This is a genomic window from Thiocystis violacea, from assembly GCF_016583575.1.
GTDB classification, from domain to species: Bacteria; Pseudomonadota; Gammaproteobacteria; order Chromatiales; family Chromatiaceae; genus Thiocystis; species Thiocystis violacea.
Genome location: NZ_NRRG01000026.1, coordinates 1 through 56,940 on the forward strand (window position 1 = coordinate 1; position 56,940 = coordinate 56,940).

A 56,940-nucleotide genomic window follows, 5' to 3' on the forward strand; every position below is an offset into this window, starting at 1 on the left:
GCATGAATGGCGCGCTGGCGCCGGGCGTCGGGGAGGGCGTCTGGCGCGCCGGTCCCGGATCGAGCGGAGCCGGTGGCGGATCCGGCGTCCCCGGACTGGCTGGCTCGGACTCGCCATCCGTCGTCTGGATCGGCGCCTCGGCGTCAGGGATGGGTTCCCCGTCCGGCGCGGCGACGGACGGGGTCTCGGTTGGTGGAGCCTGGATCTCGGGTGCCGGGGTGCCGGTCGGGGTGGATGCTCCGTCCGGGGGCGATCCCGCCGCCGAGGCCTCCGGCGCCGGTTGCGGCGTCTCCGGGCTATCCGGCTCCGCTTGTTCGATCCGCGCGGTCGCGACCCTCTCCCCGAGGTCATCCGCCGGCCCGGTCGAGGCGATCGTCAGCGGCTCGTCGGCCGGGGGCGGCTTGGCCGGGGCCTCTCTGTCGACGCGCTCGCCGCTGGTTAAGGTGGTGCCCAAGGGGTGATGAATGATCCTCGGCATCCGCTTTGGCGGTTCCTCGCCCTGGAGGAGTAGGGCGAGGATCAGGAGCAGCGTGACGGTGCCTCCGCCCAGAAGCCATCGCTGGCCTGGACCGAGCCTTGAGTACCGGTGTCGCGTCCAATCCCAGGCGGCGGCGAGTCGTCCAAGGATGGCCTCCGGGTGCCAGGCCGGTCGATCGGCGACGCGCGGGGAGGCTCGGGCTCGCTCCCTGGCTTCCGGTCGGGCTGGCGCCCGAGCGCCCTTGCGGAAGGCGTTGAAGGCTCGGTTGATCTGTTCCGTGCGACGGGTCGCCCAGGCGAGTCGGTCGGGATGATGGTCCGGGTGATAGACCCGCATCAGACGCCGGTAGCGCTGTTTGGCGATCGCGGGCTCACTGTCGCGGGTGAATCCGAGCCTGTCGGGGGACGGCGGATCCTCGCTCTCGAAGAACTGGCGGTCGAGCAATCGGTAGGCGCTCGCCATGGCCTGGGCGCGACTCGGTCGCTGACGGGCGATCGCCCGGTCCAACTCGGCCGCGCGCGGATGATCCGGATGGCTCAGCCAAACCAGCAGGAGATCCAGGTGGGTTTCGAGATCGGCTGTTGGTCGGCCCGTCGACAGGGACCTGGCGATCTGTTGCGTCCAATGCGGGCTCATGAGTCGGACGGCGGGATTCCCAAGGGGCGGATCATGTGGAACCGTCACTATAGCCCGGCGGCGCGGGGCGGTGAACGCCGATTCCGTCGCGAGCCACGCCTCGCGCCATCCGCATTTCAGGTGTCAAGGCCGCCCGACGCTGGACTATGCTTGCACCATCCCGGCCGGTATTTCGAGGTGGAATATGACCCAGACACAGACACAGAGGCCGCGTCGGTTCCTCCGTCATCCCTCCGACGTGCCCATCAGCTACAGCCTGCGCGAGGTTGTCGCCAACAAGAGCGATTATCTGCGCAACATCGGCGAGGGCGGACTCTGCTTCTCCTCGCGTCTCGCGATCCACCCAGGGACGCGCATCCATATCGAGATCCCGATCGCCGAGCCGGTGTTCAAGGCCGAGGGCATCGTGGCCTGGTGCCGACCGAGCGATTCGGTCTTCGAGGTCGGTGTCCGATTCGATGGCGTCGAGGCCCAGTACGGGATCCGCATGGTCGAACAGGTGTGCCACATCGAGCACTATCGCCAGGAAATCCTCAAGACGGAAGGGCGTTCCCTGAGCGCCGAGGAAGCCGCTCTGGAATGGATCCAGAAGTACGCGGCCCGCTTCCCGAGCTGAGACGCTCACTCGAGCGTCTAGGTGAACATATCCGCCGTGATGTTGCGGAACCAGTCGTGCGCGAATCTCGCCTCGACCGCCCGGGTGCGGGCATCGGCGTCGCTTGGCGACAGTCCGCCGGCCCCTTCGATATCGACGATCCGATCGCCTTCCAGCGCATAGACCCCGGCGACCGAGATCCCATGCTCCGGGGCGATGAGGCTGTAACAGGTGTTCACATAGGACGGCTCCGGCGCCGCCGCGCCATTGAGGGCGGCGACGATGGCCGCCGCGCACACCTTGCCCTGCGAGTTCGCTGCGTAGCCGGATTTGGGCATGGCGCCGGCGATGCAGGCGTCGCCGATCACATGGATGTCCGGGTGCCGGGCCGAGGCGAAGGTCCGCTGATCGACCGGACACCAGCCCGAGGCGTCGGTCAGACCGGCGGATTCGGCCAGCGTCCCGGCCTTCTGGGGCGGGATCGGATTGATGACCTGGCCCTGGAATTCCTCGACCTGTCCGATCAGGGTGCCGGTCTTTGGGTCGATGGCCTCGACGATCCCCCCGGCCGCCCCCGAGACCCATTCGATCATCTCACCGTAGTGCTCCTTCCAGCCCGCCTGGAACAGCCCTTGTTTCGAGAAGGCGTCCTTGGCGTCGAGGATGAGGATCTTGGACTTCGGCTTGTGGCGCTGAAAATAGTGCGCGACCTGAGCGGCGCGTTCATAGGGGCCGGGCGGACAGCGGAAAGGGTTTGGAGGGGCCACGATGATGAAGACGCCACCGTCCTCCATCGCCAGGAGTTGCTGGCGCAGCTTCGTGGTCTGCGGGCCGGCCTTCCAGGCATGCGGGAAACGCTCCGCCACCTCCTCGGACAGACCCTCGATCGCGTCCCAGCGGAAGCTCACGCCTGGCGACAGGACGAGCTTGTCGTAGTTGTAACGGCTACCGCTGGCGCCGCGAACGAAATGCCCAGCCGGATCGATCTCGCGGATCTCGTCCTGCACCACCGCGATGCCGCGCCGGGCCAGACCGCGATAGCCGAAGGTCAGATCCTTGAGATCACGCTCGCCACTCAGAACCTCGTTGCTCATGGCGCAGGAGAGAAACGCCGAGTCCTTTTCGATCAGGGTGACGCGGATGGCGGGGTCGGCCATCCTCAGATATTTTGCGGCGATGGTGCCGCCGAACCCACCGCCGACCACCAGCACCCTGGCCTTGGGCGCCGCCGCCGACGCGCGAAAGGAGACGCCGAGCATGGTCGCGCCGAGCGCGACCGCCGACGACTTGAGGAAGGTTCTGCGCTGAACATCGGTCATCTGGATCGCCTCCTCAGGTGATTTCCGGGAAATCTTGTACCCGCGATCCGTCTCGTCATGGACAGGATTAACAGGATTTCGCAGGATTGACAGGATTTATAAGGCTTTGTTTTTAATCATGTGAATCTTGAAGAACCCTGTAAATCCTGTCTTTTCCGGAGCTTTAGGTTGGGTATGGACTTTCCCGGAAATCGCCTTATTTCTCACTCTCGTAGAACCTGGCCAGTGCCTCGATCTCCTCGTCCGACAGATCCATGACGCGAAGACCCATTTTTCTCGGGCTGCAACGCCGGCCGATCGCGCGGCACTCCTCCAGCGCATAGCGCAGATAGCCGCTCCATTGGCCGGCCATGTGCGGCGAGTCGTCGTTCTGTTCCCGTCCGCCGTCCTCGTGGCAGCTCTCGCACTGGCGTTCGTGGATGTCCCGCCCGACGTGGATAGGCCCGGCGAGCGCCACGCGATCGGTGGAGACCCAGGGTTGTTCGGCGAAAAAGGCGGCGATGGCCCAGATTTCCTGGTCGCTGTAGCCCTTCATGATCCGGCCCATGATGGTGGACCGGCGGACCCCGGTCTTATAGTCACTGAGCACGGAGAAGAGATAGCCATTGTCCATGCCGCCGATGCTCGGCATTTGCTCACCGGCACTGGCCCCGTTGGTGCCGTGACAACCGGCACAGGTGTTGGCGAGCATGCTCGGCGAGCGGACACCGGCCGCCGAGGCGGCGAGGCTGGCCGTCAGCCCGAGCGCGAGCATGGACAATCGGGTTCGATGTCTCATGGAAGGGCTCCTCTGGTCTATCGGGCGTCGTGCCGGTGGTCGGCGAGATCCCGCCGCCCCCTTGGCGCCTGTTCTTATTCTGTGTTGACTCTGGCCGAGCCGCCCGGCCGCGACCTTGATTTCGATCAAGGGCGTCACGGCGGAGACCCTGATCATCGTTTCGGCCACCGGCGCGCTGACGACGCCTTCACAATCGCCATCCATAAAAAAAGCCCCGCTAGGCGGGGCTTTTTTCGGTCAGGCGAGAGACCAGGGCTTTACATCATGCCCATGCCGCCCATGTCGCCCATGCCACCCATTCCACCGCCGCCCGGCATTGGGGCGTCGTCCTTCGGCTCGTCGGCGATCATGGCCTCGGTGGTGATCATGAGACCAGCGACCGACGCGGCGTTCTGAAGCGCCGAGCGGGTGACCTTGGTCGGGTCCAGGATGCCCATCTCGACCATGTCGCCGTACTCGCCGTTGGCGGCGTTGTAACCGAAGTTACCCGTGCCCTCGACGACCTTGTGCAGGACGACGGACGGCTCTTCGCCAGCATTGGCGACGATCTGACGCAGCGGCTCTTCCATGGCGCGGCGCGCGATGGTGATGCCGACGTCCTGGTCGTGGTTGGAACCCTTGAGCCCCTTGACCGCAGTCTGGGCACGGACCAGGGCGACACCGCCGCCGGGCACGATGCCTTCCTCGACCGCCGCGCGGGTGGCGTGCAGGGCGTCTTCGACGCGCGCCTTCTTCTCCTTCATCTCCATCTCGGTGGCGGCGCCGACCTTGATGACGGCCACACCGCCGGCCAACTTGGCCAGACGCTCCTGGAGCTTCTCCTTGTCGTAGTCGGAGCTGGTCTCCTCGACCTGAGCGCGGATCTGCTCGCAACGGGCCTTGATGTCGATCTCGGAGCCGGCGCCGTCGATCAGGGTGGTCTCGTCCTTGCCAACCTGGACGCGCTTGGCGGTGCCCAGATCGTTCAGGGTGGCCTTCTCAAGCGAGAGACCGACTTCCTCGGAAATGACGGTCGCGCCGGTCAGGATGGCGATGTCCTGCAACATAGCCTTGCGACGGTCGCCGAAGCCAGGCGCCTTGACCGCGCAGACCTTGACGATGCCACGGATGGTGTTGACGACCAGGGTCGCCAGGGCCTCGCCCTCGACGTCCTCGGCGACGATCAGCAGCGGCTTACCGGCCTTAGCGACGCCTTCCAGCACCGGCAGCAGCTCGCGGATGTTGGAGATCTTCTTATCGTGCAGCAGGATGTAGGGCGCGTCGAGTTCGGCGCTCTGGCTCTGCTGGTTGTTGATGAAGTAGGGCGAGAGGTAGCCGCGATCGAACTGCATGCCTTCAACGACATCCAGCTCATTCTGCAGGGAGGTGCCGTCCTCGACGGTGATGACGCCTTCCTTGCCGACCTTCTCCATCGCCTCGGCGATGATGCGGCCGATCGACTCGTCGGAGTTGGCGGAGATGGTGCCAACCTGGGCGATCGCCTTGTTCTCGGTGCAGGGCTTGGAGAGCTTCTTCAGCTCCTCGGTCGCGGCCTCGACGGCCTTGTCCATGCCGCGCTTGAGATCCATGGGATTCATGCCGGCGGCGACCGCCTTCAGACCCTCGCGGACCATGGCCTGGGCCAGCACGGTGGCGGTGGTGGTGCCGTCACCGGCGATGTCGGAGGTGTGGGAAGCGACTTCCTTCACCATCTGCGCGCCCATGTTCTCGAACTTGTCCTTCAGCTCGATTTCCTTGGCGACGGAGACGCCGTCCTTGGTGACGGTCGGCGCGCCGAAGGACTTGTCCAGGACCACGTTGCGGCCCTTGGGACCCAGGGTGACCTTCACGGCGTTGGCGAGGATGTTGACACCTTCCATCATGCGGGCACGGGCGTCGCCGCCAAACTTCACGTCTTTTGCGCTCATTTCTCTAGATTCCTCGATTGAATGCTGTGTCTTAAGTGGTGGTGCGAGCTGGATTCACGGAGCGGAAGGCGCTCAGCCCTCGACGACACCCATGAGATCTTCCTCGCGCATCACCAGGAATTCCTTGCCGTCGAGCTTGACCTCGGTGCCGGAGTACTTGCCGAAGAGGACGCGGTCGCCGACCTTGACGTCGAGCGGACGGGTCTCGCCGTTGTCGAGGATCTTGCCCTTGCCGACGGCGATGATCTCGCCCTGGATCGGCTTTTCGGTGGCGGAATCCGGAATCACGATGCCGCCGGCGGTCGTGCGTTCCTCTTCCATGCGACGGACTACGACGCGGTCATGCAAAGGACGGATGTTCATGGAAATGCTCCTCGTGTGGTTGAGAAGTGGTTGTCGAGTGCCCGCGAAGCGGGAATGACGCCGGCTGTTAGCACTCGCCGGAAACGAGTGCTAATGGTAGAGCCTAATCCTCAAGTGTCAAGGGCTGACTCACGGGTATGGCCAGTGGCCGGCCGGGTCGATCGCCTCCATGAGTCCCGTGATCGCCGGCTCCAGTGGCTTCCTGGGGCCGATGACCAAGAGGCCGGGTCTCGCGGGATGGGGCGTGATAAGGCTTCCCGGCGTAAACTTCGCCTCTGACGAGAACAACTGAATGCATCATCATGTCGACGCCTGATCCCAACCCATGGAAAGACAAATATCTCGCCAGTCTCGATGACATCGAGGCCAAGGAACAGGCCTGGACCCAGATCGAAACCATCCTGCGTCAGTCGATCTCACGCCTTACCCTCGCCGTCGAGACCCACGACAAAGCGTTGACGGCCCAACTGGAGTCGCTGCGCCAGGCGATCCGCAAGAACGCGCCGGCGAGCCGGATCAGCGCGCTGATGGAGGAGATCTCCAATTCCATCCGGCGTCTGGACCAGCCGCCGGCGGACGGTGACGACGGCAACCGGACCCTCGCGCGCCTGGCGGACAACCTTGAAAAGCAGCCGGTCCCGGAGGGACTTAAGCAGGAAACCCGCGCGCTGAAACGACAGTTGCGAGACGCCCGTCAGGCCAACGATCTCAACCTGGCGCTGCAGGCTTATTCGGATTACCTGAACCAGGTCATCGCCTGTCGGCCGGGCGTGACGCCAGAGGGCGACCGGGAGGGGCTGCTCGGCCGGCTCTTCGGGCGCAAGCCGGCGGACGAACCTCAAGCGGCGGGCGAACCTCAAGAGAACCCAGGCGAGGCCGTCGCGGCGCCCCTGCCGGCATTGGAAGAGAAGGTCCAGGACGAGAACGGCGAGGCTCCGCCACCCTTCAACCAGGTGCTGTTCGATCTGCTCCATCGTCTGGACCTGCCCGAGGCATTGTCCGAACCATTTCAACGGATCAGCGCCTTGCTCCGTGAGCCCCCTTCAAACGAATCCGCCAGACAAGCCGTGGCCGATATCGCCGCGCTGATGGCCAGGACGCGACAGCATGTCGAGGAGGAGAATAAGGACATCGCCTCCTTCCTCTCTCAACTCACCGGACGTCTCCAGGAACTCGACCGCTACCTCGAAGAGACGATCGGATCCCGTGGGGACGCGGACCAGCAGGGCCTGGTGCTCGACGCGCGGCTGTCCGCCGAGGTGGCGGAGATCGGAAAATCCCTGAACGAACAGGAGAACCTCAATCAGCTCAAGCAGTCGATTCAGGCGCATCTAAGCAACATCCAGACCCACATGGACGCACGCAAGCGTCTGGAGCAGGATCGGCTGAAACAGGCGGATACCCAGATCACGCGCCTGAAGCAGGCGCTGAACAGGGTGCATCAAGAAAGTGTCGATCTGCGCGCACGCCTGAACGAGGCCCATCATTGCGCCCGACATGACGCCTTGACCGGACTCCATAACCGCCTCTCCTACGATGAACGCATCGCCGAGGAATGCGAGCGCTGGAAGCGTTACGGTCGGCCCACGGTGCTGAGCCTCTGGGATGTCGATCACTTCAAGCACATCAACGACCGCTATGGACATAGCGCCGGTGATAACGTCCTGCGGATCCTTGGCCAGTTGCTCGGCAAGCACACGCGCAAAAGTGACTTCATGGCCCGTTTCGGCGGCGAGGAGTTCATGCTGCTGTTGCCCGAGACCGATCTTCCGACCGCGTTCGAGGTTGCCGAGAAGCTACGGCAATTGATCGCGACATCGAAGTTTCGTTACTGCAGTCAACCGGTCCCGGTCACCATGTCCTGTGGGTTGGCCGAATTCGTCGCTGGAGAGACGCCGGAGAGCGTCTATCGTCGGGCGGACGCGGCCCTCTATGCCGCGAAACAGGCCGGGCGTAATTGCTGCAAGATGGACAGTTCGCCGTCGACGGAGGCGGGTTAGGTGATTTCCTGGAAGCCTTATACCCACTGAAAGGGGGCGACCATAGGCGACCATAAAGGATGCCTGGCCGGCCCAACCTTGTATCTGGAGCCTCGGAGCGTACAGGATGGGCACGCTTTGCTTTGCCCATCTTACGGGCGATTTCCGCTTCGAGGACGCGAGGGGTCCGAAGGTCAGCCCAGGGCGGCCGACTGGGCGGGTGTCCTGGCCTTGATGGAGAGGGCGTGCAGTTCGCCGCTGGCGACCCGGTCCTTGACCGTCTCCATCACCAGTCGCTCCCGTTTGATCGGCGAAAGTCCCTCGAAGGTCTCGCTGACGATGATGGCCTCGAAATGACTGCCGTCACCGCTGACCTGGACCTCGGCCCCTGGGATGCCCGATCGGATTAGCTGGGCAATGGTTTCTGTTTCCAAGATAGTCTCCTGATAAGCCGCCAAGGGAGGATGCCGGTACGCACCGATGCGGGCGCCTTCCCGAGCGGCCAAGGGTTGATTGTCGATTCGCGAGGATTGCGACGCGCGTCCCCTATCTCAAGGGCGCGCGTCCCTGGGGGCGGGAGCGGCCTGGCACACTCTCTGTCCCCATGGTGTATCAGGCGCCCTAGAGTTCGCGCGTCGCCAGGAAACGCACATCGGGCCAGCGCTCGATCGACAGACTCAGGTTGACCATCGTCGGGGCCAGATAAACGAGCTGATCGTCGCCGTCCAGCGCCAGGTTCTCGTAGCATTTCTCCTTGAAGCGCTCCAGCATCTTGGGATCGTCGCACTGGATCCAGCGGGCGGTCTTGACGCTGACCGCCTCGACCACGGCGTCGACGCCGTACTCGTCCTTCAGCCGATAGGAGGCGACATCGAACTGGAGCACACCGACCGCGCCCAGGATCAGATCGTTGTTCTTCAGCGGCCGGAAGGACTGGGTCGCGCCCTCCTCGGAAAGCTGCAACACACCCTTCTGCAACGCCTTCATGCGCAGCGGATCCCGGAGTACCACGCGGCGGAACATCTCGGGGGCGAAGTAGGGGATGCCCTCGTATTTGAGATCCTCGCCCTCGGTGAAGGTGTCGCCGATTTGAATGGTGCCGTGGTTGTGCAGACCGATGATGTCGCCCGGCCAGGCCTCCTCCACGCGACGACGCTCGTCGGCCTGGAAGGTGATGGCGTTGGCGACCTGAATCGTCTTGCCGATGCGCGCATGGCGCATCTTCATGCCCTGCTTGTAACTACCCGAGCAGACCCGCAGGAAGGCGACCCGATCGCGATGGGCCGGGTCCATGTTCGCCTGGATCTTGAAGACGAAGCCGGTGAAGACCTCCTCGGCCGGCTCGACCAGGCGCTGGCGGGTCTCGCGCGGGCGCGGCGGCGGGGCGTACTGAACGAAGGCGTCGAGCAGCTCGCGCACGCCGAAATTGTTGATCGCCGAACCGAAGAAGACCGGTGTCTGCTTGCCGGCCCGGTAGGCGTCCAGATCCAGCGGATGACTCGCGCCCTCGACCAGTTCCATCTCCTCGCGCAGTTCCTGGGCCTGATCGCCCAGGATCTCGTCCATGCGCGGGTTGTGGAGACCCTCGATGATCTCGCCCTGAGCGATCCGGCCGCCATGCTGGGCGCTGAACAGATGGGTCCGGCCGCTGCGCAGGTCATAGACCCCTTTGAAGCGCTTGCCCATGCCGATCGGCCAGGTCACCGGGGAGCAGCGGATCTTGAGCACGCTCTCGATCTCATCCAGTACCTCGACGGCGTCGCGCCCCTCGCGGTCGAGCTTGTTGACGAAGGTCAGAATCGGCGTGTCGCGCAGTCGGCAGACATCCATCAGCTTGATGGTGCGCTCCTCGACGCCCTTGGCGATGTCGATCACCATGAGCGCCGAGTCGACGGCGGTCAGGGTGCGGTAGGTGTCCTCGGAGAAGTCCTCGTGTCCGGGGGTGTCGAGCAGATTGATGATGGCCTCGCCATAGGGAAACTGCATGACCGAGGAGGTCACCGAGATCCCGCGCTCCTTCTCCAGCGCCATCCAGTCCGAGGTCGCATGACGCGCCGCCTTGCGCCCCTTGACCGTCCCGGCGAGCTGAATCGCACCGCCGAACAGCAGCAGTTTCTCGGTGAGCGTCGTCTTGCCGGCGTCCGGGTGGGAGATGATGGCGAAGGTGCGGCGTTTAGCCAGTTGTTCGTGCAGTTCGCTCATGGCGTGTGACCGGTAACCCTTGGCGCTGGTAAATCGCGGAATCATACCGGATCAGTTGGGTTCGGGCACGGGCGACGCAAGGTCGTGGTCGATCAACCAAGGGACGCCGCCGGTCGGTCTCGATCCGCTCCCTGGTTCGACGACTCGGACGCCTGGATCTCCAGGGCGAAGAGGGTCGCGTCCTCGCGCCCCTTGCGGGTGGGGTAGTAGTTGCGACGCACGCCAATCTCGCAGAACCCCTCCGAGACATAGAGCGCGCGCGCGCCCTGGTTGGACGCGCGGACCTCCAGGAACGCCGTCTCGGCCTTGCGCTTGAGCGCGAGCGCCAGGAGATGCCGCAGCATTTGGCGACCCAGGCCGCGTTGCTGCCAGTCCGGATGGACGCAGAGGTTGAAGATGTGGCACTCGCCGACCGCCACGGACATGATGCCGTGGGCCACGATCGCCGCGTCGATCTCCCCGACCCAGCAGCCGTAACCCACCCGCAGACAGTCCTGGAAGATCTCGTCGGTCCAGGGGAAGGGGTAGGCCGCGCGCTCGACCTCGATGACCGCCGCGAGATCCTCCTCGCGCATTGGCCTGAGCATCAGGCCCTGGCTCGCCGATGGCGCATTCATTCGAGTCCCGCCCTAAAGGTCTGAATCAAAGGGCCGAGAATCCGAACCCATTGGTGATGAAGCCCATCACTATAGGGAAATGACCCCGATCATGTCACGGTCGATTCCTCGCGAGCGTCCCTGAATGCCGTTCCCAACGGCGTCCGTTTTCGGTCTATAGTTCCGAGGTTCCTGGCCCGAGCCTGATCGAGGACCGCGCGGCGCCGTCGCTTCGGGCGACCTGGACGCGCCGGAATCCGCGAGAGCCGATTCCAACCTTCCATCGGCCTCGGGATCGGCGGACAATGCCGAGCCTTCCACCCCCGTACCGCCGGGCGGGCCGATCGAATCAGCCGCCATCGTTATCGCGCCGAAGGCCGGGCGCCGAGCCCTTAATTCGAATGCCGCGTCGCGGTCATCCCCTTTCCACCCACCAATCGGACAGTTCGATGTCGCACAAGAGCATGGTCACCCTCGACGGCAATGAAGCCGCCGCTTATGTCGCGCACATGACCAACGAGGTCATCGCCATCTACCCCATCACGCCGTCCTCGAACATGGGCGAGTGGGCGGACGAATGGTCCTCGCAAGGGGTCAAGAATCTATGGGGCACGGTCCCCGACGTGATCGAGATGCAGAGCGAGGCGGGAGCCGCGGGCGCCATCCATGGCGCGCTCCAGGGCGGATCCCTGGCGACCACCTTCACCTGCTCGCAGGGGCTGATGCTGATGATCCCGAACATGTACAAGATCGCGGGCGAACTTTCGCCGGCGGTCTTCCATGTCTCGGCGCGCGCGCTAGCGATGCAGGGCCTGTCGATCTTCGGCGATCACTCCGACATCATGGCCTGCCGCGCGACCGGTTACGCGATGCTCGGCGGGGCCTCGGTGCAAGAGGCGATGGACTTCGCGCTCATCGCCCAGGCCGCGACGCTGGAGAGCCGGGTGCCCTTCCTGCATTTCTTCGACGGCTTCCGCACCTCGCACGAGGTCGCCAAGATCGAGCGGCTGCCGGTCGAGACGATCCGCGCCATGATCGACGAGAAGCTGGTCGCGGCCTGCCGCGAGCGCGCCATCAATCCGGATCATCCGAAGCTGCGCGGCACCTCCCAGAACCCGGACGTCTATTTCCAGGGCCGCGAGACGGTCAACAGCTATTACGCGGCGACGCCGGGCATTGTGCAAGGGGTCATGGACCGCTTCGCCAAGCTGACGGGCCGCCAGTACCGGCTGTTCGAATATATCGGCGCACCGGACGCCGAGCGGGTGATCCTGCTCATGGGCTCCGGCATCGGCGCGGTCGAGGAAACCGTGGAGCATCTGACCGCGCGCGGCGAGAAGGTCGGTCTGCTCAAGGTGCGGCTGTTCCGTCCGTTCGACCCCAGCGCGCTCATCGCCGCCCTGCCGGCCAGCGTGAAGCGCATCGCCGTGCTGGATCGCACCAAGGAGCCCGGCGCCGACGGCGAGCCGCTCTACAAGGACATTGTCACCGCCCTGGCCCAGGCGGCCGGCGACGGCCGTCTGGCCAGTATGCCGCGCGTCATCGGAGGCCGTTATGGACTCGGCTCCAAGGAATTCACGCCAGCCATGGTCAAGGGCGTCTACGACGAATTGACCAGGGACGCGCCCAAGAACCAGTTCACCGTCGGCATCATCGACGATGTGACCAACAGCAGCCTGGTCTGGGATCCGGACTTCAAGGCGGACGCCATCCAGGGCGTGACCGCCTGCGTCTTCTATGGGCTCGGCTCCGACGGCACCGTGTCCGCGAACAAGAACTCGATCAAGATCATCGCGGAGGAGACGCCCAACTACGGCCAGGGCTATTTCGAGTACGACTCCAAGAAGGCCGGCGCCATGACCATCAGTCATCTGCGCTTTGGACCCCGACCGATCAGCAGCACCTATCTGATCGGCGATGACGAGGCGAGCTTCGTCGCCTGCCACCAGCCAACCTTCCTGACCCGCTACGACATGCTCGACAAGGCGCGCAAGGGCGGCGTCTTTCTCCTGAATTCGGCGACCCCGGCCGACCGGATCTGGGACGAGCTGCCGCGCAAGATGCAGCAGACCCTGATCGACAAGCAATTGTCCTTCTATGTCATCGACGCCTACGGCATCGCCGGCGAGACCGGCATGGGGCGACGCATCAACACCATCATGCAGACCTGTTTCTTCGCCATCTCCGGCATCCTGCCCAAGGACGAAGCCATCGCCTGCATCAAGACCGCCGTCAAGAAGACCTACGGCAAGAAGGGTCAGGCCCTGCTGGACCGCAACTACCAGGCCATCGACGCCACCCTGGCCGGGCTGCATCAGGTGACGATCCCGGCCCAGGCCAGCAGCGCCTTCGATCGCCCGCCCGTGGTGCCGGACGACGCGCCGGAGTTCGTGCGCAAGGTCACCGCCACCCTGCTCGCCGGTCGCGGCAACCAGCTTCCAGTCAGCCTCATGCCGGCGGACGGCACCTGGCCGACCGGAACCACCCGCTTCGAGAAGCGCAAGCTGGCGCTCCAGCTTCCCAAGTGGGACGAGAACCTCTGCACCCAGTGCGGCAAGTGTCCGCTGGTCTGCCCCCACGCGGCGATCCGCGCCAAGGTCTATCCGGCCGGACTGATGGACCAGGCCCCGGCGAGCTTCCAGCACGTCACCATCAAGGGCAAGGACTTCCCCGAGGGCTATCAGGTCACCTACCAGGTGGCCCCGGACGACTGCACCGGCTGCGGACTCTGCGTCGAGGTCTGCCCGATCCGCGACCGCCAGGATCCCAACCACAAGGCCCTGAACATGGTCGAGGCGGCCGAGACCCAGGCCGACGAGGAGGTCAACTGGGAGTTCTTCCTGACGCTGCCCGAGTACGATCGCACCAAGCTCGACGCGACCAAAATCAAGCACGCCATGATGATGCAGCCGCTGTTCGAGTTCTCGGGCTCCTGCGTTGGCTGCGGCGAGACGCCCTACATCAAGCTGGCGACCCAGTTGTTCGGCGACCGCATGCTGATCGCCAACGCGACCGGCTGCTCGTCCATCTACGGCGGTAACCTGCCGACCACGCCCTACACCACCAACCCGGAAGGACGCGGGCCGAGCTGGAACAATTCCTTGTTCGAGGACAACGCCGAGTTCGGACTGGGGCTGCGTCTGGCCGTCGATAAACAGACCGCCCAGGCCCGCGAGCTGGTCGCCCGGCTGGCGAGCCAGATCGGCGAGGATCTGGCGGACGGGCTGCTGACGGCGGATCAATCCGGGGAGACCGGCATCCACGAGCAACGCGAACGCGTCGCGGCGCTCAAGGTCAAGCTCGCGGGGATGGATTCGGCCGAGGCCCGCACCCTGGAGACGCTCTGCGAGCAACTGGTCAAGCGCAGTGTCTGGATCATCGGCGGCGACGGCTGGGCCTATGACATCGGCTATGGCGGCGTCGACCATGTGCTCTCCACCGGGCGTAACGTCAACCTGCTGATCCTCGACACCGAGGTCTATTCCAACACCGGCGGACAGAACTCCAAGGCCACGCCGATGGGCGCGGTCGCCAAGTTCGCGGCCGGCGGCAAGGCGACCTTCAAGAAGGACCTGGCGATGATGGCCATGGCCTACGAGAACGCCTACGTGGCCCAGGTCGCCTTCGGCGCCAAGGACATGCAGACGGTGCGCGCCTTCATCGAGGCCGAGTCCTATGACGGCCCCTCGGTGATCATCGCCTACTCGCCCTGTATCGCCCACGGCGTGGATCTGTCGAACAACCTGCGGCAGCAGGATCTGGCGGTGACCTCCGGCCACTGGCCGCTGTTCCGCTACGATCCGCGCCGCGTCGAGCGGGGTGAAAACCCGCTGACGATCGACTGCAAGCCACCGAGCATCCCCTATCGGGACTTCATCAACACGGAGACACGCTTCAGCCTGCTGGGCAAGACGCATCCCGATGACGCCGAGCGCTTCCTGGCGCTGGCTCAGAAGCATGTGCAGACGCGCTTCACGCTCTATGAGCAGCTCGCGCATCTCGCGGTCCAGAAGGCTCCGGCCTCCGAGTAGGAAGTCCCCGTCGGCGAGCGCCAGCCTGGGCGCTCGCCGACGATCACCCACGCATTCGCTTATTTTGAGGTACCGCCGGCCATGAATCTGACGACCAACTACCTCGGGCTGGAGATCAAGAACCCCCTGGTTCCATCCGCCTCGCCGCTCTCCAAGAGCCTTGCGTCCGCGCGCGAGCTGGAGGACAACGGCGCCGCCGCCATCATCATGTATTCGCTGTTCGAGGAGGCCATTACGGCGGAGTCGGAGTCGATGGTGCGTTTCCTGCATCATCAGGACATCGGCTTCGCCGAGACCACCGAGGGTTTCCTGCCCAGCTATCAGGATTTCGAGAATGGTCTGGATCGCTATCTGGAGCAGATCCGCAAGCTCAAGGAGTCGCTGGACATCCCAGTGATCGCCAGCCTCAATGGCGTCACGCCCAGCGGCTGGATCAGCCACGCGACCAAGCTGGCGCAGGCCGGAGCGGACGCCCTGGAGTTGAACGCCTATTACGTCGCGGGGGATATCGGCCAGAGCGGCGCTCAGGTCGAACAGCGGTATCTGGATCTGTTGACCGAGCTGCGGTCGACCGTCCAGATCCCCATCAACATGAAGCTGTCGTCGGCCTTCAGCTCGGTGGGCCACTTCGTCGCTCGTCTGGCTGGCGCCGGCGCCAATGGCGTCGCCCTCTTCAATCGCTTCTACCAGCCGGACATCAACATCGACAGTCTGCGTCTGCAAGCCAGGATCTACCCCTCGACCTCGGCCGAAGCCCTGCTGGCCATGCGTTGGATCGCCATCCTGCACGGACGCATCGAAGGGCTGTCGCTCGGCGCGACGGGCGGCGTCCATACCTCGGAGGACGCCATCAAGCTGCTGCTCGCCGGCGCCGATGTCGTGCATCTGTGCAACGTGCTGCTGCACAAGGGTCCGGCCTATATCAGCCTCATCCTCCGGGGCATCGAGGACTGGATGGAGGAGCAGGGCTTCGAGTCCGTCGCGGATTTCCGCGGCCGGGTCAGCGCCCTGAGCGTGCCCAATCCGGCCGAGCTGGAGCGGGCCAACTACATCAATGTCCTCGACAGTTACAGCGTTTCGTCCGGCGTCATGACCTGACCCGACGCGCGATACGCGCCCCGGCCCTCTCCCTCTAACGGGGGAGTGGGGCTCCAAGGCAATCACCGTCCGTCCTTCATGAACCATCCCAGGGCAGGCCAAACATCGGCTCGCTCCGAAGCCGGACGTCTTCCACCGGACCACCAAGCCTCGACGTTCATCGACGTGGGACCGCCGTCTCGAGTGTCGGTCGCCCCCGGAATCTCCGGCGGATCGGGCGATCGATTCTCAGCCTCTCGACCTGAATTGCGTATCTGGCGTCGAAATGCCTTGCCGAATGGTCCGGTTTTCGGCACCATACGCCTAGTGCAGTGTTTTCTTGTAGTGTTCCGGTAGTTCCTCTTCCCCGTCGTGTGCGGCAGATCCTTCCGTAATATCGAGACAGTCGTCTGCACATACATAAAGTTCAGTTAATACCTAGAGATTACCGTAATGGCTACAGGCACAGTTAAGTGGTTCAGTGACGAGAAGGGTTTCGGCTTCATCACTCCTTCCGACGGCTCCAAGGACGTCTTCGTCCATCATAGCGCCGTCCAGGGCGGTGGCTTCAAGTCGCTGGCCGAGGGACAAAGCGTTTCCTTCGACGTCGAGCAAGGCCAGAAAGGCCCGAGCGCGACCAACGTCGTTCCCAAGTAAGTTTCATGGTCGCCAGGTGCTCGTCACCTGGCTCCAAAAAGCCCCGCCCAAAAGCGGGGCTTTTGCGTTTCCGAGCCGTCGTGCCCTAGCGGTTCTCCCTTCCTCTCAAGCCTTTCACGGAATCCCGCTTTGATCTCCACGGCCAACATCACCATGCAGTTCGGCGGCAAGCCGTTGTTCGAGAACGTCTCCGTCAAGTTCGGCGGTGGCAATCGCTACGGCCTGATCGGCGCCAACGGCAGCGGGAAATCCACCCTGATGAAGATTCTGGGTGGCGATCTGGAGCCCAGCGCGGGCAACGTCTCGGTGGAGCCCGGCAAGCGGCTCGGCAAGCTGCGCCAGGACCAGTTCGCGTTCGAGAACCAGACGGTGCTCGATACCGTCATCATGGGTCACGACGAGCTGTGGAAGATCAAGCGGGAACGCGACCGCATCTACGCGCTGCCGGAGATGAGCGAAGAAGACGGCATGGAGGTCGCGCACCTGGAGGTGCATTTCGCCGAGCTCGACGGCTACACCGCCGAGTCCCGCGCCGGCGAGCTGCTGCTGGCGCTGGAGATTCCGCTCGAACAGCACGAAGGCCCCATGAGCGCGGTGGCGCCGGGCTGGAAGCTGCGCGTGCTGCTCGCCCAGGCGCTGTTCGCCGATCCGGACATCCTGCTGCTCGACGAGCCCACCAACAATCTGGACATCCACACCATCCAGTGGCTCGAAGAGGTGCTGAACGCGCGCAACAGCACCATGATCATCATCTCGCATGATCGCCATTTTCTGAACAGCGTCTGCACCCACATGGCCGACCTGGATTATGGCGAGCTGCGCGTCTATCCCGGCAACTACGACGAATACATGACCGCCGCCAGTCAGGCGCGCACGCGCCAGTTCGCCGACAACGCCAAGAAGAAGGCGCAGATCGCCGAGTTGCAGACCTTCGTCAGCCGCTTCTCCGCCAACGCCTCCAAGGCCAAGCAGGCGACCTCGCGCCAGCGTCAGATGGAGAAGATCAAGCTGGAGGACATCAAGCCCTCCAGTCGGGTCAACCCGTTCCTGCGCTTCGGCCAGGACAAGAAGCTCTATCGTCTGGCGCTGGAAGTGAAGACCCTGGCCAAGGGCTATGACGGCGCGCCACTGTTCAGCGGTCTCGACCTGACCGTCGAGGTGGGCGAGCGGGTCGCCATCATCGGCCCCAACGGCATCGGCAAGACCACCCTGCTGCGCTGCCTGGCCGGCGATCTGACGCCCGACAGCGGCACGGTCAAATGGTCGGAGAACAGCCAACTGGGTTATTTCGCCCAGGACCACGCCGCCGATTTCGCCGAGGACACCAGCCTCTATGACTGGATGGACCAGTGGAAACAGCCGGGCGACGACGAGCAGATCATCCGCGGCACCCTGGGACGGCTGCTGTTCTCCCAGGACGAGATCAAGAAACCCGTGAATGTCATCTCCGGTGGCGAGCAGGGCCGCATGCTGTTCGGTAAGCTGATGCTGCAAAAGCCCAATATCCTGCTGATGGACGAGCCGACCAACCACCTGGACATGGAATCCATCGAGTCGCTCAACACCGCGCTCGAAGACTATCCAGGCACCCTGATGTTCGTCAGTCACGACCGGGAGTTCGTCTCCTCCCTGGCCACCCGGATCATCGAGCTGACGCCCCGGGGCGTGGTCGATTTCCATGGCAACTACGAGGACTATCTGCGCACCGAGAGCGCGGCGGCTTAAAAACGCCGAGGGTGCTGGCCGATAAAAGAGCGCGATCTCGGCTCGGTCGAGCACCATTATCCCGATCAAGTCCGCTAGCCTGTAGGATGGGCAAAGCGAAGCGATGCCCATCTCGTACGCTCCGAGGCGGCAAGATACGGTGGCTCCCTAATCGACAGGATCCTCGCCTGGAGGATGGGCACGCCCGACCAACGTCGGTGCAAGACCAAACCTTGGAGTGCGGGTTTTGCCCATCCTTGTATCTTGGGCCTCGGAGCGTACAGGATGGGCATCGCTCTCGCTCTGCCCATCCTACGAATCGGGGTGAAGCCGTCGTTCGCCTCCAAACCCATGAGCCAGCCCAGGCTCCAGCCCGCCCCATCGTAAGCCGATCGCGCTGATCGCCGCCACCCAGGTTCCGCTCGCCAACAGCTATTCTCAGAATGGCTCGATGGAGCGAAAAACCCAGATGAACCCTACCCACGCCTTGGTCACGCTTTCCGGGCAGAGAAGGCGAAAGGGTCAGGTCCAAACCGAGAATTGCTGGCTCGCCAAGGTTCCGAGCAAAGCGAAGGCACCGCGGCTGCTATGATTGCCACACGGTGTCTCCGGCTGGAACGCTCGGTCGCGGTTGGCCTCCTGTCCCATCTCGCCGGGGCCATTCCGCAGCCCGCGCGCGGCGCTCATCGCGACCGTCCATAGTCCGACGGCGGCGCTGATCCCGCTCCCTGATCCGCACTGGCGCCGCGGCGCCCAATCGGCATCCTCACACTGAGTATCGAGGCTCGATCATGGATAAAATCCTCTCCGCGCTCTTGTTGGCCGTCGGTCTGTTCGTCGGCATTCTGATCCTGCTGGAAGTCGGCCGCCGGATCGGCGTTCGGAGACTGGCGGCCGACCCCGAGGGCGCGCGCACCGGAACCAGTGTCGTCGATGGGGCGGTCTTCGCGCTGGTGGGCCTGCTGATCGCCTTCACCTTCTCCGGGGCGGCCTCGCGCTTCGACCTGAGACGGGATCTGATCGTCCAGGAAACCAACGCGATCGGGACCGCCTATCTGCGGCTCGATCTGCTGCCCGCGAGCACGCAACCGGCGCTGCGTGACAGCTTTAGGCGCTATCTCGATTCACGGATCGAGACCTATCGCAAAATTCCGGATATGCCGGCCGTCATGGCGGAGCTGGCACGCTCGACGACCTTGCAGGGCGAAATCTGGACCCAGGCGATCGCGGCCGGCCATATGGCGGGCGGCTCGCCCGACGCCATCAAGCTGCTGCTGCCCGCGCTCAACGAGATGATCGACATCACCACGACCCGCACCATGGCCGCCAGTATGCATCCACCCTCGGTCATCTATCTCATGCTGGTCGTCATGACGCTGGCCAGCGCGCTTCTGGCCGGTCACGGCATGGCTGGCGGGAAGGGGCGTAATTGGCTGCACAGCCTCGGCTTCGCCGCAGTGATGGCGGTGGCGGTCTACATCATCATCGACATCGAGTTCCCCCGTCTGGGTCTGGTCCGGGTCGATTCATTCGATCAGGTCTTGGTGGATCTCAGGGCCAGCATGGATGATGCGGCGGGTTCGCTTCCGTCGCGCGTGGAATAGGTCGCGACCAGGAAGGATCGAACATTGGCCGGCGCGGCCAAGGCTAAAGAAGGGTTTAGGTTCAAACCACAGAGGATCAATCCAGCATGAAACAGCTTCCATTGCTATCCGCAATGATTGTCTCCGCTTTGGCGCTCAATGGCTGCGCCAATCTATCCGGCCTGGCCGCGGGCGGCACGAGCGAGTCGGTCCCGATCAGCGATCCCCCGGCGGTGGCGCCGCAACCCATTGATGTGCTGAAGCGGATGGCTACCTATCTGCGTTCACTCGATCGCTTCGAGGTACGGGTCGAGAAGCTCACGCAATTGATCCTGCCGACCGAGCAGCGCCTCCACGAGGATCAAACCATCGAGATCGCCGTCGACCGGCCGAACCAGCTTCGGGTCGAGTACAAGGGGCTCGGTGGCGGTCGGCAGATTTTCTATGACGGAAAGGAATTCACGCTCAATACGCCCGTGGCGGGCTTTTACGCCGTCGGCTCCGCCCCGGCGAGCATCGACCAGACCCTGGAAATCCTCTACAACGAGTACCAGATCGAACTGCCCGTGGCCGACCTGCTGGCCACCAATACCGAAAGCCGACTGGTCAAGAACCTCAGCTCCCGGACCTACGTCGGTCGCATCCTGGTACAAGGCGTGCCCTGCCATCATCTGGCCTTCCGCACCCCGGAGGTGGATTGGGAGATCTGGATCGAGGATGGCCCCAAGCCTCTGCCGCGCCGCTTGCTGTTGACCGACAAGAGCGTCCAGGGCTCGCCGACCATGATGGCCAATCTCACCGATTGGGACGTTGCGCCGAGGTTCGCGCGCGGCTTCTTCGAGTTCAAACCGCCGAAGGGCAGCGAGCGTGTTCCCTTCCTGACCGAGGCGTCCGCGGCCATGTCGGCCGCGACCATCCAATAAACATCCGAGGGTCTCAACGTGCGTGATTCACACTGGAGCTTCTGGAAACGGGCCTTCCTCATGGCCCTGATCGTCGGTCCGACCCTGGCGGTCATCACGGTCGACGCCGAGGCCCGCCGAGGCGGGGGCGGAGGCGGCGGACACATGAGTCGCGGTGGAGGTCATGGCGGCTCCGCCGTGCGGGCACCCCGCGGAAACGTGGGTGGTGGGCACCGTCCCGCGCGGCCCGCTGGTGGCGGTGGGCAGGCGCGTCCGGGCCGGCCACCGGCTGGCGGTGGCAGTGGTGCTCGTCCACCCAAACCGGGCGGCGGAGGTAACTACGCGGGTCGGCCACCGGCCGGTGGTGGTGGCGCTCGTCCGCCCAAACCGGGCGGTGGTGGTGCCTACGGTGGCCGCCCGCCGGCCGGTGGACCCGGCGGAGCCCCGCCGCGACCCATGAGGCCGCCACCGCCCCCCGTGCATGTGGACAACTACTGGGGCGCGCCATTCGGCGCCGCCGCCGCTGTGGGAACCGCGATCGCCATCGGGGCCATCGTCTCCTCGCTCCCGCCGGGGTGTCGCACGGTCGTCGTGCATGGCGCCAGCTACCGGCAGTGCGGAGGCAATTACTACGCCCCTCGCTACGAAGGATCGAGCGTCGTCTACGAAGTCGTGCCGCCCCCCTATTGAGCGCGACCGTCGAGCGCCGAGGCTTCATCGGTGCTCGACGTCATGATCATCGGCGAGACCACCCTGAGCGGCGCCGAAGTATTGCTAATGGAGGAGGGTGGATTAAGCGAATCATGCGGCGTCGCCGATGACCGAAACGATGATCAAGGCCCATCATGCGAACGACGTAGGATGGGCAAAGCCCGTGGCCATAGGCCGAGTCTGGCGGCGAGGCCGGTCGGGCGTGCCCATCCTGTACGCTCCGAGGCTCAAGACACAAGGGATGGAAACGCGCGCTCCGTCATTTCAGAAGAGACTCGAATCGCGGACGCGCCGCATCCACCCGCACTATTTCTAAGCGTCTTAGAGCGGCGGCGGAATCGCCAACGGCACATTCACGCAATACCAGCTCTGAAGCAGAGCTTGACGTCATGCGAGGCACCTTTGAGACTGAACGCCCCCAACTCAGCCGCCCCAGTGGAGCGAAGCAGAGCGCAATGTAACCCGGGTCGGCTGGGGCGCCGAGTTAGGCCATATCGTCGTCATTGGAGAAAGCCTGCCTCGTCCCTTATTTCTCATCCAAAAAAGCAACCCAATTTACGCCGCTGATCACTCATTGTTGAGCTAAATTCCTGACACGGCGAATTTGATACTTTCTGATGTCTGTCGCAAGGGGATGATTACGCACAGGCCGAAGATGAGTCAGTGAAACAACGTATTGCTCTTTGGTTGTAAAGGGAAGTTTCAAAGTACAGACAATCCCTCCTTCATCCCCGAAATAATCAGCATCGAAAATTTCCAGCAGGTGATCGGCTTTGAGTTTTACATTTCTCTTCTTCAATAATGAGACGAACTCTTTAGATGGATAGGCAAAAATGGGTAGGCAATCCTGCATCTGTTTTACCAGCCCCATCGTTTCTTGCTCATCATCAATCATGATAGAACACACTATATTTCAGTATTGATTGGGCTTTAAGTTTACGGCTTTCGAGCAAAATCAAATGCCCGGTTGCCCCGCCGGCATGGCCTTGCCGTATGAGCGACAGGGCGTCTGCGGGGTTCGCTCTTAAACCGCTTGTTGGCGATCCGTGCGGCCGTCGCACCGTAGCCGCTAGACGATTTCTTTCTTTATGAAATCAGGGAATCGTGGTCTGCCCCGGGTATTCTCGCTCCTCATCAAATCGCGCCGAGATAGTGATCGTGATGCGCGGCGAGATCAGCGATCCCGGTATCGACAGCAACCGACTCAATGTCCTCTAACAACCTCCACCACTGATCGGTGCTCAGTCCACCATCAAGGGATTGCGCCAATACATCGACCAGGAATTGTTGCGGGTCCGGCAATGCACGTAGCTTCTCGGCAAGCGTTTCCGGGATATCTAGCACGAATTGCATGTATTTGGCCCTCGTTGCTCTAGCCGTCTGTTGACGGTTTTCGCCAATAGAATACTCGATTCCTTGCCGCATGAGGAATTCGCCGCACCGCGACGTGAAAAGGGGGCGGATTTATTTTTCGGGTCCGGTTTCATAAATAAATCTGTCTCCTTTTTTCGTTTTGACGCTGTTCGAGAATAACGTGGTCTGTCCCGAATGGCACTAAGATAAGCAGGCTCTTATAAATATCAGCAACTTAGGTGACAACCCGGATTTCGGCTGCCGCAACATCAGCGAATGCCTGCCAGGATCCCCTGGATTCTGCTGGATTCCGTAGCGCTTCGGACTCTCGGGCTGGCCATGTAAGCATCTGTTTTGTATAGATTACGCGCTTATCTTAGCGCCATTCTGGTCTGTCCCGGGTATTCCGGAGATCAGGCAAGATCAGAAAGGGACCGGGGATCCCGGCCCGGGTGGGTCGAAAATGAATTCGAGCCTAATGGAATGGTCCGCCCCGCTCCTCACAATGAGCCCTGAGCGGGCACAATAGGCGATGGACACAACACCTATCGTCAACCGAGGAGCGGAGCAGACCATGAGCCAGTTTAGCAAAGAGGCCGTATGCACCATCGGCATTGATTTGGCCAAGAACAGTGTGCATGTCTTTGGGGTCGATGCCCAAGGCGAGACCGTCTTCAGCCGCAAGCTCGCGCGCGGGGCATTGACGGCCTTTATCGCCCAACAGCCGCCCTGTCGTATCGCCATGGAAGCTTGCGGCAGTGCTCATCACTGGGCGCGCACCTTCCAGAGCTTGGGTCATGATGTGGTACTGATCGCCCCGCAATTCGTCAAGCCTTTTGTGAAGAATAACAAAACCGACGCCGCCGATGCCGAGGCGATCTGCGAAGCGGCGCGACGCCCCCGTCAGCGTTTTGTACCGATCAAAAGCGTCGAGCAGCAAGACATTCAAGCTATCCATCGCATGCGCTCGCAGGTCATCGAACGACGCACCGCGCTGATCAATCAGGTGCGTGGATTGTTGGCCGAATACGGCCTCATCATTCCTCGGGGCCGCACGGTGGTGATGCGCCGTCTGCCCGAGATACTTGAAGACGCCGACAACGGGCTGAGCGAGCGGTTTCGCGCCGAATTGCACGGACTCCTTGAAGAACTGCGTCACCTCGATGAGAGGGCCGCACACTACGATACCCAGATCAAGACAGTGGCCGACACCAGCGCGTCGGCTCAGTTGTTGATGACGATCCCTGGCATCGGCCCGCTGGTGGCCACCGCCTTGATCGCCACGCTGGGCGATGGCTGGGGCTTGTTCGCCAATGGCCGGGCGCTGGCGGCCTGGCTCGGGCTGGTGCCGCGGCAGCATTCCACCGGCGGGAAACCGCGCTTGCTGGGGATCAGCAAACGCGGCGACGTTTATCTGCGCCAGCTGTTGATTCATGGCGCGCGAGCGATGATGCACTGGGTCGATAAAAAGGAGGATGCCGTCAGCCGCTGGGCACATGACATCAAACAGCGCCGTCATACGAACGTTGCCATTGTCGCCATGGCCAACAAACTCGCCCGCATCGCCTGGGCGGTGATGAACACCGGGAAGACCTTCGATCCGGCGCGCGGCGCGCTCACCAAGCCGGTCGCCGCTTGATGGCCGACCGAGCGTGATCGCGATCAAGATCAAAAACGATTAACCCGCCCTTCACAGGGCACCAAACCGAGTTGCTAAGAGTGAATGTCACTGTGATGGCATGAAAGGGACGACCGCCTCGCTGAAAACCTGGAAGGGGCCGAAGCCAGCTTAAGCTGAGACTGTGAGCCTGATTGAGGACAGCGGGGTACGCGAATTCCATCAGGGCACGTGGATCACTTCGATGATGATCCCGCTAACGATGCCGGATATATGGCCGCAACGTTTCCTTCTACCAAATCAGCGATTTTCCTCTTGCATCGCGGGGCGGACCATATAAGGCCCCTTTAATTGCATGGGGGTCGGCTTGATGTGCGTGTTAGCCAATTGATTTAGATTCGGTAGTCGCAATACGCACGTAAGACTGCAGCAATTCCCGGCGAACGCTAACCTCTTGAAAAGATAGGTTACTATTTTGCAAACCCTGTTGCTGTCAAGAGTTGGATTCTTTATAAATCAGTGGCTTACGATCAGTTCGCCGGGAATTGCTGGTAAGACTGCGAGCCTAAAGATCGAATCTGATTCCATAAACTCTGCATCTCTTCAATATAGAGAGGGAATCGGCGGAATCTGTGCCCATGCCTGATACCGAGAAGCCTTTCCGCGTATCATAATAGCCAACAAAAGGCTTCTTTCCGACGTAGCCACCGAACGCGTTCTTTGCGTTCACTAAGCCGCACACTATTGAGGTTTCATTGGCTCCTGTCTTCTTCAAAACTCCTTGTATAGAGTGGTATCTTGCGGAATATGGATCCTTTAGACGATTTCCGACCTTCTTCTTGACTTCTGCGACTTGATTCGCCGTAAGATTAATATTCTTGAATGTGGTTGTAGGCGCGTTTTTGGTAGAGAGCTTTCTCCTTTTTCGTTCCCATTCCAATGTATACTTCGAGCTGAGGAAAGGACAATTCGTGAAGTAAGTGTTACCTTCCTTGTCGCTGTATTTATACACGCCACGATGCTCATCTGAGCAACTTGATTCTACTGGTGGTTTTGGTTTCTCCACACTCAGCGAAGCGCTCGGATGGCGCGTCTCCACAGGGGAGCAACCGAGCGCCATGGTTAGTAACGCTAGATGTATGCCCGTCGCGAGAATCCCGAGATTGTTGCTTTGCATTGTTTGTCGCTAACGTGAAGCTTAAGCCGACCCATACTTCGCCGCGATGCGGCCGAATGAAGGACTGAGTTCCGCGCGCAGTATTGGGTCGGATTGAGGCGCGTGTTAGGCGATTATTGCGTTAAACATTCGAAAGCAGCAATCCAACCTGCCCGCTAGTTATTCATCACCCTCGCATATATGTAACTCAATTCGAAATCCCTCATGGGTAAGTAGTAATTCCTGAAACTCATCCCATGAAATAATCTGACCATCGACGACAATTCCTTGGGATGAAATCGTACCAGACAAATCATCATGAGACATGGAAATACGGTCATGATCTCGGATGAGGTATCTTCGGGAAAGACCGCGTCGTATCTTTGCTCTCAAACGTCCGAAACCGGCAAATGGGTCAACTTCGGCGAATACTCGAAATTTGTAACAACAATCACCCTCAGTGATTTCCCGTGCTGCCAGGAGGTAACCCGGAGTGATAATGCGATCAACGTAAAGCTCGAAAATTCTTATCTGACCGGCACAGTCAATATATCTCTCCTGTTTCGGAAAGGACTCTTCCAACATCGCATCAACGTCAGTTCTCATAGTGATTTGCTATTTTTCTGTTGAATGCAAAGATACGCTTCGCTTGAGGAAAAGGGGACGGATTTATTTTTTGGGTTCGATTGCATAAATAAATCTGTCCCGAATGGCACTAAGTTAAGCGCGTAACCTCTACAAAACAGCTACTTGCATAGCCATCTGCGAGCCAGAAGCCCTACGGAACCCAGCGGAATCTAGGGAATTCCAGAGGGCATCCGCTGATTTGGCGGTAGCCAAAATCCGGGCTTTCACGTAAGTGGCTGATATTTATAGGTGCTAGCTTATCTTAGTGCCATTCAAATCTGTCCCCTTTTTCCGCGCCGGGCGCAAACCCACCAGCTTTAGCTGGTGGTTGTTTAGTCGTCTACCATATCAATCACTATGGACTAAAAGTCCATAGTTTGAATTCGGACTGAAAGTCCTTCGTCCGCAGACTTTACTGCGGACTAAAGATGATAAGGAATCGCTACGCGATGCCAGGTTTTGATTGAGAGCTTTCTAACGAAAGATTTTACTAAAAGTCTTGCACTGAAAGTGCATAGTTTTGACTAACGATTGGAACAATAAATATGACCAGTCAATTGGTCGCTATCCGCTTTGTCTTGTCTGACGAGAACCGGCATGATCCATATCAGTCTTCTGCCGGAAAGCTGCGGTCCATAGGGCTGATTGCGCCAATGACCGCGTCGCCAATGTGCCCTTACTTGGCTGCCTAGACCTTGGTTTTCGGTATATTTTGGCTCAAATGATCTTCCACAAAAATGAATTTTTGTATAGCCCATTGATGTTAACTTAGATGTATTCCGCTGAATATCCTTGGGTTTTTGTGCTCTATTTATATTTTCCAGTAAAGGCTTGGGTGTATCGAATGGCCAGCGCAATTCAACATCATCTGGGTAAGCAGAGAGATAGCATAAGCCATTAATTATGAGCTTCAGCGCTTCGAGGAATGCGAGGTAGCCGGAATTAGTTTCAGCTAGTTCTGTCTTAAGGCTTTCCGCTCTTCTGTGTCTTGCCCCCATCTTTTCATATTCAAGGATCGCTCTTTCGCCAGACTGTCGTGTGTGAGCCAAATCGTCATCTAAAGCATGCTTCGCAACGAGGGATATGGGTTCCGAAGCGATTTCTAATGATAGCGGAAGATAATAATATTTGTCCTCATGGAGTATCCAATCAAATCTTCCTTGAGTGTTATGCGAGTCATCTGGGCAGGTAGATAATAGTATTTGTAAGATTTTTTCGTCAGGCGATGAAATAATGGAAATATATGCGCCATCAACGAAGCGACTATCGCCGTAAAGATCAAGGTCAAGTTGTTTCCCGAAGCTCATGTAAAACGAAGAATAGGGGAACAATAAAGCTCCTGCTTTTATCTCGTCCACGTCAGTTTGGCGAAATTGTTCCGTAATTTCATCATTAAAGTGAAAGACTTGTCTTCCATGGCAGACGTAAGCTGCGTAGTGAATAGCGAGAGAGCATTCATGCATTGCTAGCTGTAAATTCTCGGGGCGTTGCTCAAAGGGCAAGCCCATAATCTCATCATTATATGTTTCTTGTATGTGCTTCGTAATAGCAATGAACGTTTCTGAATTTGCTATAGTTTCTGTGCCGGTAAGGCTCTGATAAATTGTCGCAATTTTCTTGGCAAACGGGCGAGTTATACGATATCGCTCGGGATGGTATCTCTTGGATAATTGCATTTTTTGCTTCGACGTCTTGGCTTGGGAATACGTCAACACACGATGTTTCGGCGGATTTGTTTTAACGCTCAGTGGATTAGACAGAATCCGTAATTATGGTGCTAGACAGAATCGGTCTAACCTCCAAAATTGTCACGGTTGGCGCCGCTGGGCTTGGCCGCCCTTGTGTCTGCGTTCCACGTCGTGTTCCCGGAGACTAAGCCATGACGAGAAACCGGTCAAACAATGCGGGATACGTCTGCTCTTTCTGTGATAAGCATATGGAAAAGCTCTATGAATCAATCATCAAGACGCTCTGTGACCGTTTGATGGTGATCCGTGCCGAGCATGGGATCGCGGCCTATCCCGACCGGAGGTTGGTCGAGCCGTCACGCGATGACGTGGACGCCTACCTCGCCGAGTTGGGGCGCCGCCCCCGTTTGAAGGATTGGTAATTCCGTCAGGTAGTCGAGGCTATACGGATTTATCTTGACAGTTCCATATCGGATTTGCCGGCGATCCTGGATCAAGCGGGCGGGCGAGGGCTAGTGTGCCTCGCGCGCCGCTCAATCGCTGTTCGTCGTTTCGTCCGGCTCCACGGTCTTGGCCATGCGTTTGGCGAAGTAGTAGATCCGCTGGAGCTTTTCGATGATGTCGATTTCCAGGGTGTAGGCCGGGATCCGATTCGGTTCCTCGGCGACCAGACGGCGCGCCTCGTGCGCGGCGGCCGAGTCGGCGATCGCGGTGATTTCGCGCTTCATGGTGGTGACGCTGCGCGCGGCGATTTCGTTGTTCTGCGCGACCGCTTGCAGGGCGGCGGCGAGCGCGCGGGTGACGGCCTGGTGGAATCCGAGCAGGACCTCGCGGGTGGGCTGGCTGATGGACACGCCCTGGTCGATGCGTTCGCGCCCGAGTACGACCAGGTTGGTCTCGATCAGGTCGCCGATGTTCTCCAGGTCGTTCACCGCCTCCAGCAACCGCATCAGCTCGCGGGTCTGACGCTCGGTGAGCACCAGACGGCTGATCCTGCCGAGATAGGTGACGATCTCGGCGTGCAGGCTGTCGACGTCGTTGTCCATCAGCTCGATGTCGCGCAGGGTCTGGCGGTTGCCGGTCAGAATGGCCGGCATGATCCGCAGCATCATCCGCTGCACGCTGTCGCCCATGTGGAGGATCTCCAGCCGCACCCGGTCGAGCGCCAGCGAGGGGGTCGTCAGCAGTTCCTCGTCCAGATACTTTGGGCGCACGATGAAGGCGTCCTCGCCCAGTGGCTTGTCCGGCACCAGCCATTCCGCCAGGCGCGCGAACTGGCCGGTCAGGCCGATGAAGAGCAGGGTGTTGGCGACATTGAAGAGGGTATGGGCGTTGGCGATCTGGCGCGGCACCTCCGCCGCCAGGCGCGCGCCGCCGGAGAGCGCCGGGTAGGAGGGCGAGAGCCATTGCACCAGCGCGGCCAACTGATCGATGAAGCCGACCCAGATGAGCACCCCGGCGATATTGAAGAGGACATGCACCAGTCCCGCGCGCACGGCCTCCCTGGGCTTTCCGATCGCGGCCAGCATGGCGGTGACGCAGGTGCCGATGTTGGCGCCGAAGGCGAGCGCGATCCCGGTTTCCAGATTCACGAAGCCCTGGCTCGCCATGACGATGACGATGCCGGTGGTGGCGGCGGAGGATTGGATGAGGCCGGTGAAGAGCGTCGCGACCAGGATGCCGATGGCCGGGTTCTCCATCCGCGTCATCAGGTCCAGAAAGGGCTGATGGGCGCGCAAGGGCTCCATGGCGTGGCTCATCACGGTCATGCCGAAGAAGACAAGTCCCAGCCCCATGATCATGCCGCCATAGTGACGCGCGGACTCCTGCCTGGCGGCGAAGAGCAGGGTGAAGCCGACCCCGATCATCAGCAACGCCGTGTTGTCGATCCGGAAGGCGATGAGCTGCGCGGTGACGGTCGAGCCGATGTTGGCGCCCATGATGACGCCCACCGATTGGGACAGCGACATGAGCCCCGCGCTGATGAAGCCGACCAGCAGCACGGTGGTGACCGAAGAGGAGTTGATCACGGCGGTGACGAAGGCGCCGGTGAGGGCGCCCATGAAGCGGTTGGTCGTCAGGCGCGCCAGGATGTCCTTCATGCGATCGCCCGCGACCGCCTTGAGCGCGTTCGCCATCTGATCCATGCCGGACAGGAAGAGCGCCAGCCCGCCGAACAGCCCCACGCCCATGACCCACCAGTCGATGACCCCGGTGCCCGCGTCGGCCCAGACCGGCGAGACGAAGCCAAGGGTCAGCGGCATGAGCGCCGCGAACCGGCGGGGCCTGGAGGCCGGCTTCATGGTTCGATCGTGGGCGCGCGCGCGGACTTGACCACGGTTACCGGAATCCGCGCGCGGTGCACCACCCGCTCGGCCACCGAGCCGAGCATGAGCTGCTTGAGCCCGGTCAGCCCCCGGCTGCCCATCACGATCATGCTGGCTTTGCGTTGGCCGGCGACCTCCAGAATGCGCGTGCTCGGCAGGCCCTTGACCAGCAGCGACTCCATGAGCGGCGCGTTCCTCGACTCCGGGTGATTCTTGCCGAATCCGTGCAGGAACTCGGCGAGCATGTCCGCCGCGCCGTCCTCGATGCGATGGAGCTGCTTTTTCTTCAGGGCGCGGCTGTAGTAGCCGGGCATGGTGCCTGGGTCATGCACCACATGCAGGATCAGCAGCGGTCGCCCGAAGCACCTGGCCATCTCGAGCGCGCACAGCAGGGCGGCTTCCGAGTGGCTGGAGAAATCGACGGGGACCAGGATCGGGTGGACATCGGAGCTGTCTTTCATGGCGTGGGATCCATGGACGAGCGCCCGGTGCGGGCATACTGGTTATAGACCGCCAGCATCGGCTCGGTCGGATAGGCGAGGGGTATCAGATGTTTGTCGGCGCGCGCGATCACGCCGATCCAGTCCAGGCCGGCGCCATGCAGGACGTGATGATGAGGAATGCCGCCCGCGTTCATCCAGTAGGTGGCCTGATTGGGCGCGGGCGTGTGTCCGACGATGACGGGCGCGTCGTGCTTGACGCCGAGCCGCTTGCGCAGTCGCGCCAGGTCGCGCGGCCCGTAGCCGTTGGGCAGGTTGGAGCGGCGCAGTCGCACATGGGTCAACTGGTGGGCGAGCTTGGGATGGCGGTGGATGTCGACCAGTCCCTCCCAGGTCATCTTGCCGGTGGGCGGGCCGGCGTGGCAGGCCAGATAGCCGGCGGAGGCGGCCACGTAGGGGAGTTGATCGTAGAAGGTTTGCATGGCGTCGCGGTAGCCTGGTCCACGCCGATCCAGCAGCGCCTGCTCCCAGAGCAGACCCTGGGGGATGCCGGCCTTGCTGATCTCCTCGGAGAAGCTGTCGTGATTGCCGCGCAGATAGAAGACGCGCTCGGGAAATCGCAGCTTGAGGCGGAAGATGAGATCCATCATCAGCATCGAGCTGTCCATCTCCTCTTCCTGGCCGGGCACGTCCGGCTGCACCGCGTCGCCGAGCAGGATGAGCAGACCGGTTCCGTCGACCAGCGACTCCAGGAATCCGTTCTGGGTCAGGACCACCAGCAGGTTGTCGATGCGCGCGTGCAGATCTCCGACGAAGATGGGACGCGGGCGCTCGGGCAGGGCCAGCAGTCCGCTGGGTCGGCCATTGGGGTTGGGGACGCGATAGGGCTCGTCGCGCATCAGCGCGATGACCCGCTCGATCAGGTCCAGCGCCTCCGAGCGGGTCGGTGGCTCCAGCGGTCCGCCGAGCACCTCGCGCAGCCGTTCCAGCTTCTTCCAGCGCCAGCGCGCCATGCGTTCCATGAGTTCGTGCGAGGTAAGCGGTGCCACACAGGCGCCGGCGTGCGAGGACTTGTTTCTGAACGCCAGTCCCTTGTGCGAGAGCTTCAGCCGCAGATGCTGATTGTCGACCGCCTTGGGATAGCGCAGCCACAGACGCTGCATCGGATCCTCGCGTCCCAGGGTCAGCGAATCGCCCTTGCCGAGCCGCAGGAAGCCGCTGATATCGTGGAAATAACTGCCGGGGTCGCAGAACAGATAATCGCCCTTGTGGGTGAGGCGGCCGTCCGGGTCGAAACGCAGCTCGGGATAGAGATGCAGGCGGTAGCCTTCCTCGCCCCCCAGCAGGATCTGTAGCGGCAGGGCCGGCGGCGGGATGCGGATCTTTTCGTCGGTCAGGCGCAGGGAGCCGCGCAGGTCCACGTCCTCGCAAGCGTCCATGCCCTGGACAAGATCGCGAAAGCGTTTGAGGAAGCTCTTACGGGAGACGAGTTTCGGTTGCGCCATGGTCATCGACTCGCATGGGCGGATGTTCGGCCCGTTCGCGGAGGTGAACGATCATACCTTGACGATGGAAGTACAGGGCGACTTGGGCATGGATCCGGACCTGCGCGCGAATCTGTCCCGGATCGATGACCAGGTCGATCGGATGGGTGCCGCGCCGCGCCCGCTCGCGCCGATAGGCGACGATGGTCTCGGGGGGCGGCAGCAGGAACTCGAAGGCGAAGCGGTTGCGCCAATCGGCCGACAGCAGATGGCGTTTGGCCGGCGGGATCTGGAGGCGCGCGCTATCCAGCTCCAGTGACCGCCAGTCTTCAAGCCACTCGGGGCCGAACAGCGTCAGCGCCTTGGGCCGCCCGACGAAAGGCAGCCCCAGATGGATCTCGCGCGGGCGCAGGGCGAGCGTGCTGGCCCGCCACCAACCCTTGCGCGTCAGGTCGATATAGCCTTCCTCCGGCCAGCCGCCGAGGCGCTCGATCAGCGTGGTCTTGCCCGAGCCGGGCGGCCCGGTCACCAGGATCTGACCGAAATGCACCCCGGCGGCGAGCGGAACGCCGCGAACCCAATCCAGTCCCCGGACCGGGACGCAGGGGATGAATGGGTAAGTGCTCGTCGGATCGCACATCGCATCGCGGTCGCAGGGATTCCCTCGGCCTCAGCCGAAGATCGCCCTGAAGAGATAGAAGAACAGCGCCGCCAGGATCGCCCCGGCCGGCAGCGTGATCAGCCAGGAGATCACGATGTTGCCGATCACGCGCAGATCCAGCGCGGCGATCCCCCGCGACAGCCCGACGCCCATGACCGCGCCCACGGCGATATGGGTGGTGGAGACCGGCAGCCCGGTCTTGGAGGCCAGCACCACCACCGCCGCCGCCGCCAGGGTGGCCGAGAAACCGCGGGTGGGGGTCAGCTCGGTGATCTTGGTGCCGATGGTCTCCATCACCCGGTAACCCATGGTGGCCAGCCCGATGACGATGCCGACGCCGCCGAGAATCAGGATCCAGAGCGGGAGCTGGGACTTCTGGGCCACCTCGCCCCCGGACTGAATCACCGCGACCACGGCGGCGAGCGGTCCGATGCCGTTGGCGACGTCGTTCGATCCGTGGGCGAAGGCCATGGCGCAGGCGGTGAAGATCATCATGGGGGTGAAGGTCTTCTCGACGCTCGCGAAATGGAAGGTCCGATCCGCCCGCTCGTCGATCTGGACGCGGTCGATCAGGATTTTGCCGATGGCGGCGGTCAGGAGCCCGAACAGCGTGGCGGCGATGAAGCTCTCAAGCGTCGTCATGTGAAGATTCAGGTGGTCCAGCCCCTTGAAAAGCGAGACCAGGCTGACGATCCAGCCGACCAGGAACACATAGACCGGCCCCCAGCGCTTGGCCTGGCGAAAGGGATGCTCCGCGTTCAGGATCAGCCGACGGATGCTCAGCATGATGAGCAGGGCCACCGCGCCGCCCAATACGGGTGAGATCACCCAACTGGCGACGATCTGACCGATCATGTCCCAATGGACGGCGTCGACCCCGATTCCGGCGATGGCGAAGCCGACGATGGCCCCGACGATGGAGTGGGTGGTCGAGACCGGCCAGCCGCGCGCGGAGGCGATCATCAGCCAGATCCCCGCGGCCAGCAGCGAGGCCAGCATCCCGTAAACCAGGAGTTCGGGCCGGTCGACCATCGAGGAGGAATCGATGATGCCGTTGCGGATCGTCTCGGTGACATTGCCGCCGGCGATGAAGGCCCCGGCGAACTCGCAGATAGCCGCGATCAGGATCGCCTGCTTGATGGTGATGGCCCCGGAGCCGACCGAGGTGCCCATGGCGTTGGCGACGTCGTTCGCCCCGATGCCCCAGGTCATGTAAAGGCCGAACAGGATGGCGAGGATCAGAAACACGGATCCCCATTCGTTGATGATTTCCACGGTGTCTCCGAATCCTAGCGAGCGATGAGCGGCAGCAGGTGGTCGCCGACCTTCTCGGCCCCCTCGGCCAGAGCGACGGTCTCGCGGATCAGTCGACTCAGCCGCATCAGCGTCACCGGATCCAGGTCTCTCTCCAGGCCGAAGAGCGCGCGCGCGAGTCCCGCGCCCAAATCGTCGGCCTCGCACCGCGCGCGTTCGAGATCCTCGATCATGTGTTCCACCCGCTCCGCCTCGGGGCCGCGAAAGCCGGTCTCGATCAACTCATCCAACTCGTCGACGATCGCCATCGACTGCCGGCAGGCCGCCGTGCCGGCCTGAACCAGCGCGAGCAGATCCGCGCCCAGAGCCGGCGGAACCGGAGTCTGGCGCTCGACCAGTCGATCGGCGATCTCGCGCATGCCACTGGCGATCGCATCCTGGAGATCGAGCAGATCGAACAGCTCGCGACGGTCGACCGGCATGAACAGGCTGCGCGGCAGATGCAGGCGGATATGCTTCTTGAGCGTACTCGCGCGCGCGGCCTGATCGCGGATATCGAGCTGGATCCGCTCCAATGCCGCCGTATCGTCCGCGATCAACGCCTCGATCAGGGACGGGAGCCTGGAAACGCACGCCTGGACCAGGCGCATATGCTCCTGAGTCGGCTTGAAGGGCGATCGGCCGAACAGGTCGGCAATCGGATTGGTGAACTTCATGGATCGACGGGCCTCTTTGAACGGAATTTGGTCTGGGATGGCGCGACCCTGGGCGCATGGCCAGCCGGGCGGCCTCCGAACGGCCGCCAGTGTGTCAAAAAACGGTCATGCGATCGTCATCTTTTTTGGAGTGGCCTGGCTTCAATCCACGCCCGGTTGGTTAGCCGGGGATGAGCGACCTGACCGACGCCAACTACAGCAAAACCGCCACTGTTCCACGCTCCGCGTTCCGCGTGGCAATACCGGCTTGGCCGCTCCAGCAGCCCGAAGGCCAGGCTACGCAGGAGCGTCGCGGACTGGTCCCACGCCGGAACCTAATGGGAGCCAGAAAAATGGGCACGCTCTGTTTCAATCCGCGCCCGGCTGATTAGCCGGGCGATGCCGCTCCGCTGTAACCCATTGATTCATTGGCGCGGCAAGTTGATCCTCGGCGGATCTCTCAAGGCCATTGACAGACACAACAGAAGTGTTTAGATCCTTGCCCATGAACTCGAACGAATTCAAACGCTGGCTGGCCAAACAGGGCGCGACCTTTCAGACCGGAAAAGGATCGCACCTGAAAATTTTCCTGAACGGTCGCCAGTCCGTGATGCCGATGCACCACGCCGAGCTCAAGACCGGCACGGTCGAAGCCATCAAGAAGCAACTCGGATTGAAAGGAAATTGAGCCATGTTCGATTACCCCGTTATTCTCGAAGCCCAGCCCGAGGGCGGCTTTGTCGTGACCTTCGCGGACGTCCCCGAGGCCATCACGCAAGGCGAGGACGAAGACGAAGCACTGCTCTACGCCGTCGACGCGCTGGAAACCGCACTCTCGTTCTATGTCGAGGCGCGCCGTCCGCTGCCCGTCCCCTCGGCCGCTGACGGCCGTCCGACGGTGCGCCCATCGGCCCTGGAATGCGCCAAGCTCGGCGTCTATCAGGCCATGACCGAGCAGGGCATCCGCAAGGCCGAACTGGCGCGACGACTGGGCTGGCACCTGCCACAAGTGGATCGCCTGTTCGATCTCAAACACGCCTCGCGCTTCGATCAGATCGAAGCGGCCGCGCGTGTCCTGGGACGCAGGATCGAGGTGCGGGTCTCCTGAAGCTTGGGAATTTTCGAGCCGATTAGCCGGGCGATACTTCGTTGGGCTGGATACCGTAGCTGATTCATTCGCTCTCAATGTTTCAATCCGCGCCCGGCTGATTAGCCGGGCGATTCCAAGCACCGCTTACTGTTTCAGCAAGTCCAAGAGGTTTCAATCCGCGCCCGGCTGATTAGCCGGGCGATTCTTCCGAGCTGGCGGTCTGCCCCAGCACGACCTTGGTTTCAATCCGCGCCCGGCTGATTAGCCGGGCGATTCCACCTCCGGCCAAACGAGCTTGACCGCCTGCGACAGTTTCAATCCGCGCCCGGCTGATTAGCCGGGCGATTCATGGATTCCCGCACATAGCGGATGTCGGCGGACTCGTTTCAATCCGCGCCCGGCTGATTAGCCGGGCGATTCTTGGCCTTCTCGTCGGACATCCCGAGGAGCCCACAGTTTCAATCCGCGCCCGGCTGATTAGCCGGGCGATTCGAGGAGACTGACGCTGTGGGATTCGAGAGCTATTTGTTTCAATCCGCGCCCGGCTGATTAGCCGGGCGATTCGGTTGAGCGCCGCGTCCAGGTCCGCGCGCGGGACGTTTCAATCCGCGCCCGGCTGATTAGCCGGGCGATACGTCCAGATGGACCCGGTCGTCCGCTCCGCCGCATTGTTTCAATCCGCGCCCGGCTGATTAGCCGGGCGATACATCACCACATCCCAATCGCCCGTGGCAATCTTGGCGTTTCAATCCGCGCCCGGCTGATTAGCCGGGCGATACTCTCGATTCCACCGTACCCGATGAACTTGGAGGTGTTTCAATCCGCGCCCGGCTGATTAGCCGGGCGATACACGATGAACGTGGACTCAATCCGGCTCTTGACGTAGGTTTCAATCCGCGCCCGGCTGATTAGCCGGGCGATTCGCCATAATGGCGGGGCGGCATCGTTGATTCTCCTGGTTTCAATCCGCGCCCGGCTGATTAGCCGGGCGATTCCGGTGTAGAATGCGTAGGGCTGCTTGAGTTTAAAATGTTTCAATCCGCGCCCGGCTGATTAGCCGGGCGATTCGGAAGATCTGGCCGAACTAGCGCATAAGGCCAAGGGTTTCAATCCGCGCCCGGCTGATTAGCCGGGCGATTCGCCGCCGACAGTGGCAACGTCCGCAATAGTCGAAGTGTTTCAATCCGCGCCCGGCTGATTAGCCGGGCGATTCGCCCCCTGGACGACCTCACCCACATAGGTCTGCATGTTTCAATCCGCGCCCGGCTGATTAGCCGGGCGATTCGATCTCGCGGCGCGCTTCTGGATCGCGGGAATCATCGTTTCAATCCGCGCCCGGCTGATTAGCCGGGCGATTCGGCTGGCTGGTGGCCCTGATGTGCTACCCGCCCATGTTTCAATCCGCGCCCGGCTGATTAGCCGGGCGATTCTCGCCGCCCGCGCCGAATACGACCGTCTGATCTCGGTTTCAATCCGCGCCCGGCTGATTAGCCGGGCGATTCCATACCGAATGGCGCGAAGTCGTCAGCGCTTAAGGTTTCAATCCGCGCCCGGCTGATTAGCCGGGCGATTCAATGAGTTTCAAGGCTGGCCTATCGAGATTTGGGAGTTTCAATCCGCGCCCGGCTGATTAGCCGGGCGATTCCCTTGGTCTTGCAGCAGATACCAATTTCCCTGAGCGTTTCAATCCGCGCCCGGCTGATTAGCCGGGCGATTCAACTACCACCCCGGAAGTTAGCTTGCCGCGCGACTGTTTCAATCCGCGCCCGGCTGATTAGCCGGGCGATTCCTAGGGTAGGCGTCAAAAGCAATTTCGGCTTGACGTTTCAATCCGCGCCCGGCTGATTAGCCGGGCGATTCTCGGCGCGTTGGGTAGGCTGGCATTGATAATCAGTTTCAATCCGCGCCCGGCTGATTAGCCGGGCGATTCATCCAGGCCGGGGCCTGATACTCCTCGGAGCGCTGGTTTCAATCCGCGCCCGGCTGATTAGCCGGGCGATTCGCGCAGCGCTCGGGTGATGGCGGAGATCGAGAGTGGGTTTCAATCCGCGCCCGGCTGATTAGCCGGGCGATTCCGGTCTCGCTACACCGGGCTGTCATCGAGCGGCGATGTTTCAATCCGCGCCCGGCTGATTAGCCGGGCGATTCGGTCCGCGCTCGGACCGCCCAACACCACGGGCACCGGTTTCAATCCGCGCCCGGCTGATTAGCCGGGCGATTCGTCAACGGTCACGCCTACAGCAAGCCGGCCGTCAAGTTTCAATCCGCGCCCGGCTGATTAGCCGGGCGATTCCGCGGCGCCGCGCCCCGGCGTGCGCTGCCCCTTTTGTTTCAATCCGCGCCCGGCTGATTAGCCGGGCGATTCCGAGGATGGCCATCGCCTGCCCGCCTTCGCCGGCGTTTCAATCCGCGCCCGGCTGATTAGCCGGGCGATTCAGCGAGATTTTCCAGATCTACGGGGACAGCCTGGAGTTTCAATCCGCGCCCGGCTGATTAGCCGGGCGATTCTCCATGATGCTGCGCACGTAGCGGGCGGTCTCTTGGTTTCAATCCGCGCCCGGCTGATTAGCCGGGCGATTCCGCTCCCCGAGGAAGCCCGCGCGCTCTTCAAGGAGTTTCAATCCGCGCCCGGCTGATTAGCCGGGCGATTCGCAGCGGTCCTCCGATTGCTGGCGTTCGGAGTATTTGTTTCAATCCGCGCCCGGCTGATTAGCCGGGCGATTCCCCCAAACCGGTGGAGATCGAATTCGACACCGACGTTTCAATCCGCGCCCGGCTGATTAGCCGGGCGATTCTCGGTGCTGGCGTTCAGCACCGGGGATTTCTACGACGTTTCAATCCGCGCCCGGCTGATTAGCCGGGCGATTCCGCTGGGTGGCGAGGAGGTCTGGATCACTCATGACTGTTTCAATCCGCGCCCGGCTGATTAGCCGGGCGATTCGCGGCTCGCACTGTCGACCTGGATGCACTTTACTGGTTTCAATCCGCGCCCGGCTGATTAGCCGGGCGATTCTGGTCGGCGTCGGCGACGATGGACGAGCCGTCTGAGTTTCAATCCGCGCCCGGCTGATTAGCCGGGCGATTCTCATGGGCCCAGGCTTCCTCGCCCTGGCCCCAGTCGTTTCAATCCGCGCCCGGCTGATTAGCCGGGCGATTCCGTCATCGGCGACAAGATCGAGATCCACTTCCCGGTTTCAATCCGCGCCCGGCTGATTAGCCGGGCGATTCCTTGACGCGCTCAGCCCAGCCTGCGGCGTCGTCGGCGTTTCAATCCGCGCCCGGCTGATTAGCCGGGCGATTCACGCCAGATGATCTGGCCTCCAGTTGGTACGATCCGTTTCAATCCGCGCCCGGCTGATTAGCCGGGCGATTCCCGTCGCCGTCGTCGCCGATCAGGCCCTCCAGGACGTTTCAATCCGCGCCCGGCTGATTAGCCGGGCGATTCTAGCCGACGATCGGGGTCTGGTCAGCGGAGACCAGTTGTTTCAATCCGCGCCCGGCTGATTAGCCGGGCGATTCCGCACGCTGAGCTGCTCGACCGGGCTGGCCTTGGAGTTTCAATCCGCGCCCGGCTGATTAGCCGGGCGATTCAACAGGCCCTGACGCATCCCGAGCGAGAGGATCTGTTTCAATCCGCGCCCGGCTGATTAGCCGGGCGATTCGTGCGGGCGATGTGGATCTCGTGGCGGATCTCGACGTTTCAATCCGCGCCCGGCTGATTAGCCGGGCGATTCGACGGATCCGTCCGGTTCGGTGATCTCATGGATTCGTTTCAATCCGCGCCCGGCTGATTAGCCGGGCGATTCCGAGCCGCTGTAACCTATTGATTCAAAGGCCCGGAAACGCGATGTTGCGCGAATCGGCCGAGGGGTGCAAGCGGATGGCTGGGTCAGGCTTGGGTGCATCGGTCCGCTGTGCTGATAATTCAGCAACTTAGCCGTTGCGCGAACCGCCCGCGATTTCTCCTTCACTTGGGGTTCGCGCGTCATACGAGCAGGGGTCCGTCGAAGTCGATCGAGCGGAAGACGCCGTGCTGTTTGACCCGCATGCCGCGCGGCTCGGTGATGCGGTAGAAGCGCAGGTTGTCTTTCTCCAGGTCGATCTCGGCCAGAAGCTCGCGCTCCAACGCCTCGAACTGCATCTGGTCGATCTCGCACTCGAAGACGGATTTCTGGACCCGTTGGCCGACGCGCTCGCAGACCTTGGCGACACGGCGCAGACGGCGGCGGCCTTCCGGGGTTTCCGTGGAGACATCGTAGGTGGCGATGATCAGCATGGGGCAATCCCTGATGAGTGGGCTGTTGGCTCGGAACCTATTTGGCGAGGAAGGGCAGATAGCCGTCCATGTCGCCGCGCAGGGTGCGCGCCAGGAACCGGGCCTGGACGAAGGGCAGGAGTCCGAGCGGCAGTTTGCTCTCCAGGAGCGGGTGGGTCACTTCCTCCTGCTTGCGGGCCTGCCAGGCGGTGACGACGGCGCGGCGGCCGGTGTCGTTGAGCATGACGGCGCCGCCTTCGCGCGCGTCGAAATCGGCGGCTCCGACCTGGCCGCGATTGATGAGGGTCAGCGCGAGCCGGTCAGCGAGGATGGAGCGGAATTCTTCCTGCAAGTCTAGGGCGAGCGCGGCGCGTCCGGGTCGTACGGCATGCAGGAAGCCGAGTTGGGGATCCAGCCCGACCGCTTCGATGGCGGAGCGGCAGTCGTTCATCAGCATGGCGTAGAGGAAGGAGATAAGGGCGTTGAAGCGGTCCAGCGGCGGGCGGCGGGTGCGGCCGTCGAGCTGGAAGTGGGCGCGCGCCTGGGGCTTGACGATGAGGTTGAGCCCGGCGAAGTAGCCGCGCGCGGCCTCGCCCTCCACACCGCGCAGGCTGTCGAGATCCGGCGCAACCTGGGCCGCGCGCAGCGAGGCGGCTAGGGCGTCCGCGCCGCGTGCGAGGGTGGCGGCCTCGTCGCTGTCGCTCGCCTCGCGCGCGCCGCGCTGCAAAACCGAGCGGCTGTTGCGCAGCTTGCCGGCAATCATGGCGCGGGCGTGTTCCAGGGTGATCGCGCCATCGCCGGCCGCCTTATGCTGGGCCTGACGCAGCAGGATGTTACCGGAGACCGGCCCCTCCAGGCGTGCCTTGAAGCGGCCGGAGTTGTTGAGCAGCACCAGCGATTTGCCCTCGTCGGCCAGCCGGTGCATCAACGCGGGGGAGACCAGGACATTGCCGAAGCAGACCAGGCCGCCGATGTGATGCAGGGGCACGCGCAGCTTGGTTTCGCGCTCGACCTCGATGCGCACCGTGGCATTGTCCAGGTGCGCATAGGCGTTGGGGGTCATGACGTAGAGGGTGTTCTGGATGGTTTGCATGGTCGCTAATCCATGGCGCCGTTCGGGTCGAAGAGGGTGTCGCGCAGCGCGCGCTGTTTGGCTCGCGCGGCGATGGCCTCCGGTTGGCAGAGATCCTTGAGCGAGCATTCGCGGCAGCGTTGATCGTTCACCGGCGGGGGCAGACGGTCGGAGGCCAGCATGGCGCGGATCGCCTCGGCGGTTTGCCCAACCAGGGCGCGCAGTTCCGGCGTCAAGGTCACCTCGCGGCGGCGCCGGCTGGAGGCGTGATAGATGGCCCCGATTGGCACCGGGCGGTCGAACATTTCTTCCAGACAGAGGGCCTGGGCGGCGACCTGGATGTCGTCATGGGTCTTCTGGCGTTTGCGGCCGTGCTTGAATTCGACCGGCAGGATGGCCCCGCCGGGGTGGAACTCCACCAGATCCGCCTTGCCGATCAAGCCCAGCCGATTGGACCAGAGCGGCAGGGAGCGTTCGACCCTGACACCTTTGATCAGCTCATCGCCGGGCTGGTCCACCAGATGATGGACCGCCTGACCGCGCGCGGTGTGCAGGTTGTCCTCGAAAACCTGCTCCAGGTGGATCAGCCCGCATTGGCGCGGGCAATAGATCCAGTGCTGGAGGGCGGAGAGCGGAACCAGATCATCGGTTTGAGTCATGGTGCTGGCTCACTCGAAGAGGCGCGCGAGAAACTCGTCGCGCGTCAGTCCGTGGGCGTTGGCGACGCTGTTGAGAACGGACGAGAGGGTGCCGATCCGCAAGGGGTCGTGATTCGGGATGGTGACATGGTGCTCCCCAGGCGCAGGGCTGGTGAGGCGGACGTGACTGCCCGTCTGCCGTGTCACGGCATATCCCAAGCATGCGAGCCGCGCGATCAACTCCGCGCCCGAGAGATCGCGCGGAATCCTCATGCCGCGATGACCTCCTCGCGGGTGATGTGCAGCCGAATCAGGCTGGGCATTTCAGCCTCATCGAAATGACAATGCACGGCGTCCCTGACCTGTTCATGCAGTGTGCTGAGGTCGTCCGCCTCGGTGAAGATGTCGGCCCCGACCGCGCGGGCGAGATAGCCGCCTTCCGGGGATTCCTCGACGATGAAATGGACTTGGGTCATGGCATGCCTCCCAATCAAACAAGAATCCGCAACTCGACACCCGGAAAGGCGTCCAGCCGGCCGGCGATCGGTGCCGTGATCCGGTAGTCGTCGATCCCGCGCGCCGGCGCGGTGGGATCCTTACGCGCGACCTGGATCAGCTCGAAGAGCTTGTGGGCTGGCGCGTTGCCCAGCTCGGAGTCGTGCTTGAAGACATAGAGCCCGCGCGTGGCCATCTCGCCGCGCGCGGCGGAGCGGTCGTGCTCGAACATCTGGCCGAGCGCCTGCCAGAGCAGACCCAGGTCGTCCTCGTTGAAACCGGTCTGCTTGGCCAGGAAGGACGAGACGAAGCCGTGGGCGACGTAGAGACCATAGGGGACGGTGTGCTTGCGGCCCATGGTGCGGTTGTCGCCGTCCTGTTTCAGCGCCTCGGCCTCGGTCGCGACCGCCATGCGGGTGATGGAATGCTCTTGGGAGATGATGGGGTCGATGGAGCGGGAGAAGGTCAGTTGCACCGGACCACGCACCTGACCGCAGTTGATGCCGAGAGACATGACCGCGCCGAAGGTGCGCACGTCGAAGAAATTCTGGCACATCCAGTCGCGCGCCTTGCCGACGCTGTCGCCGCTGCCCTTGCGCTTCTCCTTCTTTCCCGCCTTCTTCTCCGGAACGGGCTCGACCAACTCCAGCGGTGGCGCTTCCGCATCCTCGGCATCCAGTTTCAGGGCGGAATAGGCGCGCTGGTGCTGAAGGTTGAGCACGGCCTTTTCACGCACATAGATCTCGAAGCGTTTCTCGCCGGGCGCGGGGTCGCGTTCGCCCTGGTCCTGGGTCAGGCCGACGAAGTTGCGCACCTTGCGCTTGAGACAGACATCCGTGACCAGGCCGTGGCCGGTCTCGGCGTCCAAGCGTGGCAGGTTGCCGGCATCCGGATCGCCGTTGGGGTTGCCGTCGCGCACGTCGAAGAGCAGGACGAAGTCGTAGCGGTTGGTCAGGCTCATGATTCTTGCTCCTTGTTGTCGGTCTTGTGCGCGGGCGATTCGGACTTGGTGAAGAAGGCTTGGCGCTGATGGTAATAGCCAAGAGCGAAACGGCCCTGCTCCGGCAGCGCCAGATGGCGCGGAAAGTCCTCGACGTCGCTCAGGATCTCGCCCACCAGCCGCTCCATCTGGACCGCGCGGCCCGCGTTCAGCTTGCCGAGATGGTGGTTCTTAAGCCGCAGAAGGGTGGTGAAGACGGCCACCGGGGTGCTGGAGGCCGCGCCATAGTAGCGGTCGCGAATGGTGGCATTGAGTCCGGGGCTGGCTTCTTCCTGGATCTTCTCCAGGGTGGCGAAGAGTCGTCCGAGCCGATAGGCGGGATTGGGGTTGGCGGGGTCCAGCATGGGTTGGATCTCCTTGACTGAGTCCGAGCGGTCGCGGTTGGTGCGGCGGATGTCGCGGTTGAGCCACGCCTTGAGGATGGCCGCGCGCGGATAGGTCACACGCTGCTCGGCGCGCGAGCGCTGCACTGCGGCATTGAGCAGGGTGGCCGGGTAGCTCAGGTCTTCCAGCACCGCCCGCATCACATCGCCGCCGAGGTTGGGCGGGATGTTGTCCGCCTTGCCCTGGACCGCGCACGACGCGAGCAGGCGGAAGAGCGACAGATGCTCCGGGTCGTTCGGCCCGCGCGCGATGCGTAGATCCTCGAAATGACGCTGGATGCGTCGCGCCAGATCGAGCGCCGGGGCGGTCTCCCAGAAACGGATGCTGATGCGCGCGGCGTTTGGCGCGAGCCCCAGGACATGGAAGCGGGTCGTTGGCTCGCCGACCGCGAATTGTCCGGTCTGGATGGCCTGGTAGAGCGCCTTGAGTGCATCCGCGCCGCGATCCGGCTCATCCTTGGGCGGCTCGCCGAAGAGATCGGGGATCTGGGTTTCCAGATCATGGGCTTCCTCGGCCCAGAAGACGGTGGAGGCATCGCCGACCTGGATGCGCTGGCGCGAGCCTTTGCCAAGGAGGTGATTGAGGGCGGTGGTATAGGCGAACGAAGCCTGGAGACCAATCGGTGCATTCTCGCCGTTACGCTCTCGCTTGCCGTAGGATTCGAATGCGCGCGCATTGAACGAAACGATGTTCGCTCCCGAGGTTTGCCCACCCCAGACGTTCTTGATGACGGTTTCGTTCGAGGCAAGCGGCACACCGATCGCTCCGGTGACCAGACAATTGCCGCACAGCGGCGTCTCCGAATGTGTTAACGCCAACTTGGATTCATAGGCCGCACGAACTTGCGGGCGGGCATGGATGCTTTCGATGTCGGAAATGAGCCGGAACACCAAGACCGGATCTCGTTTGGCGAAATCCTCGCTGACTTCGAAGCGTTTGAGTAACGGTGCAAGGCTGTCAGGCTTTGCCTGCAAGCCGGTGCAGAAATTTATAACCGCCGCCACTCCCGTATCACCGAGGTCGCCTACCCAGCTATGCATGGTCCCCAAGAAGGCCGTGATCTTCTTGTCGCCCTTGTTCCCGGTTCCAAACACGAAACTGGCGTTATCCCAAAGCAAGTTCGCATCCTGACCGCTATTGGTGTGTTTCATTGCTTGCTTGCCGATGGCTGGTACAAGCATGTCGCGGGAGATGGTCTTGCCCTGTTTCTGCTCGCCGACCGATTCGATGTTGATACATTGGCCCTGCTCATCTAGGACCAGCACGTAATCGACGCCACGACGTACCCAGCCCTCACATGGCAAGCCATCCGCGCGTTCGTAGTATCGTTGAAGCGCCTGAAGAATCATCCCCGCACCTCCTCGCTGTCCCAGGCCGGCACCGTGACGACACCCTTCTCCATGCTGGCGCGAAAGAAGCGGGGCTTGGGGTCGGCGGGGTTGCTGAAATCCAGGTCATGGAGCATGAAACCCAGATCGCGGCTCTCCGCGATGGGTGGCGGCTCGGCGGCGGGATCCCGGATCAGTCTGAAGGCCGCGGCGAACTCGCGGCAGCCGAGGTAGGGCTGATTGACGCATTGGCCCTTCTCGGCGCGTCGCTCGAACATCTCCTGGTACTTCCTCGGGTGCTCGTCGGCCCCGGCGTCGCGTTTGAGATGAAGTTCGGCATGGAGTCGATAGGCGACATCGCGCAGGAAGAGCCCCGCGCGTTGCTGGCGGTCGTCCTCGATATCGAGTCCCAGATCGCCGGTCCCCGTCCGCATCGCGGTCTCGACGTTTCGGCTGGAGACGATCCCGCCGACCTCGTTGCGGCGGAGGCTGATCCAGCGGATGGGGCGCAGCACCTCGATCCCGCGAACCTGCCACTGGATCTGGGGCTTCCAAAGGATGGCCTCGAAGATGGCGCGGGCGGAGGAGGGGGTGATGATGTCGTAGCTCACCCGCTCCACCTTCATCTCCGGCCGGGTGAAGCAGGCGTAATCGCCGCTGACTTCCAGGCAGTAGGTGTTCATGCTCTCGGTCCTCCATGACTGACGGCAAGGGTCGTCGCCCGTCAGACGGTTGCGCGGCGGTCTAACACAGATTTACTGCTGAGCGGCCTCTTTCAGCACCTTTGCCGCCCACTGATTGAGACTCAGACCGGCCGCTTGCGCCGCGACCAGCGCGGCGCCGTGGATTTCTGGCGGCACGCGCAGCATGAGTTTGCCGCTGGCGGGCTTGGTTGGCGCCACGCCGTGCTCCGCGCAGTCGCTCAGGTAGTCGTCCACGGCGTTCTCGAAGTCCCGGCGCAGCTCGGCGACGGTATCGCCGTGAAAGGTGATGCTGACTCTGTCCGGGAGCCCGAGCACCTTGCCCCAGAAGATGTCGTCGCGTTCGTCGAAGTCGATGCGGGCCGTGTAGCCCTTGTAGGTCATGCCGTTCATGGTGTCTCTCCGAGCGCAGCGAGCCAGTGGCGGATCTCCTCGATCTGGTACTTCTTGGCATCCTTGCCCGGATGTGGGCGATGGGCGTTCTTGATGCCATCCCTCAGCCGCAACGACACCCGCGAGCCGTTCCCTTCCCGGACTTCCCCACCCAGCGCGATGACCAACGCCTCGATGTCGGCGAAGCGGATCGAGGCCGATGTCGGCGTGGCGAAGATGGCTTCCAGGGTCTTGCGATGCCGGCTGTTCATGAGGCACATCATCCTTAATTGCGGCGTTATCTGCAATCATATAGTGATTGCGTCATGATGTGGCGTACGTTGTTCCGATCGGTTATGACACGGCTCCAAAGAGGCGTTTATGGCTCGGGATCGGTCTCACACCATCAAGATCGCCCCCGAATCGGCGCCCTCCGGCAACAACCCGAGGCGTGCGTCATAAAGTGTATCGCTGACCTGGACGAAGAGTCCGGGAATGACCTCTTCCAGATCGCCCTGGCCCATGAGCCGCAGCGCCTCCCGCCGGGGGATGTTGACCGTGTAGCGCTGGAGCTTGCGCATCAGCCAGCGTTCCGGGCCGTCCTTGCGCAGTGTCCTGAGTAGGACATCGATGGTCGCGCCAGCGCCATCGGGTCCGGGGTAGAGCACGATCACCGGCGCGCTGTCCTCGTCCTGGATGAGACGGAAACGCTTGGCGGCGGTTTGGAAGTTGATCGCCAATGAGCGGCCGTCCACCGTCAGCAGCTCACCGATGCGCTGCTCGTCGAGATCGCAGGCGTGATAGAGCCGCTCGAAATAGCGGTCGAAGAGTGCGCGGTCGAGCGGATCGCGCGATTCGCCGTGCAGGGTGCCGATGGTGGCGTCGATGCCACGCTTGACCATGTCCGGCAGCCGGCCGTGCGGCGGGACGAAGATCACGACCTCGCCCCGTTCGGCCCGGCCTTCGCGGTTGCAGCGCCCGGCGGCCTGGGCGATGGAATCCAGACCCGCGAGGGCGCGGTAGACGACGGGGAAATCCAGATCGACCCCGGCCTCCACCAACTGAGTGCTGATGACGCGGGTCGGAGTGCCCGCCTTCAGCCGGGCCTTGATCTCGGCGATGATCCGCGAGCGATGCGCGCCGCAGAGCAGCGCCGAGAGGTGCAGGGTGTCGGGCGGCATCAGCCGGAACAGCTCGCGGGCGTGCCGACGGGTGTTGACGATGGCGAGCACGCTGGCGTGCTCCATCAGGCGTTGGGCCAGCGACTCCCAGGACTCCGGGCTGTGCCAATCCGCCGGCAGACGGACCTCGACCCGCTTGAGCTGCCGATAGAGCGCGTCCGGGTCGGGGATGATCTCGCGTACATCCTCCAGACCGTTGAGGTTGCGTTGCGGGTCGACGTATTGGCGACTGGCCAACGCGGGCTGGGTCGCGGTCGAGAGGACGATGCTCACCCCATAGTGCTGGGTCAGGAGCTTGAGCACGCCAAGGATCGGCTGGAGAAAGGCCGGCGGCAGCAGTTGGGCCTCGTCGATGACCACTACGCTATCGACCAGATTGTGCAGCTTGCGGCAACGCGAGGTGCGGGCGGCGAACAGCGACTCGAAGAACTGGACGCTGGTGGTGACGATGATGGGCGCATCCCAGTTCTCGCAGGCCAGACGGCTCCTCTGGGTCTCGTCCTCGGGTCTGGACTCGGCGTTGCTGTGATGCTCGATGACGGCCTCGCCAAAGATGCTGCGGAAGACATCGGCGGTCTGCTCGATGATGCTGGTGTAGGGGATGACATAGAGGATGCGCCGCTTGCCGAAGCGCCGTGCGTGCTCCAGGGCGAAGGCCATGCTCGCCAGCGTCTTGCCCCCGCCGGTCGGGACGGTGAGCGAGAAGAGCCCCGGCGCTTCCGCAGCCATGGTTCGGCAAGCGTGCAGGATCTCGGCGCGCAGACGGTTGACCGGGGTCGGATCGGCGTCGGCCGTCAGCTCCGCCATCGCGCGATCGAAGCGGACAAGCAGGCAGGACAGGTTCGTCGGGATGCCGCGCCGCTGCGCCTTCCCTGGGTCCATGAAGGCTTCGGTGTCGAGGAAATCGGCATCGACCAGACAGGAAAACAGCATCCGCACCCAGAGCGCGAAGCCATCCCGGCCGCCGGGGATGGCGTTCAGGTTCGGCTGGAAGCCACGGGTGTCGAGGATGTCCGGCGGCGGGTGCTGGGCCAGGCTCTCCGCCAACTCCGTGCGTCCGTTCTCTTCGTCGAGTCGCGCCTCCAAACCTCCCGACCAGTCATGCAGCCCGGCGTGATGGCTGGCGATCAGATAGGCCAGGACACGTCCGAGCGGCCCCAGCCGCTCGATCGCCCAGAGCGCCCCGGCGGTCGAGTGCGGCGCGCGGCCGGGTCGGCCTTCGATATGGGCGTTCCGCGCCTCCAGACCGGTGACGGCGCGGATGTAGCGCTGGAAGGGTGGCCGGTATTTCCCAAGATCGTGCCAGCGTCCGGCGAGTTCCGCCCAGGCGGATGCGCCGAATGGCGTGGCGAATCGGGCCGCGAGGCCGGCGACGGCCTGGAGATGTTCGTCCAGCGGATGTAGCCGCCAGTTGCCGCTGTCATCCGGGATGGCGTGCGCGATTGGACTGGTGTCATGTGTCATGCGGGCTCCTTGTCTTCGCATTCGCGCCGGGCTCAGTGGGGATTGAGGTTCCACTCGGGGTGCGTCATGGCCTGGTCCGGCAAGCCGCTCGCGGCACCGCCCGAGGCTCTGGCCCAGTCGATGAATGGCGCGGGCGGTAGCGGTGGCGCGATGAAGTAGCCCTGGAGCCGGTCGCATCCCTGCTCCAGGAGATGCCGCCATTGCGGCAGGGTCTCGACGCCCTGGCCGATTGTTTCGATGCCCAACTGCTTGGCCAGCGCGATCAGTGTCGCGGTGATGAGGGCGTCGTTGGGGTTGGTCGCGGCGCCCTGGATGAAGCCGCGATCGATCTTGAGTCCCCGTACCGAGAGCCGATGCAGGTAGGCCAGGGACGAGTAGCCGGTGCCGAAATTGTCGATGACCAGCCGAACGCCGAGCCGCCGCAACCGTTCCAGCGCCGCATGGCCGTCGTGCGCGTTGAGCAGGGTGCGCTCGGTGATCTCGATGTCCAGCGCGTCCGCCTCCAGTCCGTTCTCCTGGAGAATCCGCTCGATGAGCGCGCTCAGGTCGGGTTGCGCCAGTTGTCGGATCGAGAGGTTGATGGCCAGTCGCAGATCCGGCAGGTCGCTGGCGCGCCAATGGGCTAGGGCGCGGCAGGCGTCGGTGAGGATCCAGACCGTCAGCCGGGTGATCAGGCCGCTGTCTTCCAGGAGCGGGATGAACTCGTCGGGTTGGATGACTTCATCGCGGTCGCGCCAGCGCAGCAGGGCTTCGACGCCGACCAGACGCCCGGAACGGGCCTCGATCTGGGGCTGGTAGTGGAGTTCGAACGCCTGCTGGTCGATGGCCGCCAGGAGGGTCCGCTCCAGGCTGATGCGGTCGTTGGCGTGCCTGTCGAGTTCGGGCGTGAAACAGCGGTAGGCGTTCTTGCCGTCGTGCTTGGCCTGATACATGGCCGTGTCGGCATTGCGCAGCAGATCGTCCGGGGCCGTGCCGTCCCTGGGATAGAGGGTGAGGCCGATACTGGCCGATAAATGGAGCTGGTGCTCGTGGATCCGATAGGGCCGTTCCAGAACGCTCAGCAGTTTGGCGGCCAGGGCCTCGACATCCCGGTCATCCTGGACGCCCTCGGCGAGCACGGTGAACTCATCGCCGCCGAGTCGGGCAACGGTGTCGCTGGCGCGCACGGTTTCGCGCAGGCGGGCGCCGACCAGTTTGAGGATTTCATCCCCCAGTCCGTGTCCCAGGGTGTCGTTGATCGCCTTGAAGCCGTCCAGATCGAGAAACAGCAGTCCGATCTGACGACCGCCGCGTTCGGCGGCGTGCAGGGCATGGCGCAGCCGATCCTGGAACAGGTGTCGGTTGGGCAGTCCGGTGAGGCTGTCGTAGTTGGCCAGGTGCCGCATGCGTCGGTGCGTGACCTTGAGTTCCTTGGCCATGGTGTTGAGCGCCAGGGCCAGGTGCCCCAGTTCGTCGTTGCTGCGCACGTTCAGGACGACGTCGAGATTGCCGCTGGCGCACGACTCGGCGGCCGCGACCATCTCGGAGATCGGCTGGCTGAAGGAGCGCGAGAGCCGCTGGATGAGAATCGCGGCGATCAGACCCAAGAGCAGGAAGGTGAAGCCGGCGCCAAGCAGCAGCGAGCGGCTCGCGCGTTCCCACTGGCTCGTAACCTCTTGATCGAGCACCCGCAACGAGGTTCGCAGGGCCACGTTCGACAGCTCCAGGACCGCGTAGCCGGCGATCCGCTGGCCCTCGCCGATCATGAAACTCAAGCGGCTGAACTCCGGCCGGGCATCGAGCAGCGGCTGCTGGGGCAGGAGATCCGTCGGGATCGGCAGGATCCGGCCGCGTCTGGCGTTGGCGACGGTTCCGTCGGTCAGGATGCGTTTGTCGAGACCGGCGATGATGAAGGACCGGATCGGCAGCCAGCTCTTGACCCGGTCGATTTCCTGGTTGAGTCCCTGGATATCCGCCTCGACGAGCCGCGGGAAGAGGTGCGCGCTCAGATAGCCCGCGCTGTTGAGCAGCACGTTCTTTTCATTCAGCGTTTGCGTCTCCTCGAAGGCGCCCTGGATGCGTGGACGCAGCTCATCGAGCATCCTGTAGCCGAGCCATCCGGTCAGCGACAGCATCACGACCATGAGCCCCGCCAACAGCAGGGTGAAACGGAGCGCCAGACGACCTCGGATAGTGCGAAGCATGGTTCGACGTTCGATCCCTTGAATCTTGATGCCTCCTGTCGTGCCGAGTGGGCGCGACTCCCGGACGCTCCCTGGCGAAGCCGAGCCGGGAGTCAGGGGACCATTCTAAGGCAAGACGCCGATGGGGGAGGCGGCGCGCGCCGGGTGGGGCGCGACCAAAAGTGATTCCTAAGGGTGCTCGGAGCGTAGAGGATGGGCAGGCTTCGCTTTACTCGTCCTCCTCTACGGGTGATGGCGCGGTGCGCATCGCTTGCGGTCGCATCCGGGTCAGTCCTGGCAGGAATAGCCGTGCGCGATCAGACCTTCCTCCAGATCGTCCGAGACCATGGGGTGCGAGAGCAGATAGCCGGCGGCGTTGAGCGAGTAATCGCCGATGGCGTCGTCCACCGCGCTCTCCCACTCCTCGATGCCGTAGTCGCCCCGACCCAGCCACATGAGCGCCACCAGTTCCGCGCGCTGGCGCTCGCTCATACCGCCGATCGCGTGGGTCATTTCAAGCAGGGTGTAATCGTCGCTGTGATCGGCGAGGAGTTGGAGCGCCCAGTCCTCGGTTGGGCTGGCTGGCGAATCCGGTAGCACCACCTCTTCCTTGGCTTGGAATTCTCGTGCCTTCTCGATGATGTGGCACAGTGTTTCGAGTTTGATATGAAGCCTCATCCGAGGTTCCTCCCAGTGGCGGCCTTCCCCCAGGCGTCGCGCCGCGCGCGGCCTTAAGGGAAGCCTTCGGACCCCGAGTTTACTCCGATCGCGCGGCGGACCGGTTGGGACTGGCGCACGCTTTCGCAAGCCCTGTGCCTGGCCCCGTTCGTCCCTATGTTGCATGAATATGGCCTTGGGATGGACGGCGGCTTCGCATGAAAATCTGGATTCGTGCCATCGTGGCGATCGGGGTTCCGGTCCTGGTCGGGATTCTCTGGCTGCGCGTACTGGAGGCGCCGGAGCGCGTCGAGAATCCATCTCTTGAGAGTCTTATCGGCGAGGTTGGAACGGGCTTCGCGCCGCTCGACGACGACTGGCGACTGAATCCGCCCCAGGATCACGGCGCGCATCCGGAGACGCGCGGAGAGCTTTGGAACCTCGCGCTCTGGCTCGAGGACACGTCTGGTGCGCGCCACTGGATACAATTCAACCTCGCCCGTCTCGCCCTAAGTCCGGCGCCCGTCGAGCGCGCGTCGGGCTGGGCCACGAATCACTTGTATCGCGGCCAACTCGTCAGGCTGTCCGATGGGGACAGGACGACGCGCGCGCAAGAGCGTCTGAGCCGCGCCGCGCTCGGGCTGGCCGGAGCCAGCGTCGAGCCCCCGCGCGTCTGGCTGGAGGATTGGTCCTTCGAGAGCGCGGCCGATCCCGATCGCTTGATGGTCAAGGTGCGGGGAGGCGAGACCCAACTCGACCTCATCCTGACCCAGGACAAACCGGCGCTCGCCGGCGACCGGTTGCAATTATTCGCGCGCGAGCGGGGCGATCCGGGCGTCCACGCCTATCTCCTGTCGCGCTTGAGCGTGACCGGGACACTGGGTGTCGATGGGCGGATCCTGCCGGTGCGCGGAAGCGCCTGGCTCGATCATGCCTGGGGCGGGATCGGCGCGGACCAGGGTCGGCTCGGGCTGAATCGATTCGCCGTCCAGCTCGATGACGGACGCGATCTCATCTGTCTTGAGATCCGCCGTCAGGACGGCTCCGGGCGGCCGATTCCCAGTTGCGCCCTCATTCACGCCGATGGCGCGATCCAGAGCTTTCAGCGCCGCGATCTGGCGCTGGAGGCGACCCGGTCATGGACGAGCCCGCGCACGGGTCGGACCTATCGTCTGGACTGGCGGCTCGCCATCCCGCTGCTGGATCTGGAACTGGCGCTGCGGCCATTGGTCGAGGATCAGGAGACGGACCGCTCCGCGCGCCTCTGGAGCGGCGCGATCCGGGCCAGCGGTCGGCAGGGCGAACGCCCCATCTCCGGCGTCGGGCGGGTCGAGCTGGCGATTGCGCCCGATCAGCCATGAGCGTGTCCCGCGCTCGACGTGCCACCGCGAACAGAATCGAGGTCTACCATGACAATCGACGCCCCATTGATCGGCCGGATCGGTAGGATGGGCAGAGCGCAGCGTGCCCATCCTGTACGCTCCGAGGCTCAAGATACAGGGTATGGTCCAGGACTTCGACGGCTCGGTTCTTGGTTCGGTCCGCTGCTTGCGACCCTGCTCCTGACCGGCTTGGCCGGTTGCGATTCCGGGACCAGCCCCCGGGATGGCATCGCCAAGGCCGAGGTCGGGCGCGTCCCGGCCCACCCGCAACGTCCGGGGGATCCGGCGCGCGGCTATGAGGCCTTCGTCAACCGCTCGATCGTGACCTGCGGGATTCCCTACGGCGTTTATCGCCGCCTGCGCGAAGGCGGCCCGACGGAGACCCACCAGCCAGTACCCGGACGCACCGGCCGCAACGCCGAGCTGCCCTACGGACTCACGGCCCATGTCGCCGCATCCGGCGTCGAACTGGTCACCTCCAATTGTCTCGCCTGTCACGCCGCGCCCATCAATGGTCGACTCGTGATCGGTCTTGGCAACGAGTTCCTCGATCTGACGGTCGATCCCCTGCTCGGCATCGAAGCCGCCGGGGCCATCGCGATGAATGAGGCGGAGCGCGCGGAATGGACGCGCTGGGCGGATCGCATCACCGCCATCTCCGACTACATGATGACCGATACCATCGGCGTGAACTCAGCCAGCAACCTGACCCTGGCCCTGATGGCTCATCGCGACCCCAAGACGCTGGCCTGGTCGAACCGGCCGTTGATCGAGCCCCCGCCGGAGAAACCGCTGCCGGTCAGCGTCCCGCCCCTGTGGAACGTTGGCAAGAAGCACGCGATGTTCTACAACGCGGAAGGGCGGGGCGATCACGTCCGCTACATGATGCTGGCCTCGACCACCTGCACCGACTCCGTCGAGGAAGCCGCCGCCATCGACGCCTGGTTCGTCGACGTCCGTGCCTACTTCACGACGCTCAAGCCGCCGGAATACCCCTTCCCCATCGATCCCGGTCTGGCCGAACGGGGCTACGCCCTCTTTCAGGAGACCTGCAAGGAATGCCACGGCACCCATGGCGAGGAGGCGCGCTATCCCAACAAGGTCATCGCGCTAGGCAAGGTCAAGACGGACCCCATGCTGGCGCGCAAAGGATTCGGCGAAGCCGACCGCTTTCTCCGCTGGTTCCAGTCATCCTTCTACGGCGAGCTGTCGCAAGCCGCCCCCGCGCTCGGCTATATCGCCCCCCCGCTCGATGGCGTCTGGGCCACGGCCCCCTACCTGCACAACGGATCCGTCCCCACCATCGCCGCCCTGCTCGACAGCCGCCAGCGACCGACCTACTGGGAGTTCGACCGCGCCGGCGACGACCAGCCGGCCTATGATCGCGACCGCCTCGGCTGGGCCTACCGCTCGCTGGATCACGGCAAGGCCGGCGCCATGGGCTGGGACGAGCGCAATCGCCTCTACGACACCGGTCTGAGCGGCTACGGCAATCAGGGCCACACCTTCGGCGATGACCTATCGGACCCCGAGCGCACCGCCCTGATCGAATACCTCAAAACCCTCTAAGCCTCCCAGCGGACATGAAACGAGAGGCCAATCCTCATCGAACGTAAAAAAGGGGTTGCACGACCGGAGATGCTTCCGTATTATTAGCGGCTCAGGTGCGGGGTGGAGCAGTCAGGCAGCTCGTCGGGCTCATAACCCGAAGGTCGTAGGTTCAAATCCTGCCCCCGCTACCAATTAGAACAAGGGCTTACGGTTAACCGCCGCAAGCCCTTTTTCGTTTGTGGCCGTTCATGTAGTCAGGTTTCAGAAATCCGAATCAACGCGGCGGCCAAGATCTTCCTCGGCGATGCTGGGGATCGGTGCCCTTGGACGAATCCGGCCCGGAATCGAAGCCTCGAGATTATCGAAAATGCCCAGCGGGGCATCTCGCCCATGAAGCGCGTCCATTCTCCAGGAATCATCTGGACGACATTGCCGGAGTCGTCGACGCGATGGGCGCGCGGACCCCCGCCAGCCGCGATGTTCCAGGGTTTTCATGACCTGGAATGGCGTCAGAATCCAGTTTGTGATGAACGGAATCGCCCTGATCGGGTGGGATCGCCTGGCTACCTTCAATTCGCGCACCGGCGCAGATAGACTTGCTTTCAGCCGTTGCCGAATCTCTCATGGATCGGTGAAGGTCAGTGCCTCGGGGCGGGTGGTGCCGTGTCGGGGCCTGTTTATGTCAGGGCGGATCAGATCAGCTTCGCGACCTTCATCAGCACGCCGATGATGACCGTGGTTTGTAGCAGGCCAGCCGCGATCACCCAGCGGGTCAAATCGGCCTTTGTCTCGGCAATGCGCGCGCCAGTTTCGGCGAAACGAGCATCCATCCTGAGTTCCGTTTCGCGAAGATCCCGTTTCAGTTCGACGCGCAGCGATTCAATGTCTCGCCGCAAATTGTTTTCGTGCGCGTCCACTTCTGCTTTCGTCGCCATCTGCCGATCAAGGATCTCGGCAAGTGCGCGGGCTTGAGTGGCGGCTTGCTGTTCGCTGAATCCGCCTGCCCTGAGGGTTTCGGTATAGGCCAGCGTGTCCAGAATAAAGGTCGTCATGATGTGGTGCTCATGGAATACCGTGTAACGTCAGTCTATCCGTTTTCTACTTTACGCGGCGTAGCGGAGCCCCTGCCTGCTCCAGCGACCAACCCTCCAGCTTGGTGTGCCACTGGCGCGGCAGATCCAGCGGACGGCGGCGATAGCGATAGTGTTTCCCGGTGGTGGCGAATGAGGGACACGATCTTGGATGTAGGTCCGCGAGGCATCGGCGACGAGAAGATATTGCTTCCGCGCGGCGACCTCCTCGGCGTCCGCCTGCCGTTGCGTATGCGTATACGAATGGCGAACATTGGCCAATTTCGCGCATTGCGCGAAAAATTTTGAGCCAAGGTGCTTGGGGGTAATCGTAACTGATTGAAAAATGGCGCGCCCGACAGGATTCGAACCTGTGACCCCAGCCTTCGGAGGGCGGTGCTAAATATATAAATCAAACACATACGCGAGCGCCCGCAACGATTTCGCGCATAGTGACGCATATATATGCACAGCTTTTCGCACAGTTTCGCACAACTGAAAGGCCGTCTAGGAATATCCAGGGTCAGGCCGGCACTAAATTTCCGTACCTCGCCGACCAGCCGATTGAAGACTTCCGAGGGATAGTAACCCGAGTCAACACCTTGCGGTCGTCATGCTGACGTAACCGACAGGTCGTCACTGCGGCCATCAGCCATCAGCCATCAGCCAGCGCCTTCGCCATCTTGAGCACGCGGCGCCCATAAGCACGAGCGATGCTCTCGTTGTTCCAGTGATGGTAACGCCCGACACCGAGTTCCAGATCGCCCGGCGCCGAGGCGATCGCCTCGACCAGGATGCGCGCGGCGATTTCCAGATTGGTGCGGGCCTCGAGCAGATCGGCGGGGTTAGCCACCTTGTCGCCATGCCAGCGCAGGTTGACCTGCATCAGGCCGACATCGATGGCGAGGGGACGATAGCGGGCCGTCAGGCGCTGAAGCGCCAGGGCGGCCTCCGCGCGGGAACGATGGAATTGCGGACCCTCTGGGCCACGCAGGGTATAGGGCCAGGGCGCGGAGGTGTGCGCGCCGACCCCGTGACGGCTCTCCTGTAGCGCCACGCCATAGAGCAGTTCGGCATCCAGTCCGTAGCGAGCCGCGACCGTTTCCCAGAAGGTGCCGCGCAGGAAGGCGCTGGAGGTGGTGGCGCCAGGGTGGAGAGGGGCGTGGATGGGGCCGGTCGCCTGGGGTGCGACCATCGTGCGCGGGGTTAACCCCGGCGTCCGTTCCGGTGCCGCGATCGGTGTCGGCGCCGACGTGGCCTGGATCAGCCGGATCAAGGGTTGCGCTTGAACCAAGGAGGTCGTGGCTAACCACCACA

General features: G+C 62.9%; 49 protein-coding genes, 1 tRNA gene and 1 CRISPR repeat array (1 of these 51 only partly in view). Of the genes, 16 read left to right on the top strand and 34 right to left on the bottom strand.

The window, feature by feature from the left end; all coding sequences use genetic code 11:
- A partial coding sequence (locus tag CKO27_RS13200; RefSeq protein ID WP_476718504.1) for a J domain-containing protein occupies positions 1-1,114 on the bottom strand: 1,114 nt, incomplete at its 3' end.
- 184 nt (positions 1,115-1,298) lie between these two features.
- On the opposite strand from CKO27_RS13200, the gene CKO27_RS13205 reads away from it, so the two are divergent.
- The gene (locus tag CKO27_RS13205) at positions 1,299-1,730 is read left to right on the top strand and encodes a PilZ domain-containing protein (protein ID WP_200375370.1); all 432 of its coding nucleotides are present in this window, start codon (positions 1,299-1,301) and stop codon (positions 1,728-1,730) included.
- Positions 1,731-1,747: 17 nt separating this feature from the next.
- Here the strand turns inward: CKO27_RS13205 and CKO27_RS13210 are convergent, their stop codons facing one another.
- From CKO27_RS13210 to groES, 4 genes are all read right to left on the bottom strand, one after another.
- Positions 1,748-3,028, bottom strand: a complete 1,281-nt coding sequence (locus CKO27_RS13210) for an NAD(P)/FAD-dependent oxidoreductase (RefSeq protein ID WP_200375371.1) — start codon at positions 3,026-3,028, stop codon at positions 1,748-1,750.
- Between the two features lie 196 nt (positions 3,029-3,224).
- Complete coding sequence (locus CKO27_RS13215) at positions 3,225-3,806, bottom strand: c-type cytochrome (protein ID WP_200375372.1); 582 nt, start codon at positions 3,804-3,806, stop codon at positions 3,225-3,227.
- A 257-nt stretch (positions 3,807-4,063) separates the two neighbouring features.
- Positions 4,064-5,713: a chaperonin GroEL gene (gene groL, locus CKO27_RS13220; protein WP_200375373.1), complete on the bottom strand. Its 1,650-nt coding sequence runs from the start codon at positions 5,711-5,713 to the stop codon at positions 4,064-4,066.
- A 72-nt stretch (positions 5,714-5,785) separates the two neighbouring features.
- Positions 5,786-6,076 (bottom strand): co-chaperone GroES, encoded by a 291-nt coding sequence (gene groES / locus CKO27_RS13225; RefSeq protein ID WP_200375374.1) that lies wholly within the window; start codon positions 6,074-6,076, stop codon positions 5,786-5,788.
- A 302-nt stretch (positions 6,077-6,378) separates the two neighbouring features.
- Between groES and CKO27_RS13230 the strand changes: the two genes are divergently transcribed.
- Complete coding sequence (locus tag CKO27_RS13230; protein ID WP_200375375.1) at positions 6,379-8,076, top strand: GGDEF domain-containing protein; 1,698 nt, start codon at positions 6,379-6,381, stop codon at positions 8,074-8,076.
- Positions 8,077-8,249: 173 nt separating this feature from the next.
- Here CKO27_RS13230 and CKO27_RS13235 read toward each other — a convergent pair whose 3' ends face one another.
- From CKO27_RS13235 to rimI, 3 genes are all read right to left on the bottom strand, one after another.
- Entirely contained in the window at positions 8,250-8,489 is a 240-nt protein-coding gene (locus CKO27_RS13235) for a BolA family protein (protein WP_200375376.1), read from the bottom strand.
- Between the two features lie 187 nt (positions 8,490-8,676).
- Complete coding sequence (locus CKO27_RS13240; protein ID WP_200375377.1) at positions 8,677-10,257, bottom strand: peptide chain release factor 3; 1,581 nt, start codon at positions 10,255-10,257, stop codon at positions 8,677-8,679.
- Positions 10,258-10,349: 92 nt separating this feature from the next.
- Positions 10,350-10,874 (bottom strand): ribosomal protein S18-alanine N-acetyltransferase, encoded by a 525-nt coding sequence (gene rimI, locus CKO27_RS13245; protein WP_200375378.1) that lies wholly within the window; start codon positions 10,872-10,874, stop codon positions 10,350-10,352.
- A 428-nt stretch (positions 10,875-11,302) separates the two neighbouring features.
- On the opposite strand from rimI, the gene nifJ reads away from it, so the two are divergent.
- The 7 genes from nifJ (at position 11,303) to CKO27_RS13280 (ending at position 21,497) form a co-directional block, all read left to right on the top strand.
- The gene (gene nifJ / locus CKO27_RS13250) at positions 11,303-14,884 is read left to right on the top strand and encodes a pyruvate:ferredoxin (flavodoxin) oxidoreductase (RefSeq protein ID WP_200375379.1); all 3,582 of its coding nucleotides are present in this window, start codon (positions 11,303-11,305) and stop codon (positions 14,882-14,884) included.
- Positions 14,885-14,965: 81 nt separating this feature from the next.
- Positions 14,966-15,982 (top strand): dihydroorotate dehydrogenase-like protein, encoded by a 1,017-nt coding sequence (locus CKO27_RS13255; RefSeq protein ID WP_200375380.1) that lies wholly within the window; start codon positions 14,966-14,968, stop codon positions 15,980-15,982.
- A 432-nt stretch (positions 15,983-16,414) separates the two neighbouring features.
- A complete protein-coding gene (locus CKO27_RS13260) occupies positions 16,415-16,618 on the top strand; it encodes a cold-shock protein (protein WP_200375381.1) in 204 nt (67 codons plus the stop codon).
- Between the two features lie 129 nt (positions 16,619-16,747).
- Entirely contained in the window at positions 16,748-18,343 is a 1,596-nt protein-coding gene (locus tag CKO27_RS13265; protein WP_200375382.1) for an ABC-F family ATPase, read from the top strand.
- Between the two features lie 770 nt (positions 18,344-19,113).
- The gene (locus tag CKO27_RS13270) at positions 19,114-19,926 is read left to right on the top strand and encodes a bestrophin-like domain (protein WP_200375383.1); all 813 of its coding nucleotides are present in this window, start codon (positions 19,114-19,116) and stop codon (positions 19,924-19,926) included.
- A gap of 86 nt (positions 19,927-20,012) precedes the next feature.
- Positions 20,013-20,828, top strand: a complete 816-nt coding sequence (locus CKO27_RS13275) for a DUF2092 domain-containing protein (RefSeq protein WP_200375384.1) — start codon at positions 20,013-20,015, stop codon at positions 20,826-20,828.
- A gap of 18 nt (positions 20,829-20,846) precedes the next feature.
- Positions 20,847-21,497, top strand: a complete 651-nt coding sequence (locus tag CKO27_RS13280; protein WP_200375385.1) for a hypothetical protein — start codon at positions 20,847-20,849, stop codon at positions 21,495-21,497.
- A 592-nt stretch (positions 21,498-22,089) separates the two neighbouring features.
- Here CKO27_RS13280 and CKO27_RS13285 read toward each other — a convergent pair.
- Both CKO27_RS13285 and CKO27_RS13290 read right to left on the bottom strand, forming a co-directional pair.
- A complete protein-coding gene (locus CKO27_RS13285) occupies positions 22,090-22,413 on the bottom strand; it encodes a hypothetical protein (RefSeq protein WP_200375386.1) in 324 nt (107 codons plus the stop codon).
- Positions 22,414-22,652: 239 nt separating this feature from the next.
- Positions 22,653-22,871, bottom strand: coding sequence for a hypothetical protein (locus tag CKO27_RS13290; protein ID WP_200375387.1), 219 nt, complete (start codon positions 22,869-22,871; stop codon positions 22,653-22,655).
- Positions 22,872-23,445: 574 nt separating this feature from the next.
- Here CKO27_RS13290 and CKO27_RS13295 point away from each other — a divergent pair.
- Entirely contained in the window at positions 23,446-24,510 is a 1,065-nt protein-coding gene (locus CKO27_RS13295; RefSeq protein ID WP_200375388.1) for an IS110 family RNA-guided transposase, read from the top strand.
- Positions 24,511-25,054: 544 nt separating this feature from the next.
- Here the strand turns inward: CKO27_RS13295 and CKO27_RS24250 are convergent.
- From CKO27_RS24250 to CKO27_RS13305, 3 genes are all read right to left on the bottom strand, one after another.
- On the bottom strand, positions 25,055-25,501 hold the full coding sequence (locus CKO27_RS24250) for a hypothetical protein (protein ID WP_207280812.1): 447 nt from the start codon (positions 25,499-25,501) through the stop codon (positions 25,055-25,057).
- A 324-nt stretch (positions 25,502-25,825) separates the two neighbouring features.
- Positions 25,826-26,251 carry a DUF7686 domain-containing protein gene (locus CKO27_RS13300; RefSeq protein WP_200375389.1) on the bottom strand — a complete coding sequence of 142 codons (426 nt, stop codon included), beginning with the start codon at positions 26,249-26,251 and terminating at the stop codon, positions 25,826-25,828.
- 545 nt (positions 26,252-26,796) lie between these two features.
- The gene (locus CKO27_RS13305) at positions 26,797-27,948 is read right to left on the bottom strand and encodes an AcrVA2 family anti-CRISPR protein (protein WP_200375390.1); all 1,152 of its coding nucleotides are present in this window, start codon (positions 27,946-27,948) and stop codon (positions 26,797-26,799) included.
- Between the two features lie 260 nt (positions 27,949-28,208).
- On the opposite strand from CKO27_RS13305, the gene CKO27_RS13310 reads away from it, so the two are divergent.
- Positions 28,209-28,382, top strand: coding sequence for a hypothetical protein (locus CKO27_RS13310; protein ID WP_200375391.1), 174 nt, complete (start codon positions 28,209-28,211; stop codon positions 28,380-28,382).
- Between the two features lie 111 nt (positions 28,383-28,493).
- On the opposite strand, the gene CKO27_RS13315 is transcribed toward CKO27_RS13310, so the two are convergent.
- The 6 genes from CKO27_RS13315 to CKO27_RS13340 are packed head-to-tail and all read right to left on the bottom strand — an operon-like array spanning position 28,494 to position 34,842.
- Positions 28,494-30,263, bottom strand: a complete 1,770-nt coding sequence (locus CKO27_RS13315) for a Na/Pi cotransporter family protein (RefSeq protein ID WP_200375392.1) — start codon at positions 30,261-30,263, stop codon at positions 28,494-28,496.
- Positions 30,260-30,748, bottom strand: a complete 489-nt coding sequence (locus tag CKO27_RS13320) for a universal stress protein (protein WP_200375393.1) — start codon at positions 30,746-30,748, stop codon at positions 30,260-30,262. Before CKO27_RS13320 ends, CKO27_RS13315 begins: the two co-directional genes overlap by 4 nt.
- Entirely contained in the window at positions 30,745-32,232 is a 1,488-nt protein-coding gene (locus CKO27_RS13325; protein ID WP_200375394.1) for a metallophosphoesterase, read from the bottom strand. The genes CKO27_RS13320 and CKO27_RS13325 overlap by 4 nt, the downstream gene beginning before the upstream one ends.
- Positions 32,204-32,851, bottom strand: a complete 648-nt coding sequence (locus CKO27_RS13330) for an ATP-binding protein (protein WP_200375395.1) — start codon at positions 32,849-32,851, stop codon at positions 32,204-32,206. Before CKO27_RS13330 ends, CKO27_RS13325 begins: the two co-directional genes overlap by 29 nt.
- Positions 32,852-32,881: 30 nt before the next feature.
- Complete coding sequence (locus tag CKO27_RS13335) at positions 32,882-34,147, bottom strand: inorganic phosphate transporter (RefSeq protein WP_200375396.1); 1,266 nt, start codon at positions 34,145-34,147, stop codon at positions 32,882-32,884.
- Between the two features lie 14 nt (positions 34,148-34,161).
- Positions 34,162-34,842, bottom strand: coding sequence for a TIGR00153 family protein (locus tag CKO27_RS13340; RefSeq protein WP_200375397.1), 681 nt, complete (start codon positions 34,840-34,842; stop codon positions 34,162-34,164).
- 484 nt (positions 34,843-35,326) lie between these two features.
- Here CKO27_RS13340 and CKO27_RS13345 point away from each other — a divergent pair, with 484 nt between their 5' ends.
- Complete coding sequence (locus CKO27_RS13345; RefSeq protein WP_200375398.1) at positions 35,327-35,509, top strand: type II toxin-antitoxin system HicA family toxin; 183 nt, start codon at positions 35,327-35,329, stop codon at positions 35,507-35,509.
- A gap of 3 nt (positions 35,510-35,512) precedes the next feature.
- On the top strand, positions 35,513-35,929 hold the full coding sequence (locus CKO27_RS13350) for a type II toxin-antitoxin system HicB family antitoxin (RefSeq protein WP_200375399.1): 417 nt from the start codon (positions 35,513-35,515) through the stop codon (positions 35,927-35,929).
- Positions 35,930-36,008: 79 nt separating this feature from the next.
- A CRISPR array of direct repeats spans positions 36,009-39,717; the repeat unit is 37 nt; unit sequence GTTTCAATCCGCGCCCGGCTGATTAGCCGGGCGATTC.
- Between the two features lie 179 nt (positions 39,718-39,896).
- On the opposite strand, the gene cas2 is transcribed toward CKO27_RS13350, so the two are convergent.
- The 13 genes from cas2 to CKO27_RS13415 all read right to left on the bottom strand — a co-directional run bounded on the left by cas2 (position 39,897) and on the right by CKO27_RS13415 (position 51,641).
- The gene (gene cas2 / locus CKO27_RS13355) at positions 39,897-40,187 is read right to left on the bottom strand and encodes a CRISPR-associated endonuclease Cas2 (RefSeq protein WP_200375400.1); all 291 of its coding nucleotides are present in this window, start codon (positions 40,185-40,187) and stop codon (positions 39,897-39,899) included.
- Positions 40,188-40,224: 37 nt separating this feature from the next.
- Positions 40,225-41,259 carry a type I-C CRISPR-associated endonuclease Cas1c gene (gene cas1c, locus CKO27_RS13360; RefSeq protein ID WP_200375401.1) on the bottom strand — a complete coding sequence of 345 codons (1,035 nt, stop codon included), beginning with the start codon at positions 41,257-41,259 and terminating at the stop codon, positions 40,225-40,227.
- A 5-nt stretch (positions 41,260-41,264) separates the two neighbouring features.
- A complete protein-coding gene (gene cas4, locus CKO27_RS13365) occupies positions 41,265-41,897 on the bottom strand; it encodes a CRISPR-associated protein Cas4 (RefSeq protein WP_200375402.1) in 633 nt (210 codons plus the stop codon).
- A 9-nt stretch (positions 41,898-41,906) separates the two neighbouring features.
- Entirely contained in the window at positions 41,907-42,149 is a 243-nt protein-coding gene (locus tag CKO27_RS13370) for a type II toxin-antitoxin system HicA family toxin (protein ID WP_200375403.1), read from the bottom strand.
- On the bottom strand, positions 42,146-42,352 hold the full coding sequence (locus CKO27_RS13375) for a 2-oxoisovalerate dehydrogenase (RefSeq protein ID WP_200375404.1): 207 nt from the start codon (positions 42,350-42,352) through the stop codon (positions 42,146-42,148). The genes CKO27_RS13370 and CKO27_RS13375 overlap by 4 nt, the downstream gene beginning before the upstream one ends.
- 14 nt (positions 42,353-42,366) lie before the next feature.
- Positions 42,367-43,332, bottom strand: coding sequence for a type I-C CRISPR-associated protein Cas7/Csd2 (gene cas7c / locus CKO27_RS13380; protein ID WP_207280813.1), 966 nt, complete (start codon positions 43,330-43,332; stop codon positions 42,367-42,369).
- Positions 43,329-45,104, bottom strand: coding sequence for a type I-C CRISPR-associated protein Cas8c/Csd1 (gene cas8c, locus CKO27_RS13385; RefSeq protein WP_200375405.1), 1,776 nt, complete (start codon positions 45,102-45,104; stop codon positions 43,329-43,331). The genes cas7c and cas8c overlap by 4 nt, the downstream gene beginning before the upstream one ends.
- Positions 45,101-45,766: a type I-C CRISPR-associated protein Cas5c gene (cas5c, locus tag CKO27_RS13390; protein WP_200375406.1), complete on the bottom strand. Its 666-nt coding sequence runs from the start codon at positions 45,764-45,766 to the stop codon at positions 45,101-45,103. The genes cas8c and cas5c overlap by 4 nt, the downstream gene beginning before the upstream one ends.
- Before the next feature lie 72 nt (positions 45,767-45,838).
- Positions 45,839-46,177 (bottom strand): type II toxin-antitoxin system HicB family antitoxin, encoded by a 339-nt coding sequence (locus CKO27_RS13395; protein WP_200375407.1) that lies wholly within the window; start codon positions 46,175-46,177, stop codon positions 45,839-45,841.
- Complete coding sequence (locus tag CKO27_RS13400) at positions 46,174-46,428, bottom strand: type II toxin-antitoxin system HicA family toxin (protein ID WP_200375408.1); 255 nt, start codon at positions 46,426-46,428, stop codon at positions 46,174-46,176. Before CKO27_RS13400 ends, CKO27_RS13395 begins: the two co-directional genes overlap by 4 nt.
- 126 nt (positions 46,429-46,554) lie before the next feature.
- A complete protein-coding gene (gene cas3, locus CKO27_RS13405; RefSeq protein ID WP_200375409.1) occupies positions 46,555-48,801 on the bottom strand; it encodes a CRISPR-associated helicase Cas3' in 2,247 nt (748 codons plus the stop codon).
- 32 nt (positions 48,802-48,833) lie between these two features.
- Positions 48,834-50,984: a putative bifunctional diguanylate cyclase/phosphodiesterase gene (locus CKO27_RS13410; RefSeq protein ID WP_200375410.1), complete on the bottom strand. Its 2,151-nt coding sequence runs from the start codon at positions 50,982-50,984 to the stop codon at positions 48,834-48,836.
- Positions 50,985-51,251: 267 nt separating this feature from the next.
- Complete coding sequence (locus CKO27_RS13415) at positions 51,252-51,641, bottom strand: DUF3775 domain-containing protein (RefSeq protein ID WP_200375411.1); 390 nt, start codon at positions 51,639-51,641, stop codon at positions 51,252-51,254.
- A 197-nt stretch (positions 51,642-51,838) separates the two neighbouring features.
- Here CKO27_RS13415 and CKO27_RS13420 point away from each other — a divergent pair, with 197 nt between their 5' ends.
- The 3 genes from CKO27_RS13420 (at position 51,839) to CKO27_RS13430 (ending at position 54,744) form a co-directional block, all read left to right on the top strand.
- The gene (locus CKO27_RS13420; protein ID WP_200375412.1) at positions 51,839-52,981 is read left to right on the top strand and encodes a lipocalin-like domain-containing protein; all 1,143 of its coding nucleotides are present in this window, start codon (positions 51,839-51,841) and stop codon (positions 52,979-52,981) included.
- Between the two features lie 87 nt (positions 52,982-53,068).
- Positions 53,069-54,571 carry a c-type cytochrome gene (locus CKO27_RS13425; protein WP_200375413.1) on the top strand — a complete coding sequence of 501 codons (1,503 nt, stop codon included), beginning with the start codon at positions 53,069-53,071 and terminating at the stop codon, positions 54,569-54,571.
- A gap of 96 nt (positions 54,572-54,667) precedes the next feature.
- Positions 54,668-54,744, top strand: a tRNA-Met gene (locus tag CKO27_RS13430).
- A 501-nt stretch (positions 54,745-55,245) separates the two neighbouring features.
- Here CKO27_RS13430 and CKO27_RS13435 read toward each other — a convergent pair.
- Complete coding sequence (locus CKO27_RS13435) at positions 55,246-55,605, bottom strand: CCDC90 family protein (RefSeq protein WP_200375414.1); 360 nt, start codon at positions 55,603-55,605, stop codon at positions 55,246-55,248.
- Positions 55,606-56,278: 673 nt separating this feature from the next.
- Positions 56,279-56,940, bottom strand: the 3' portion of a protein-coding gene (locus CKO27_RS13440) for a lysozyme family protein (RefSeq protein ID WP_200375415.1). It continues 31 nt past the right edge of the window; only the last 662 of its 693 coding nucleotides appear in the window; its start codon lies off the right edge, out of view; it ends in the stop codon at positions 56,279-56,281.

What these genes read in the sequence shown, in the direction of transcription:
- CKO27_RS13205 (WP_200375370.1), top strand. Translation starts at nt 1,299, where the DNA reads ATGACCCAGACACAGACACAGAGGCCGCGTCGGTTCCTCCGTCATCCC.
- CKO27_RS13210 (WP_200375371.1), bottom strand. Translation starts at nt 3,028, where the DNA reads ATGACCGATGTTCAGCGCAGAACCTTCCTCAAGTCGTCGGCGGTCGCG.
- CKO27_RS13215 (WP_200375372.1), bottom strand. Translation starts at nt 3,806, where the DNA reads ATGAGACATCGAACCCGATTGTCCATGCTCGCGCTCGGGCTGACGGCC.
- groL (WP_200375373.1), bottom strand. Translation starts at nt 5,713, where the DNA reads ATGAGCGCAAAAGACGTGAAGTTTGGCGGCGACGCCCGTGCCCGCATG.
- groES (WP_200375374.1), bottom strand. Translation starts at nt 6,076, where the DNA reads ATGAACATCCGTCCTTTGCATGACCGCGTCGTAGTCCGTCGCATGGAA.
- CKO27_RS13230 (WP_200375375.1), top strand. Translation starts at nt 6,379, where the DNA reads ATGTCGACGCCTGATCCCAACCCATGGAAAGACAAATATCTCGCCAGT.
- CKO27_RS13240 (WP_200375377.1), bottom strand. Translation starts at nt 10,257, where the DNA reads ATGAGCGAACTGCACGAACAACTGGCTAAACGCCGCACCTTCGCCATC.
- rimI (WP_200375378.1), bottom strand. Translation starts at nt 10,874, where the DNA reads ATGAATGCGCCATCGGCGAGCCAGGGCCTGATGCTCAGGCCAATGCGC.
- nifJ (WP_200375379.1), top strand. Translation starts at nt 11,303, where the DNA reads ATGTCGCACAAGAGCATGGTCACCCTCGACGGCAATGAAGCCGCCGCT.
- CKO27_RS13255 (WP_200375380.1), top strand. Translation starts at nt 14,966, where the DNA reads ATGAATCTGACGACCAACTACCTCGGGCTGGAGATCAAGAACCCCCTG.
- CKO27_RS13260 (WP_200375381.1), top strand. Translation starts at nt 16,415, where the DNA reads ATGGCTACAGGCACAGTTAAGTGGTTCAGTGACGAGAAGGGTTTCGGC.
- CKO27_RS13270 (WP_200375383.1), top strand. Translation starts at nt 19,114, where the DNA reads ATGGATAAAATCCTCTCCGCGCTCTTGTTGGCCGTCGGTCTGTTCGTC.
- CKO27_RS13275 (WP_200375384.1), top strand. Translation starts at nt 20,013, where the DNA reads ATGAAACAGCTTCCATTGCTATCCGCAATGATTGTCTCCGCTTTGGCG.
- CKO27_RS13285 (WP_200375386.1), bottom strand. Translation starts at nt 22,413, where the DNA reads ATGATTGATGATGAGCAAGAAACGATGGGGCTGGTAAAACAGATGCAG.
- CKO27_RS13290 (WP_200375387.1), bottom strand. Translation starts at nt 22,871, where the DNA reads ATGCAATTCGTGCTAGATATCCCGGAAACGCTTGCCGAGAAGCTACGT.
- CKO27_RS13295 (WP_200375388.1), top strand. Translation starts at nt 23,446, where the DNA reads ATGAGCCAGTTTAGCAAAGAGGCCGTATGCACCATCGGCATTGATTTG.
- CKO27_RS13300 (WP_200375389.1), bottom strand. Translation starts at nt 26,251, where the DNA reads ATGAGAACTGACGTTGATGCGATGTTGGAAGAGTCCTTTCCGAAACAG.
- CKO27_RS13305 (WP_200375390.1), bottom strand. Translation starts at nt 27,948, where the DNA reads ATGCAATTATCCAAGAGATACCATCCCGAGCGATATCGTATAACTCGC.
- CKO27_RS13310 (WP_200375391.1), top strand. Translation starts at nt 28,209, where the DNA reads ATGGAAAAGCTCTATGAATCAATCATCAAGACGCTCTGTGACCGTTTG.
- CKO27_RS13315 (WP_200375392.1), bottom strand. Translation starts at nt 30,263, where the DNA reads ATGAAGCCGGCCTCCAGGCCCCGCCGGTTCGCGGCGCTCATGCCGCTG.
- CKO27_RS13320 (WP_200375393.1), bottom strand. Translation starts at nt 30,748, where the DNA reads ATGAAAGACAGCTCCGATGTCCACCCGATCCTGGTCCCCGTCGATTTC.
- CKO27_RS13325 (WP_200375394.1), bottom strand. Translation starts at nt 32,232, where the DNA reads ATGGCGCAACCGAAACTCGTCTCCCGTAAGAGCTTCCTCAAACGCTTT.
- CKO27_RS13330 (WP_200375395.1), bottom strand. Translation starts at nt 32,851, where the DNA reads ATGTGCGATCCGACGAGCACTTACCCATTCATCCCCTGCGTCCCGGTC.
- CKO27_RS13340 (WP_200375397.1), bottom strand. Translation starts at nt 34,842, where the DNA reads ATGAAGTTCACCAATCCGATTGCCGACCTGTTCGGCCGATCGCCCTTC.
- CKO27_RS13345 (WP_200375398.1), top strand. Translation starts at nt 35,327, where the DNA reads ATGAACTCGAACGAATTCAAACGCTGGCTGGCCAAACAGGGCGCGACC.
- CKO27_RS13350 (WP_200375399.1), top strand. Translation starts at nt 35,513, where the DNA reads ATGTTCGATTACCCCGTTATTCTCGAAGCCCAGCCCGAGGGCGGCTTT.
- cas2 (WP_200375400.1), bottom strand. Translation starts at nt 40,187, where the DNA reads ATGCTGATCATCGCCACCTACGATGTCTCCACGGAAACCCCGGAAGGC.
- cas1c (WP_200375401.1), bottom strand. Translation starts at nt 41,259, where the DNA reads ATGCAAACCATCCAGAACACCCTCTACGTCATGACCCCCAACGCCTAT.
- cas4 (WP_200375402.1), bottom strand. Translation starts at nt 41,897, where the DNA reads ATGACTCAAACCGATGATCTGGTTCCGCTCTCCGCCCTCCAGCACTGG.
- CKO27_RS13370 (WP_200375403.1), bottom strand. Translation starts at nt 42,149, where the DNA reads ATGAGGATTCCGCGCGATCTCTCGGGCGCGGAGTTGATCGCGCGGCTC.
- CKO27_RS13375 (WP_200375404.1), bottom strand. Translation starts at nt 42,352, where the DNA reads ATGACCCAAGTCCATTTCATCGTCGAGGAATCCCCGGAAGGCGGCTAT.
- cas7c (WP_207280813.1), bottom strand. Translation starts at nt 43,332, where the DNA reads ATGAGCCTGACCAACCGCTACGACTTCGTCCTGCTCTTCGACGTGCGC.
- cas8c (WP_200375405.1), bottom strand. Translation starts at nt 45,104, where the DNA reads ATGATTCTTCAGGCGCTTCAACGATACTACGAACGCGCGGATGGCTTG.
- cas5c (WP_200375406.1), bottom strand. Translation starts at nt 45,766, where the DNA reads ATGAACACCTACTGCCTGGAAGTCAGCGGCGATTACGCCTGCTTCACC.
- CKO27_RS13395 (WP_200375407.1), bottom strand. Translation starts at nt 46,177, where the DNA reads ATGAACGGCATGACCTACAAGGGCTACACGGCCCGCATCGACTTCGAC.
- CKO27_RS13400 (WP_200375408.1), bottom strand. Translation starts at nt 46,428, where the DNA reads ATGAACAGCCGGCATCGCAAGACCCTGGAAGCCATCTTCGCCACGCCG.
- cas3 (WP_200375409.1), bottom strand. Translation starts at nt 48,801, where the DNA reads ATGACACATGACACCAGTCCAATCGCGCACGCCATCCCGGATGACAGC.
- CKO27_RS13410 (WP_200375410.1), bottom strand. Translation starts at nt 50,984, where the DNA reads ATGCTTCGCACTATCCGAGGTCGTCTGGCGCTCCGTTTCACCCTGCTG.
- CKO27_RS13415 (WP_200375411.1), bottom strand. Translation starts at nt 51,641, where the DNA reads ATGAGGCTTCATATCAAACTCGAAACACTGTGCCACATCATCGAGAAG.
- CKO27_RS13420 (WP_200375412.1), top strand. Translation starts at nt 51,839, where the DNA reads ATGAAAATCTGGATTCGTGCCATCGTGGCGATCGGGGTTCCGGTCCTG.
- CKO27_RS13425 (WP_200375413.1), top strand. Translation starts at nt 53,069, where the DNA reads ATGGGCAGAGCGCAGCGTGCCCATCCTGTACGCTCCGAGGCTCAAGAT.
- CKO27_RS13435 (WP_200375414.1), bottom strand. Translation starts at nt 55,605, where the DNA reads ATGACGACCTTTATTCTGGACACGCTGGCCTATACCGAAACCCTCAGG.